This window comes from Chitinophaga sp. YIM B06452 (genome assembly GCF_039655965.1).
Classification (GTDB): Bacteria; Bacteroidota; Bacteroidia; order Chitinophagales; family Chitinophagaceae; genus Chitinophaga.
Genome location: NZ_JAWLKY010000001.1, coordinates 288,358 through 346,028 on the forward strand (window position 1 = coordinate 288,358; position 57,671 = coordinate 346,028).

47 protein-coding genes (2 of these 47 only partly in view) are annotated in these 57,671 nt (G+C 53.0%); 20 read left to right on the forward strand and 27 right to left on the reverse strand.

The features are described 5' to 3' along the window. The 3 genes from R3I13_RS01055 to R3I13_RS01065 all read right to left on the reverse strand — a co-directional run. Nucleotides 1-10, reverse strand: the beginning of a protein-coding gene (locus tag R3I13_RS01055) for a hypothetical protein (protein WP_346316052.1). It extends 1,886 nt beyond the left edge of the window; only the first 10 of its 1,896 coding nucleotides appear in the window; it begins with the start codon at nucleotides 8-10; its stop codon lies beyond the left edge, outside the window. A 132-nt stretch (nucleotides 11-142) separates the two neighbouring features. Continuing rightward, nucleotides 143-2,683 (reverse strand): family 20 glycosylhydrolase, encoded by a 2,541-nt coding sequence (locus tag R3I13_RS01060; RefSeq protein ID WP_346316053.1) that lies wholly within the window; start codon nucleotides 2,681-2,683, stop codon nucleotides 143-145. Between the two features lie 80 nt (nucleotides 2,684-2,763). Then, the gene (locus tag R3I13_RS01065) at nucleotides 2,764-3,912 is read right to left on the reverse strand and encodes a glycoside hydrolase family 18 protein (protein WP_346316054.1); all 1,149 of its coding nucleotides are present in this window, start codon (nucleotides 3,910-3,912) and stop codon (nucleotides 2,764-2,766) included. A gap of 39 nt (nucleotides 3,913-3,951) precedes the next feature. Between R3I13_RS01065 and R3I13_RS01070 the strand changes: the two genes are divergently transcribed. Further along, nucleotides 3,952-4,689, forward strand: coding sequence for a hypothetical protein (locus tag R3I13_RS01070; RefSeq protein WP_346316055.1), 738 nt, complete (start codon nucleotides 3,952-3,954; stop codon nucleotides 4,687-4,689). Continuing rightward, nucleotides 4,686-5,327 (forward strand): DUF2306 domain-containing protein, encoded by a 642-nt coding sequence (locus R3I13_RS01075; protein WP_346316056.1) that lies wholly within the window; start codon nucleotides 4,686-4,688, stop codon nucleotides 5,325-5,327. The genes R3I13_RS01070 and R3I13_RS01075 overlap by 4 nt, the downstream gene beginning before the upstream one ends. Here the strand turns inward: R3I13_RS01075 and R3I13_RS01080 are convergent. Then, nucleotides 5,305-6,426: a hypothetical protein gene (locus R3I13_RS01080; RefSeq protein ID WP_346316057.1), complete on the reverse strand. Its 1,122-nt coding sequence runs from the start codon at nucleotides 6,424-6,426 to the stop codon at nucleotides 5,305-5,307. The genes R3I13_RS01075 and R3I13_RS01080 overlap by 23 nt on opposite strands. Before the next feature lie 108 nt (nucleotides 6,427-6,534). Between R3I13_RS01080 and R3I13_RS01085 the strand changes: the two genes are divergently transcribed. After that, nucleotides 6,535-6,906 carry a type II toxin-antitoxin system HicB family antitoxin gene (locus R3I13_RS01085; protein WP_346316058.1) on the forward strand — a complete coding sequence of 124 codons (372 nt, stop codon included), beginning with the start codon at nucleotides 6,535-6,537 and terminating at the stop codon, nucleotides 6,904-6,906. Nucleotides 6,907-6,975: 69 nt separating this feature from the next. On the opposite strand, the gene R3I13_RS01090 is transcribed toward R3I13_RS01085, so the two are convergent. Continuing rightward, nucleotides 6,976-7,815 carry a TonB family protein gene (locus R3I13_RS01090; protein WP_346316059.1) on the reverse strand — a complete coding sequence of 280 codons (840 nt, stop codon included), beginning with the start codon at nucleotides 7,813-7,815 and terminating at the stop codon, nucleotides 6,976-6,978. Nucleotides 7,816-7,944: 129 nt separating this feature from the next. Here R3I13_RS01090 and R3I13_RS01095 point away from each other — a divergent pair, with 129 nt between their 5' ends. Genes R3I13_RS01095 through R3I13_RS01105 form a run of 3 tightly spaced genes read left to right on the forward strand, consistent with a single transcriptional unit; the run spans nucleotide 7,945 to nucleotide 13,588 of the window. Continuing rightward, a complete protein-coding gene (locus R3I13_RS01095; protein WP_346316060.1) occupies nucleotides 7,945-9,306 on the forward strand; it encodes a TolC family protein in 1,362 nt (453 codons plus the stop codon). Nucleotides 9,307-9,316: 10 nt separating this feature from the next. Then, nucleotides 9,317-10,408 (forward strand): efflux RND transporter periplasmic adaptor subunit, encoded by a 1,092-nt coding sequence (locus R3I13_RS01100; RefSeq protein ID WP_346316061.1) that lies wholly within the window; start codon nucleotides 9,317-9,319, stop codon nucleotides 10,406-10,408. Nucleotides 10,409-10,414: 6 nt separating this feature from the next. After that, the gene (locus R3I13_RS01105; protein WP_346316062.1) at nucleotides 10,415-13,588 is read left to right on the forward strand and encodes a multidrug efflux RND transporter permease subunit; all 3,174 of its coding nucleotides are present in this window, start codon (nucleotides 10,415-10,417) and stop codon (nucleotides 13,586-13,588) included. On the opposite strand, the gene R3I13_RS01110 is transcribed toward R3I13_RS01105, so the two are convergent. The 5 genes from R3I13_RS01110 to gndA all read right to left on the reverse strand — a co-directional run bounded on the left by R3I13_RS01110 (nucleotide 13,585) and on the right by gndA (nucleotide 19,892). Beyond that, a complete protein-coding gene (locus R3I13_RS01110; protein WP_346316063.1) occupies nucleotides 13,585-15,453 on the reverse strand; it encodes a monovalent cation:proton antiporter-2 (CPA2) family protein in 1,869 nt (622 codons plus the stop codon). The genes R3I13_RS01105 and R3I13_RS01110 overlap by 4 nt on opposite strands. Nucleotides 15,454-15,465: 12 nt before the next feature. Then, nucleotides 15,466-16,077 (reverse strand): NAD(P)H-dependent oxidoreductase, encoded by a 612-nt coding sequence (locus tag R3I13_RS01115; RefSeq protein WP_346316064.1) that lies wholly within the window; start codon nucleotides 16,075-16,077, stop codon nucleotides 15,466-15,468. Nucleotides 16,078-16,218: 141 nt separating this feature from the next. After that, the gene (gene pgl, locus R3I13_RS01120; protein ID WP_346316065.1) at nucleotides 16,219-16,944 is read right to left on the reverse strand and encodes a 6-phosphogluconolactonase; all 726 of its coding nucleotides are present in this window, start codon (nucleotides 16,942-16,944) and stop codon (nucleotides 16,219-16,221) included. Nucleotides 16,945-16,950: 6 nt separating this feature from the next. After that, a complete protein-coding gene (gene zwf, locus R3I13_RS01125) occupies nucleotides 16,951-18,459 on the reverse strand; it encodes a glucose-6-phosphate dehydrogenase (RefSeq protein ID WP_346316066.1) in 1,509 nt (502 codons plus the stop codon). A 17-nt stretch (nucleotides 18,460-18,476) separates the two neighbouring features. Further along, nucleotides 18,477-19,892, reverse strand: coding sequence for an NADP-dependent phosphogluconate dehydrogenase (gene gndA, locus R3I13_RS01130; RefSeq protein WP_346316067.1), 1,416 nt, complete (start codon nucleotides 19,890-19,892; stop codon nucleotides 18,477-18,479). 159 nt (nucleotides 19,893-20,051) lie between these two features. On the opposite strand from gndA, the gene R3I13_RS01135 reads away from it, so the two are divergent. Both R3I13_RS01135 and R3I13_RS01140 read left to right on the forward strand, forming a co-directional pair. Beyond that, on the forward strand, nucleotides 20,052-20,420 hold the full coding sequence (locus tag R3I13_RS01135; protein ID WP_346316068.1) for a hypothetical protein: 369 nt from the start codon (nucleotides 20,052-20,054) through the stop codon (nucleotides 20,418-20,420). A gap of 38 nt (nucleotides 20,421-20,458) precedes the next feature. Then, nucleotides 20,459-20,911: a VOC family protein gene (locus R3I13_RS01140; protein WP_346316069.1), complete on the forward strand. Its 453-nt coding sequence runs from the start codon at nucleotides 20,459-20,461 to the stop codon at nucleotides 20,909-20,911. Here the strand turns inward: R3I13_RS01140 and R3I13_RS01145 are convergent, their stop codons facing one another. Then, nucleotides 20,912-22,267, reverse strand: coding sequence for an SGNH/GDSL hydrolase family protein (locus R3I13_RS01145; protein WP_346316070.1), 1,356 nt, complete (start codon nucleotides 22,265-22,267; stop codon nucleotides 20,912-20,914). A gap of 282 nt (nucleotides 22,268-22,549) precedes the next feature. After that, on the reverse strand, nucleotides 22,550-23,257 hold the full coding sequence (locus R3I13_RS01150) for a DUF4198 domain-containing protein (protein WP_346316071.1): 708 nt from the start codon (nucleotides 23,255-23,257) through the stop codon (nucleotides 22,550-22,552). Nucleotides 23,258-23,440: 183 nt separating this feature from the next. Between R3I13_RS01150 and R3I13_RS01155 the strand changes: the two genes are divergently transcribed. Next, the gene (locus tag R3I13_RS01155; protein ID WP_346316072.1) at nucleotides 23,441-24,550 is read left to right on the forward strand and encodes a hypothetical protein; all 1,110 of its coding nucleotides are present in this window, start codon (nucleotides 23,441-23,443) and stop codon (nucleotides 24,548-24,550) included. Nucleotides 24,551-24,584: 34 nt separating this feature from the next. Further along, nucleotides 24,585-25,967: a chloride channel protein gene (locus R3I13_RS01160; protein ID WP_346316073.1), complete on the forward strand. Its 1,383-nt coding sequence runs from the start codon at nucleotides 24,585-24,587 to the stop codon at nucleotides 25,965-25,967. A 304-nt stretch (nucleotides 25,968-26,271) separates the two neighbouring features. Here the strand turns inward: R3I13_RS01160 and R3I13_RS01165 are convergent, their stop codons facing one another. Together R3I13_RS01165 and R3I13_RS01170 are read right to left on the reverse strand one after the other, a co-directional pair. Continuing rightward, nucleotides 26,272-27,711 (reverse strand): RagB/SusD family nutrient uptake outer membrane protein, encoded by a 1,440-nt coding sequence (locus R3I13_RS01165; protein WP_346316074.1) that lies wholly within the window; start codon nucleotides 27,709-27,711, stop codon nucleotides 26,272-26,274. A gap of 39 nt (nucleotides 27,712-27,750) precedes the next feature. Beyond that, nucleotides 27,751-30,891 (reverse strand): SusC/RagA family TonB-linked outer membrane protein, encoded by a 3,141-nt coding sequence (locus R3I13_RS01170; RefSeq protein WP_346316075.1) that lies wholly within the window; start codon nucleotides 30,889-30,891, stop codon nucleotides 27,751-27,753. Between the two features lie 692 nt (nucleotides 30,892-31,583). Between R3I13_RS01170 and R3I13_RS01175 the strand changes: the two genes are divergently transcribed. Both R3I13_RS01175 and R3I13_RS01180 read left to right on the forward strand, forming a co-directional pair. Next, nucleotides 31,584-32,144 carry a flavin reductase family protein gene (locus R3I13_RS01175; protein ID WP_346316076.1) on the forward strand — a complete coding sequence of 187 codons (561 nt, stop codon included), beginning with the start codon at nucleotides 31,584-31,586 and terminating at the stop codon, nucleotides 32,142-32,144. Nucleotides 32,145-32,158: 14 nt separating this feature from the next. Then, the gene (locus tag R3I13_RS01180) at nucleotides 32,159-33,745 is read left to right on the forward strand and encodes a Na+/H+ antiporter (protein WP_346316077.1); all 1,587 of its coding nucleotides are present in this window, start codon (nucleotides 32,159-32,161) and stop codon (nucleotides 33,743-33,745) included. A 205-nt stretch (nucleotides 33,746-33,950) separates the two neighbouring features. Here R3I13_RS01180 and R3I13_RS01185 read toward each other — a convergent pair whose 3' ends face one another. Further along, nucleotides 33,951-36,329 carry a TonB-dependent receptor gene (locus tag R3I13_RS01185; RefSeq protein ID WP_346316078.1) on the reverse strand — a complete coding sequence of 793 codons (2,379 nt, stop codon included), beginning with the start codon at nucleotides 36,327-36,329 and terminating at the stop codon, nucleotides 33,951-33,953. Nucleotides 36,330-36,435: 106 nt separating this feature from the next. Between R3I13_RS01185 and R3I13_RS01190 the strand changes: the two genes are divergently transcribed. Then, a complete protein-coding gene (locus tag R3I13_RS01190; protein ID WP_346316079.1) occupies nucleotides 36,436-37,854 on the forward strand; it encodes an arylsulfatase in 1,419 nt (472 codons plus the stop codon). 195 nt (nucleotides 37,855-38,049) lie between these two features. On the opposite strand, the gene R3I13_RS01195 is transcribed toward R3I13_RS01190, so the two are convergent. After that, the gene (locus R3I13_RS01195; RefSeq protein ID WP_346316080.1) at nucleotides 38,050-38,433 is read right to left on the reverse strand and encodes a hypothetical protein; all 384 of its coding nucleotides are present in this window, start codon (nucleotides 38,431-38,433) and stop codon (nucleotides 38,050-38,052) included. 381 nt (nucleotides 38,434-38,814) lie between these two features. Between R3I13_RS01195 and R3I13_RS01200 the strand changes: the two genes are divergently transcribed. Beyond that, complete coding sequence (locus R3I13_RS01200; RefSeq protein WP_346316081.1) at nucleotides 38,815-39,831, forward strand: helix-turn-helix domain-containing protein; 1,017 nt, start codon at nucleotides 38,815-38,817, stop codon at nucleotides 39,829-39,831. A 77-nt stretch (nucleotides 39,832-39,908) separates the two neighbouring features. Beyond that, complete coding sequence (locus tag R3I13_RS01205; protein WP_346316082.1) at nucleotides 39,909-42,278, forward strand: TonB-dependent receptor; 2,370 nt, start codon at nucleotides 39,909-39,911, stop codon at nucleotides 42,276-42,278. Nucleotides 42,279-42,280: 2 nt separating this feature from the next. Here R3I13_RS01205 and R3I13_RS01210 read toward each other — a convergent pair whose 3' ends face one another. From R3I13_RS01210 to R3I13_RS01225, 4 genes are all read right to left on the reverse strand, one after another. Next, nucleotides 42,281-44,677, reverse strand: coding sequence for a TonB-dependent receptor (locus R3I13_RS01210; protein WP_346316083.1), 2,397 nt, complete (start codon nucleotides 44,675-44,677; stop codon nucleotides 42,281-42,283). 2 nt (nucleotides 44,678-44,679) lie between these two features. Then, nucleotides 44,680-46,026, reverse strand: a complete 1,347-nt coding sequence (locus tag R3I13_RS01215) for an HTTM domain-containing protein (protein WP_346316084.1) — start codon at nucleotides 46,024-46,026, stop codon at nucleotides 44,680-44,682. Further along, nucleotides 46,013-47,143, reverse strand: coding sequence for an imelysin family protein (locus tag R3I13_RS01220; protein ID WP_346316085.1), 1,131 nt, complete (start codon nucleotides 47,141-47,143; stop codon nucleotides 46,013-46,015). Before R3I13_RS01220 ends, R3I13_RS01215 begins: the two co-directional genes overlap by 14 nt. Before the next feature lie 90 nt (nucleotides 47,144-47,233). After that, nucleotides 47,234-48,322, reverse strand: a complete 1,089-nt coding sequence (locus R3I13_RS01225) for a DUF4856 domain-containing protein (protein WP_346316086.1) — start codon at nucleotides 48,320-48,322, stop codon at nucleotides 47,234-47,236. A 271-nt stretch (nucleotides 48,323-48,593) separates the two neighbouring features. On the opposite strand from R3I13_RS01225, the gene R3I13_RS01230 reads away from it, so the two are divergent. Further along, nucleotides 48,594-49,268, forward strand: coding sequence for a response regulator transcription factor (locus tag R3I13_RS01230; protein ID WP_346316087.1), 675 nt, complete (start codon nucleotides 48,594-48,596; stop codon nucleotides 49,266-49,268). On the opposite strand, the gene R3I13_RS01235 is transcribed toward R3I13_RS01230, so the two are convergent. Further along, complete coding sequence (locus R3I13_RS01235) at nucleotides 49,269-49,715, reverse strand: VOC family protein (protein WP_346316088.1); 447 nt, start codon at nucleotides 49,713-49,715, stop codon at nucleotides 49,269-49,271. Nucleotides 49,716-50,097: 382 nt separating this feature from the next. Between R3I13_RS01235 and R3I13_RS01240 the strand changes: the two genes are divergently transcribed. From R3I13_RS01240 to R3I13_RS01255, 4 genes are all read left to right on the forward strand, one after another. Next, entirely contained in the window at nucleotides 50,098-50,994 is an 897-nt protein-coding gene (locus tag R3I13_RS01240) for an isocitrate lyase/phosphoenolpyruvate mutase family protein (RefSeq protein WP_346316089.1), read from the forward strand. A gap of 116 nt (nucleotides 50,995-51,110) precedes the next feature. Continuing rightward, nucleotides 51,111-51,377, forward strand: coding sequence for a hypothetical protein (locus R3I13_RS01245; RefSeq protein WP_346316090.1), 267 nt, complete (start codon nucleotides 51,111-51,113; stop codon nucleotides 51,375-51,377). 94 nt (nucleotides 51,378-51,471) lie between these two features. Further along, on the forward strand, nucleotides 51,472-51,726 hold the full coding sequence (locus tag R3I13_RS01250) for a zf-TFIIB domain-containing protein (protein WP_346316091.1): 255 nt from the start codon (nucleotides 51,472-51,474) through the stop codon (nucleotides 51,724-51,726). Nucleotides 51,727-51,743: 17 nt separating this feature from the next. Then, entirely contained in the window at nucleotides 51,744-52,514 is a 771-nt protein-coding gene (locus R3I13_RS01255) for a TerC family protein (protein ID WP_346316092.1), read from the forward strand. A 56-nt stretch (nucleotides 52,515-52,570) separates the two neighbouring features. Here the strand turns inward: R3I13_RS01255 and R3I13_RS01260 are convergent, their stop codons facing one another. The 6 genes from R3I13_RS01260 to R3I13_RS01285 form a co-directional block, all read right to left on the reverse strand. Next, nucleotides 52,571-53,707, reverse strand: coding sequence for a chromate transporter (locus tag R3I13_RS01260; protein ID WP_346316093.1), 1,137 nt, complete (start codon nucleotides 53,705-53,707; stop codon nucleotides 52,571-52,573). Nucleotides 53,708-53,725: 18 nt separating this feature from the next. Continuing rightward, nucleotides 53,726-54,259, reverse strand: coding sequence for a hypothetical protein (locus R3I13_RS01265; RefSeq protein WP_346316094.1), 534 nt, complete (start codon nucleotides 54,257-54,259; stop codon nucleotides 53,726-53,728). Nucleotides 54,260-54,354: 95 nt separating this feature from the next. Then, on the reverse strand, nucleotides 54,355-55,194 hold the full coding sequence (locus R3I13_RS01270; RefSeq protein WP_346316095.1) for a chromate resistance protein ChrB domain-containing protein: 840 nt from the start codon (nucleotides 55,192-55,194) through the stop codon (nucleotides 54,355-54,357). 42 nt (nucleotides 55,195-55,236) lie between these two features. Beyond that, entirely contained in the window at nucleotides 55,237-55,563 is a 327-nt protein-coding gene (locus tag R3I13_RS01275) for a hypothetical protein (protein WP_346316096.1), read from the reverse strand. A 23-nt stretch (nucleotides 55,564-55,586) separates the two neighbouring features. Further along, complete coding sequence (locus R3I13_RS01280) at nucleotides 55,587-57,071, reverse strand: alpha-L-fucosidase (protein ID WP_346316097.1); 1,485 nt, start codon at nucleotides 57,069-57,071, stop codon at nucleotides 55,587-55,589. 17 nt (nucleotides 57,072-57,088) lie between these two features. Then, nucleotides 57,089-57,671: the 3' portion of a zinc-binding alcohol dehydrogenase family protein gene (locus R3I13_RS01285; RefSeq protein WP_346316098.1), read on the reverse strand. Its footprint extends 434 nt past the window's final position; only the last 583 of its 1,017 coding nucleotides appear in the window; the start codon falls outside the window, past its right edge; it ends in the stop codon at nucleotides 57,089-57,091.

Below are 57,671 nucleotides of genomic sequence, written 5' to 3' on the forward strand. Positions count from 1 at the left end.
CCTTCAACATTTCATTTGATCTCAGCAACAATACAAATTTTTAACCAATTAACTGCTTAACTGCGGGCCCAAAAAAGAAAGGGAAGGCCAAACGCTGCTGTTTAGTACACTTCCCTTCCTGTGAATTTATCGAAATTTAATGTCAGTATTGTACTGTCACTGTTCTTCCTCCACGGCCCTGCTGATCAAAAACCCTGAAACGGATGGTCCCTTTTTGCGCTACCGGCGCCGAATACACGGGGCTTTTGGCATCAGGTTCCTTTCCGTCAACTGTATAACGGATCACCAGCCCCGGAAGTTGTACGTTGGCCGAAACTTTTCCATCCGCCGCGCTCACACCGGCTGTTGGAATGCGGTAATTGTACCCGCCGTTCAGTTTTACCAGCCGCGGAAGTTCCTTTTTCCCGGCCACATTGGCGAAAATGCTCCACGCTTCGTTGTATTTGGCCTCATCTTTCGTCCATTCCGGGTCTTTTGCCCAGGCGCGCTCCGCCATGCCCAGCAATTTGGGCAGCATCAGGTATTCCAGCGCGGCAGTGCTTTTCAGGGTTTCGCCCCAGAGTGCGGACTGAATGCCCACGATATTCCCGGCGCCGTATTCGGTCAGCCGGTCTTTCCCTACGAAAGTGGAAGCCGGCAGGGCATTGCCCGCATCGTCTTCTTTGGCATTTTTGTAAAGGTCCAAAGGAATGAAATAGAAGGGTTTATCTATATCAACATATCCTCCCCAGTAAAAACCGGGCTCGTTATAATCGCGGAGGTAAGCCATGTCGAAATAATAATTGGCTACGCCGGAGAGCACCACTTTGTAACCACCGTTGGCCAGGCGGTAGGAAAGGTCTTCCATGCCACCGCCCATCACGTTGTTCCAAACATCAACCATAAAGTTGCGGGCCCCGAAATCAGGGTTCACGATCATTACGCCGCGCCCGTCCCTTTTGGTTCTGCGCATGCCGGCCTCTTCCCAGCCATACAGCTGTAAGCCGCGCTGGTTCACGATCCGGGCCACTTTGTCGTAGAAGTAAGGCCAGAGGTCGTCCACCACTTCCAGCGATACGCTGGTGTCCAGCAGGCGCTGGCAGGCGGGAGAACGCTCCCATACGCCCCCGGGCGTTTCATCGCCACCCATATGGATAATATCAAGCGGGGCGCCGGCTTCTTTATGCATCGCCACCAGTTCGTCTGTTACTTTTTCTATGAATTTGTAGGTGGAAGGCTGGGCCACATTGATCACATTGTCTTTCCATTCCTGCACAGAACGGTACTGGCTTTTATCGTCCGGATCGCTTAGGCGGTATTCGTTGGCGGCCTGTGCATTGCCCGCTTTCATGAATTTCGCATAGCGCGCATCCATGGCTTTTATGGCGGCGCGGGCATGACCGGGCATTTCCACTTCAGGGATCACCTTAATGTGCCGGGCCTTTGCATACCGCAGTATTTCAATGTAATCCGCCTTTGTATACCAGCCGCTGCCGGTGGTATTGTTCGCATCAGGCCCTGAACCGTAGGATGGTTGCAGCATATCCAGCTCATCCACTGTATGCCCGCGGCGGCCACCTACTTCGGTCAGTTCGGGCAGGCCGGGTATTTCGACGCGCCAGCCTTCGTCGTCGCTCATGTGCAGGTGCAGCACATTCAGCTTGTAAAGCGCCAGCACGTCAAGGATGCGGAGTATTTCAGATTTCGGCTGGAAATTGCGGGACACATCTATCATGAATGAACGGTAACCGAAGCGCGGCTTGTCTTTCACTTCAATGCCGGCAATCCTGACCGTTCCGTTCTCCGCCGCGCCCAGCAACTGGCGGAAACTCTGGATCGCGTAAAAGATGCCTTCAGGGCCATTTCCGCGCAATGCCACTTTATCGGCGCTCACTTCCAGCGTGTGCTCGCCGGGGACGGATTTTTCTTTCGTCCGCAGCGATGCCAGTACGATGGAACCGTTCTCTCCTGCAACTGTTTTCACGGGTTTACCCAGTGCTTCCCTGACAATAGCGGCAAGGAATTCCGCTTCCTGCCTGAATTCCGGCTCATAAGCGATCACATCCTGCGCGTCCAGTGTAAATACGCCTTCCGTGTTGTGGATGCTGTGCGGTGTAGGAAACACGCGCGGAAGCTGGTCTTCCGGGATGTCTTTGATCAGGCTGTTGCGTTTGTAAATATCCTCAGGCGTGGTACGCACTTTCGTATCGCTCGCCTGGCGGCGGAGTTGTTTGTCCTCCGTGGAAGGCACCACGGTGTAATCCGCAATGGCGTATCCTTTGGCGGGCGCTTCATCCCAAACGATGTAGGGCCCGTCCGGCGCATCGGTGTGGTTGGTCACCCAGGCGCCGGATTCAACATTGATCTGGATAGATTCTCCCGGCGCCAGCCCCTTAAAATTAGCCGTGGGCTTGAGAGTGTAGAGGTGGCCGTTCACATGCCCGGGCACTACCGCGGGCGCCGTTTCGGTGCGGAGCGGCGTGGTGAAGCGGATGAAATTGTAATAGATCGTCCACCCCGATGCCGGGAATGTTTTTTTCGTGGTGTTGGTAAGGGTAAAGACCGATAAGGTCTTCGCCTCACCCATGAAACCATTTTCCTTTACTTCCCATTTGAGCTTGAGCCCTTTCTGGGGAAAAGGAGGCGTTTGCGCGAACGTGGCGAAGGATAACAATAAAAGAATAAGCGTGAATCGTTGATGCATATAATCAGGATTTAATTACGACAGGTCTCGGAGGAAAGCCGGGTTTGAGCGGGCCGGCTTCCCCTGCCTGACAGGCGTAATTACTTGGTAAAAGTTTTATGGATGCTGCTGAGCAGGTACCCTTTCGGATCGCTGGAATATTCCCAGAACATGACCCCGGCCAGCTTGTGTTTTTTCACGTAACGGCATTTTTCGCGCACGGAGCGCTCGTCGTCGTAAGTGATGAAAATATTTTGCTCCGGGTTCCATAACCAGGGCGCTTTCGCACGCCGGTCCCAGTAGCGGATGTACCCCTGCGTCATCAGGCTGTCTTTCAGGCGGGTATACCCTCCGCCCCTGGCGCCTTTCAGGGCTTGCTGGTTCAGCCCGCGCTTATCGCCGGAAGGCAGTTGCCAGGCTCGGCCGTAAAAGGCGCAGCCCAGCACGATCTTATGAGCAGGAACGCCCGCCCGCAGGAAATATTGCACGGAGCGGTGCGCGGATGCTTCGGTGCTGTCTTTCGTATGCCCGTAAAGGTTAGTATGGTGACCGGCGATGCCGTTCGGGTTTGTTTTATAGTCGTAGCTCATGATATTCACAAAGTCCAGGTACTGCTGGGCCTTGTCCATTTCCGTGTGCTCAATAAAATACCTGCCGCCGCCCACTGCCGTGGTAAGCAGGTATTTGCCGCCGGTCTCTTTTTCAAGGGAATCCAGCGACGCGCGGATGGCCTGGAACATGAGGGTGTAGTTCTGTTTGTCTTCCGGGCGGTAAATATTTCCTTCTTCGCCGGGTACGCCGGGGTATTCCCAATCGATGTCCACCCCGTCCAGCTTGTGTTTCCGGATAATGTCCACGGAGGTATGCGCAAAAAGGGCGCGGCTTTCAGGGGTGAGCACGGCGTCGGAGAAGTTTTCGCTCCAGGCCCAACCGCCGATGGAGATGAGTATTTTCAGTTCGGGATTGCGTGCTTTGAGAGCGTTGAGACGGCGGAAATTCACGGTGTCGGTCTTTTCATTGGTCAGCCATGCCTGGCCGTTCTTCACATCCACGAAAGCATAATTGATATGGGTAAGCTTTTCCACCGCAATAGAATCCGGGTTAGCAATAAGGCCGCGAAACCCGCCTACATACGCAATCACAACGGGCCTTGCGGGCGGATCAGCTTTTATGAAAGCCATGCTGCAAACGAGCAGCAGCGAAGCGGCCAGGGCGGCGGCGGCTTTAGCTGGCATGGATGGGTAACGCATGCCCTAAATATAGTATATTTACGCCCTAAATTCAAGCCTGTGAAATACATCTTCACCCTGCTCTGCATATGCACGGCGCTCTGGGCCTGCAACGAGCCGGCAAAAAAGACCGAAGCCCCAAAAACGGCTGCGAAAGCGGCTCCCGTCAATTCTGACAATGGCCATCACCTTACCGGGCTTTATATGGGAGACTTCGGTGGAAGCCCTATTTACATCACGATCAATTATGCGAAAGACCGGAATGTTGCCGGTTACAATACACATAAAGGCCTGCGCCGCAACCTGAGCGGGGAGCTGGAAAAAGACGGCAACGGCTGGCTGCTGAAGCTGCGCGAGCCCGGCGACCATCCTTTCGACGGCGTGTTCACCATCCGTTTCAACGAAAATTTCTCCGAAGGTAAAAGTAACTGGCAGCCGCTGCAGGCGGATTCGCTGCGTGAAAAAGATTTTGTGCTGAAAAGATACGAAGCCAACAAAAATGGCGAAGGCCTGCAGGGATATTACACCACCGAACATGCGGATATCCTGCTGGATTCGGATGGCAGCTGTGTGCTTCAGTATTATCCCGAGGTTTCCACCGGCGTATACGCGGAGCAGTTGCTGGTGGTACGCGGTACCTGGAGCAGCAAAAAAGATACCGTGCAGGTGAGCTGGCAGTTCAACGAACAATTCGGGAAAAGGGAATCCACCTTCATTTATTACCATACTGACGGGGAAGACGATTATTCAGAAGACAGGCTGGAGGGTGAAGGATTTAAGTTTACTATACCCTTATGATAGCGCGGGTACTCAGGCTGGCTGCCGCTTTGCTGATATTGTACGCCGCCAGGCTGATGATCCTGCTCAGCCTGCCTTATACCGCGTTTGAAAAGTACACGGATTTTCTCTTCACCAAACAACTCGTGTATCATATCCATCACTGGCGGATCAGTTTCTACGTGCATGTATTCGTCAGCACCATTGTGCTGCTCACCGGCCTGGTGCAGTTCAGCCCGTATGTTCTAAAAAAACACGCGGGGCTTCACCGCCGTTCAGGTATCGTGTATGCGTTTACGGTAATAGTCCTGAGCGGCCCGACAGGCTTGGTGATGGGATACTACGCGAATGGCGGGATCTATGCAAAAACCAGCTTTATGCTGCTGGCCGTACTGTGGATATGGTTCACCCTTTCAGCTGTTCTAAAGATCAAAAAGCAGGATTGGCAAGGCCATGCGGCCATGATGATGCGGAGCTACGCGCTTACATTATCAGCGCTCACCCTGCGTTTTTATGCGTATATGCTCGATGTACTGAACGCAGATGTGCATCCGCGGACGGCTTATATCTGGCTGGCATGGCTCAGCTGGACCATCAACCTGGTTATTGCGGAGATCCTGATCCGGAAGAAGATATTTATTTCACGGCCAACGGCATAGATTTCGTCACGAAGCGGCCTTCTTCATTGATCGCGTATACCTCCACTCCCACCTGGTTCTTTTCTGCCAGCGCGTTATTCTCAAAACCTGCGTCCGCTGGGTCTTTCTCATAACGTACGGCAAACTTCTTCACTTCTATTTCACCATTTTCGCGGAAGGTGGCTTCGCGGAACACATCGTCCATCAGCAGCCTGCCGCCGATCAGCAGTTTTTCGATCAGCTTGCCTTCGTTGTTGAAGCTGACGGCAAAATAATACGGCGGTGCAGCATGATCGAGCATTACGTTGCGTACGGCGTAGCAAAGGGTTTTGAAATTGGCGTCATCTTTCACTTTGCCGACGTAGTAAAATTCCATGCCGGTTTCGCGGGAGAATTTATTATCGCGCATTTCGGGAATGAAGCGTTCGAAGTCGTAGGGAATATCTTGCAGCTCAATTTTTTCAGCATATTTTTCATTCAGTTCCGTGGGGAATTCTATGGGTTGGAACTGTCGTGCGAAGATGTTCCAGCTGAGCCTTTCAGGATCGCCGGCGCCGCTGAGCGCCTGTTGTATGCGGCCGGCAAAGTTGTAGGAGGTTTCGCGGAGCGTTTTCAGGTCGTTGTCTTCAAATATCTGTTTGGTATTCGTATAGCCGAATTCGATAGCCGCTACAAGGTAGTGGTAGGCGCTGTCTTCGTTATCTTCCAGGGAATAAGCGCAGGCGGTATTATAAAAAAGCTTCGACAGCGGTTTGTAACCCAGCGCTTCAGCGATATTGTAGGCCGCGATGGCGCTCTTGTATTGTTTCACATCCAGGAGGGCGTTGCCGAATTCGTAATAGGTTTTAGCTTGCGGGGCCAGCAGGATCGATGCTTTGAAATGTTTCAGGCTGGCGGCGGCGTCTTTTTTATTGCGGAAGGTTTCGATGGCCTGCAGGAATATTTTGTCGGCCTGGTTGGTGCTCTTTGCGCCTTCACCGGCGAAAAGCAGCACGGTGTCTTTGTTCAGCATATTTTGTTCCGTCAGTTCAAAAGCGGCGGCCTGCGATTGGGCGGCCTGCTGGCCTGTGTTGCATGCGGCAAGGGAAAGCGCGGTGATAATCAGAGAAATGTAACGCATAAGGCGGTGGTTAAGCAGGGTAAAGATAGTTATATTCATTGATTTTGTGTTTTGGGTAAAAGTGATTATTTTGCAACTAATATTCAGTTGCAACGGGTTACATCAAACATGAATGACATTCTTCAATACAAAGATTATTATGCTTCTATTCACTTCAGCGCCGAAGATGAAGTATTTTATGGGAAAGTTCTTGGGATCAATGACCTGGTGAGCTTTGAAGGGTCTTCTGTAAAACAGTTGAAAAAGGCCTTTCATGATGCAGTGGAGGATTACCTGGAAACATGCAGGGCTTTGGGAAAAGAACCGAACAAGACTTATAAAGGCACATTCAACGTCCGTATTCCTACGGACTTACACAAGGAAGCGGCTACATTCGCGGCGCTAAACAATGTTTCCTTAAATGATTTTGTAAAAACTGCCATTCACTACGCACTTCGTCACAAAAGTGACGTCAACAAAGCTTTCCAGATGAACATTTAAACTTAACTGCCGCAGGCCATACACGAGAAAGTGTACAGCCTGCATTGATTTCCGCATCCATTCAATCCACTATTCCGCATTCAAAGTAAAACGGATAGGAAGATTAAAATACACTGCCACCGTTTGCCCGTTCTGCCTCCCCGGTTTCCATTTCGGCATTTTCTTCACTACCCTGATGGCTTCTTCTTCCAGCCCCGCGCCTTTCTTTGCGCCCACCACTTCCACATCCCTGATCTCGCCGGTGGAGCCTACCACGAATTTGATGAACACGGTCCCTTCCACGCCTGTTTCTGAGGCCGTTACCGGGTAGCGTATATTCTTGCTCAGGTAATTGGCAAGGGCCTTTTCGCCGCCGGGGAATTCGGGCATGAACTGTACAAATGTCTCAGGCTTTTCACGGTCCACCACTTCCGGCGCTTCAACTACGTTGTTGCCTCCGCCAAATCCGTCCGGCGCGCCATTGTCACTTCCGTTAATGTCACCATCCGCTGTTTTCAAGCCTATGCTCACGTCCGTTAATTCGCTGTTTTTGCGGGGTTCGTCTTCGGGGCTTACCTGTTCGTTGGGCACTACCGCAAATGTTACGTGCTGCACAGTGGGCCTGCTGGCAGCGGGAGGTTCAACGCGCGTGGGAGGCGGGATCACCGGCGGTTTTTCGATGAGCGGGTCGATGCGTTCGGGAGCTTCGTAAGGGATGAATGTTTCGCGGACAGGCCCGTTGCCCGCCACCAGGCGGGTGCCTACGCCATATCCCCCGATGATCAGCAATACAATGCCGCTCATGCCTACCACGGCGTTGCGTACACGTTTATCATAACGGCGGCGCAGGTCATAAGCGCCATAGTCCTTGTTCCTGTCATTAAAAAGAATGTCAAGGAAGTCTTGTTTGGTGAGTTTGGTTGTTTCCATGGCAGTTTGTTTAGAAGGAAGATGCCGGGAAAATTATTTTCCATAAGGGGCCCGTAAACCATTGAACCTTTTCAGCTTAGGATTGTTCTTTACTAGTATCACCGGCTTTTTAACGAATTTTCTTTCCGTATGAGATGCTGGCTCCCCGACATAAGCTTCCGTGAAACCTTGCTGACTGTAGCGTTCCTGCTGGCTGCCCAACTGCTTTTCGCCCAGCAGGATACCGCCGGCGCCTATGTTTTTTCGCTGGAAGACTGCGTAAAATATGCCCTCAGCAACCAGAACGACGTCGTGAACGCCCGCCTCAGCAGGCAATCCAGCCAGGAGCGTATCCGGGAAATGAGGGGCAGGCTGCTTCCCCACGTAACCGTTACAGGCAACTTCACCGACAACCTGAAGCTGCAAACCTCGCTGATACCGGACATTGCCAATGACCCCAGCCAGAAGATCCCCGTCCAGTTCGGCACTAAATTCTCTTCCGCCGTTACCGGCGAAGCCACGCAAACGCTTTTTAACAGCGATTATTTCCTAGGCCTCCGCGCCGCCAAAGTATACGACGAGCTTTCCGTGCGCGACCTGCAGCGTACCGCCATCGATACCCGCGTACAGGTAAGCGTCGCTTATTTCGACGTGCTCGTGGCGCTGGAAGGCATCCGCATCGTGGACGCCAACCTCGCGCAATTCGGTAAAACCCTCAGGGATACTAAAGCGCGCTACGACGAAGGCGTGGCGGAAAGGATAGATGTAGACCGCATACAAGCCAGCTTCAACAGCGTGGAAACACAACGCGCCAATCTTGACCGCACCCGCAACTACGCATACGATGTGCTGAAATACAGTATGGGAATGCCGCTCAACGCAAAGCTGGAACTGAAGGAAACCGTGCAGGACTTTACCAGCGCGGCCCTGCCAGACAGCCTCAACTACAGCGTGCTGGACCGCCCGGAATATGCCATGCAGCGCGTGCAGGTGGAATTGAACCGGCTAAACCTCAAAAGCAAAAAACTCGAATTCCTGCCTACGCTCAATGCCTTTGTAAACTATGGTTTCAACTGGTTCGGCGGTGAATTCTCCGAATTATATAAAACCGGGTATGGCGCTTCAGCACTGGGCTTGCGGCTTTCCTGGCCCATCTTCGCCGGCACTGAAAGAATTTACCAGGCACGGCAATACGCCATTACCCTCCGGCAATCCGAGAACGACCTGAACTACCTGAACCAGCAGATCCAGCTGCAGGTACGCGATGCATGGACGCAGTACAGCAACAATTATGCATCCCTCGTCACCCAGCAGAAAAACATTGAGCTGAACCAGGGCGTGTATGACCGCGTGGTGCTGAAGTACGAACAAGGCGTTTCCACCAGTCTCGATGTAATATCGGCCGATAACAATCTCAAACTTGCGCAGAACGAATATATCACCGCCCTGATCAATGCCCTTATCAGCAAAGTAAAGCTGGACCAGGCCATGGGCAAGATCAAAGTGGAATAAATCAATGGTTATGCAACGCACCCGCACCATCTATTTCATGCTTATCCCCTTGCTGGCAGCGGCCTGCAAAGGAAAACAGCAACAGGCTCGCGGCCCTATGCCACGCCCCGCGGTAACCGTATATGAAGTGAAGCCCACAAGCTACGTGGTGACGGAAAATTTCCCCGCTTCGCTGACCGGCAACGTGATCGTGGATATACGGTCTGACGTAACCGGCTACCTGGAAGCCATCCACGCCAAAGACGGCAGCCGCGTCAAAAAAGGGCAGGTGCTGTATGAAGTGGATAAAAGCCGCAGCCAGGCCAGTTACGACCAGGCCAATGCTTCTGTGCTGCAGGCCGAAGCAGACCTAGCCCAGAAGAAACAGGACTACGAACGCTACGCCAATCTCCTGAAGAAAGACGCCATCAGCCGGCAAACGGTAGACCAGGCGCTTACCGCCGTAAAAACCTCCGAAGCCCTGCTTGCCGCAGCCAAAGCCTCCCGTGCGAGAACCGGCACAGACATCAGTCATGCCGTGCTCCGCGCGCCCGTAAGCGGCAAAATAGGCATCGCGCTGCTGCGCATCGGCGACCTGGTGACCGCCGGTTCCACCACCATCAACACACTCGTGAACGAAGACCCGGTATATGCAGACATAGACATTCCCCAAAGCCGCTATGCAGAGTTTATGGGCAATATGAAAAAAGACGAACAGGGTATCAGCTACCACATTGCTTTCCCCGATGGCAGCGTATACCCGCAGGAAGGGAAGGTGTTGCTGGCGAATAACGTTGTGGATCCTAAAACAGGCACCCTGCGCGTGCGCCTTTCTTTCCCCAACAAGGAAGAAACGCTCAAATCGGGCATGACGGCGCTGGTGCAGATACGCTACCATACAGAGAACCAGATCGCCATTCCTTCCAAAGCCATCGTAGAATTGCTGGGCGAAGTGAAGGCGTATACGGTGGACAGGAGCAACGTAGTGCAGGCGGTGCCTATTGAAAAAGGGCCGATCGTGGACAGCCTCATGATCATCAACAAAGGTCTTGCAGCAGGGCAGCGCATCGTGGTAGACGGCATTCAGAAAGTTAAACCGGGCGATACCGTGAATGTAAAATAAAGGCACATGATCTCTAAAACGTTCATAGAAAGGAAGAATACCACGATCGTGATCGCTATCATCCTGGTGATCGTAGGGCTCATATGCATGGTAAACCTTCCCGTGGCACAGTTGCCGGACATTGCTCCGCCTACCGTTTCCGTGACGGCCAACTACATCGGCGCCAACTCCACCACCGTGGAAGAAACCGTGACCACTCCCATCGAGAACCAGGTGAACGGCACGCCCGGCGCCATGTACCTGCAGTCCGTAAGTGCGAACGATGGCTCCATGAGCATCACCGTCACATTCGAAATAGGCACCGATCCGGACATCTCCACGCTGGACGTACAGAACCGCGTGAGCCTGGCGCTGCCTTCCGTGCCCGACGATGTGCGCAGGGTGGGCGTTACCACTAAAAAACGCTCCAACGATATGCTGATGGTGCTCGCGCTGAACAGCCCGGGCGGCACGCACGACAAGTCTTTCCTGGAAAACTACCTCAACATTTATCTCAAACCCGAAATAGCGCGCATCAGCGGCATCGGCGACGTAACCGCCTTTGCCAACGACTACAGCATGCGCATCTGGCTGGACCCGGACAAGATGGCCAACCTCAACATCTCCACATCAGACGTGGCGAGGGCCATCCAGGAGCAGAACACACAGGCGCCGGCCGGCATCATCGGCGCGCCGCCCGCCAATCAGAACCAGGCATTTGAATACTCCGTGAAAGTAAAAGGCCGCCTGCTTACCGCTGAAGAATTCGGGGATATCATTGTAGCTACCAACCCGCAAACCGGTTCGCTGGTACGGTTAAAAGACGTTTCACGCCAGCAGCTCGGCTCTTTCAGCTATGCGATAGACGTGCGGGCGGACGGCATGCCCGGCACCGGGATGGCCATCTATCTTTCCCCCGGCGCCAACGCGCTGGATGTGGCAGAGCGCGTGCAAACGCGGATGAAGGAGCTGGAAAAGACCTTCCCGCAGGACGTGAACTGGCTCATTCCTTTCGAAACCGTTTCCTTCGTAAAGATCTCCATCAACGAAGTGATACATACTTTCCTGGAAGCGATGGCGCTGGTAGTGCTGGTGGTATACATCTTCCTGCAAAGCTGGCGGGCCACGCTGGTGCCCGTGCTCGTAATTCCCGTTTCGCTCATCGGCACCTTCATCTTTTTCACGCTGCTGGGCTTTTCCATCAACACCCTTACGCTGTTCGGCTTCGTGCTGGCTATCGGGATCGTGGTAGACGATGCCATTGTGGTGGTGGAAGCCGTGCAGCATCATATAGACGTAAACGGCATGACGCCGCTGAATGCGACCTACCGCGCCATGCAGGAAGTGCAGGCGCCCGTAATTGCCATTGGCCTGATATTGGCCGCGGTGTTCGTGCCTGTGGCATTCATACCCGGCGTGAGCGGCAAGTTGTACCAGCAGTTCGCGTTGACCATTGCGTTCTCCGTCATCCTGTCCGCATTCCTTGCACTCACGCTTACGCCCGCACTTTGCGCGGTGATGCTGAGGCCTTCACAGCTGAATGAAAGATCAAGAGGGTTGAACGCCCTGCATTACCGCTTCAACAGGTGGTTCGGCCGGTTCACCGAAAGGTATACCCATGGCGTGCGGAGAGCGATCAAACAAACAGCGTTCGTACTCATAATGCTGGGCATCCTTTTCGCCGCGGCGTTCTACCTGTTCAGGAAAGTGCCGACCACTTTCGTGCCGCAGGAAGACATGGGCGCGCTCTTCCTCGCCCTGGAGCTGCCGGACGCGGCATCGTCCATACGTACGAGGGAAGTAGCGGAGCGGGTGAACAAAATACTCTCAGAAGACCCTGCTGTGGCTCATTTCATGGGTGTTGCCGGTATCAACTTCGTAGCCGGCGCCAACAAGCCTAACTCCGCCACCTGGTTCGTGAACCTCAAGCCATGGGATGAAAGGTATGAGACAGGACAAAACATGAACACCATCATCGGCCGCCTGCAAGGCAAGCTGTCGCAGATCACGGAAGCTACGGCGCTGGCGCTGCCCTCGCCCACCCTGCGCGGGATGGGTACTTCCTCCGGCTTCTCTTATATCCTGGAACAACGCAGCGGCAACGATATCATGGAATTCAACAAAGTACTGCGCGACGTGCTGGTGGCAGCCAACCAGCGCCCTGAAATAGCACAGGCATATGCTTTCTTCAGCGCCACTACGCCGGAATATAACGTGGAAGTGGACCGTGACCGCTGCAAGCAACTTGGCGTAGCGGTAAACGATGTGTTTGGGGCGCTGCAAACTTTCCTCGGCGGCTTGTATGTGAACGACTTCACCCGCTTCGGCCGCAGCTTCCGCGTGGTGCTGCAGGCGGATACCACCTACCGGAAAAATATCAGCCAGTTGCAGTTCTATTACGTGCGCAACCTGAACGGGGAAATGGTGCCGCTGAGCAGTCTCATCAAATACAAGCTGGGAGCGGGTGCGCCGGTGATCAATCACTTCAATCTTTACCGTTCCATAGAGATCAGCGGCACGAGCAAGCCCGGCTACAGCAGCGGCGATGCCATCAGGGCCATGGAAGAAGTGTCTGCACAGGTATTGCCGTCCAATTTCAGTTACGACTGGAGCAATATTTCCCGGCAGGAAATTGAAGCGGGCAACAAAAGCACGCTGATATTCATGTTGTCTATCTTATTCGTATTTCTTTTGCTTACCGCCCTATATGAAAGTTGGTCTGTCCCATTTTCCGTACTGCTGGCAGTTCCGGTAGCCTTGTTCGGGTCCATCCTGGCGTTGTGGTTATCAGGGCAGGCTAACAGTGTGTATTCCCAGATCGGTCTTATTACGCTGATCGGCCTTTCCGCCAAAAACGCGATCCTGATCGTGGAGTTCTGCAAGGAACGGGTGGATAAAGGCATGCCTTTGATACAAGCCACGCTGGAAGCGGTCGCGCTGCGTTTCAGGCCTATCCTGATGACGTCTTTCGCGTTCATTCTCGGCGTGCTGCCACTGGTATTTGCGCATGGGGCCGGTGCGGCTTCGCGTGTGAATATCGGGTTCACCGTGGTGGGGGGAATGCTGGCGGCCACTGTGCTCGCCATCTTCTCCGTACCGGTGCTGTATGTGCTGATCACGCGGCTGGCCTATGGCAAGAAGAAGCTGGCGCAGCTGGAAGAAGAAGGAAAGAAATGGTCGGATGACGGTCCGATGCACTAGTTCCGTTCTTCCGCGTTCTCATGATCCCAGCCGGCGTCGCGTATCATCATGTTGGTGTACGCGTCTGCCTGTATCAGCTTTTGCAATTCTTCGATCCTTTCTTTCATGACGTTAACGTATTGTTTGTCGTCGCGGTAAGCGGAAAGGCCTTTCAACGACCTTTCGTCGAAGCGGCGGAACATGCGCGCGGCGCGCTGGCTTTGATAAGCTCTTCTGCCCAGCATTTCCAATACGTCGGAAGCCATGCGCAGCGAGGTGTCCACCGTTTCGCGGTAGATGCGCAGCACGCCTTCGTTCATCAATTCAAAAGCATCATTATTATCTGTGGCCCTCACCAGCATTTGCAGGTGGGGGTAATGTTTTTTGACGGCGTTGACCACTTCGAGGTTCTTTTCCGGCGTTGCCATCGCGATCACGATTACGCGCGCCTGTTCCGCGCCGGCAGATTTGAGGAGATCAGCGCGGGAAGCATCGCCGTAGTATACTTTCAGTCCCATTTTACGCAGCAGGTCCACCCGGTCTGAATCAAGGTCCAGCACCGTGGCCCTTACGCCGCTGGCGCGGAGGAAGCGCCCGACGATGGTGCCGAAGTGGTCAAACCCCGCGATGATAACGGGATTGCGCTCGTCTATCTGGTCGGGTTCCCTTTCTGCATTCTGTTCCGCGGCGCAGCCGAAGCGCGGTTGTATCCACTTCTCGAAAACCAGCATCAGCAAAGGCGTAAGCGCCATCGTAATAGCTACTACGGCCATCATGGCGTTCACCACTTCTTTGTCCAGCAAAGAGGCGCCGGCAGAAAAGGAGAACAGCACGAAAGCGAATTCGCCCACCTGCGGCAGCGCAAAGGAGAACAGCAGGTTCTGCTCGCGGCTGAGGCGGAATATTTTTCCAAGTCCCAGCAGCACCATGAATTTGACGATCATGATCCCCGACACGAGACCCGCTACCAGCATTGGATGCCGTATGATCAGGTCAAAATCGATCGTGGCGCCGACGCCTATAAAAAACAAGCCCAGCAACAGGCCTTTGAATGGTTCTATATCGCTTTCCAGCTCATGCCGGTATTCGCTGTTGGCCAGCACCACGCCACCCAGGAATGCGCCCAGGGCGGGACTTAGCCCCACCAGCGTCATCAGCACGGCAATGGCCACTACCAGCAGCAAGGCCGAGGCGGTGAAAAGCTCTCTCAGCCTGGTGCGCGCCACGATATGCAGGATCGGCTTCACCACGTACCGCCCTCCTATCACCAGGCTGATCACCGCGCCCAATACGATCAGCGTTTTCGCCCATGCCGGCTGGCCCGCGATCAGCGAGCTGCTTTCCTGCGCCGATATGGCCGCGCCGGCAGGCGCCAGCAACGGGAAAATGGCCAGCATCGGGATCACGGCTATATCCTGGAACAGCAGCACCGAAAAGGCGCTCTGCCCCGCCGCGGAGCCCATCTGCCCTTTCTCCCCCAGCATCTGCAGCACGATGGCGGTAGACGATAAGGAAAGGATCATCCCGATCACGAGGGACTGGTTCCAGGGTAAACCGACCAGCATGGCGATGCCCGTTACCACCAGCGCGGTAACGGTCACCTGCAGCCCGCCCAACCCCAGTATGGGCGCGCGCAGCTTCCACAACAGCGAAGGCTCCAGCTCCAGCCCGATGAGGAACAACATCATCACCACACCGAACTCCGCGAAATGCATCAGGTCTTCCCCGCCATGGCCTATCAAACCCAGCACGGCAGGCCCGATCATGATACCACCAAGCAGGTATCCCAGCACGGAACCGAGGTTCAGCTTTTTGGCCAGCGGCACAAACACGACCATGGTAGCAAGGTATACCAGCGCCTGGTAAAAAAAGGATTCGTTCGTCATAAGAGCCGGGTTTTATTTGGATGCGGATATTGTTTCAGGAACGCCTGTAAGACTGTTCAGCTCCAGCAGCTGCTGCGCCATTTGCAGGTCCAGCTGGCCGGCCTGGAGGCTTTGCAGGAGCCGCGTATAGCCGGCGGCGTACTGGTCCAGCTGCTGCTCGGCCAATTGGTTGGTGCCATGTATCACGAAAGGCGGCAGGTACTGCATATGGCAGAGTTTGGCTGATTGTTCGAAAGGCAGCATGAACTGTTTGATCACATGCCCGTGATGCCCTTCCGGACTGTATGCGCCTTCGTTGCCGCCGGTGGAAATGACCTGCAGCAGGTACTTTCCCTGCAAAGCCGTGCCGTTTTTCCCGTAAGCCCAGCCATGTTCCAGCACAAGGTCCATCCATTGCTTGAGCAGGGCGGGACCGCTGTACCAGTAAAATGGGTGCTGGAAGATGATCACATCATGTTCTTTCAGCACCTGCTGTTCCGTATCAGGATGTACATCAAAGTCAGGGTATACTTCGTAAAGGTCGCGCAGCGTAATGCCGGGCAGCTGCTTTACTGCCCTGATGAGCTTTGCATGAACGCGGGAGCGCTCAAATGCCGGGTGGGCGAAGAGGACTAGTACTTTCAATCTCCAGGAAATTTCAAATGATGACTGAAGTTAAAGAGATTAGGCGAACCAGCCTAATGTGTGGCGCGCCGTGGCCGGCCTGCAATAAAAAACCGGGAAGCATTTGAGCGCTTCCCGGTTTCGTGAATGCGTTCTGTAATGTTATATCTGCAGCGCTTCGGCGGCCGCTTCGTCTATAAACCAGTGCAGGTCGCCATTTTCAGGGCGTATCAGCTGCGAAGGATAACGGTCTGGGTCGGGAGCGCCGTCTATCACGGCTTTCAGCGTGAGGGCCTTTGCGGCGCCGGTGGCCATGAACACCACGCAGGCGGCAAGATTAGTGACCGGCGCGGTGAGCGTGATGCGGTACATGTCCTGCGCTTCGAGCCAGAAGGCTTTTACCCAGGCTTTCTTTTCGTGCACGATGGGCAGGCCGGGGAAGAGGCTCAGCGTATGGCCGTCGTCGCCCATGCCCAGCAGCACGAGGTCGAAAGTGGTTTCCCTGCCGTGGAAGTAGCGGTGAAGGGTCTTTTCGTATTCGGCGGCGGATTGTTCAGGTTCAATGTCCGTGCGCATCACGTGGATGTTCTCAGGCAGGGCGCCTACCTGGTCCAGCAGCACGTCGTAGGCCATGCGGGCGTTGTTGCGGGCGTCTTCAAAAGGCACAGCGCGTTCGTCGCCCCAGAAAAAATGCACTTTGTTCCATTCTATCATGTTCACATACGGTTCCTTTGCCAGCAAGGCATACAGCGCTTTAGGCGTGTTGCCGCCGGAGAGGGCGAAGGTGAAGCGGTCCTGTTTTTGCAGCACTTCCTGGATGTACTGGCTGATGAATGCGGCCAGGTTCTCGCTCAGTTGCTGTGTATCTTTTGCCACGTGTAATTCCATAATGCGCTATTTTTTTTCCGGTGGAAGGTTGATCCAGCTGTGACCGTCGCGCGCGATGAGCGCATCCGCATCTTCAGGACCCCATGAATCGGGAACGTAATTCGGAAAGTCTTGCGGGATACGGTTTTCCCAGGTATCGAGAATGGGCATGATCACTTTCCAGGCAGATTCCACCTGGTCTGCACGCATGAACAGTGTAGCGTCTCCTTCCATCACGTCCAGCAGCAGGGTTTCGTATGCTTCAGGCGTGTGATCGTCGGAACCTTCGTAGTTGAAGGTCATGTTCACGGGGTCCAGCGTCATGGTCTGGCCCGGGCGCTTGGCCTGGAAACGGATGCGGATATCCATCTCCGGCTGAATGCTGATCGTAAGGCGGTTGCTGCGCCAGGATTCAGCGGCTTCAGACGGGAAGGCGTATGTGGGCGCCTCCTTGAACTGGATGGTGACATGCGTGCTTTTCTGGTGCATCAGTTTGCCGGTGCGCACGTAGAAAGGTACACCCTGCCAGCGCCAGTTGTCGATAAAGAATTTTACCGCGGCGTAGGTATCCGTATTGGATTGGGGATTCACGCCTTTTTCTTCGCGGTAGCCCGTTACCTGCTTGCCTTTCATCCAGCCGGCACCGTACTGGCCGCGCACGGCGGATTCGTGTACATCTTCCCGTTTGATGGGGCGGATGGCGTTGAGCACGTCCACTTTTTTATTGCGGATCTCGTTGGCGTCGAAAGAAACGGGGGCTTCCATGGCCACCATGCAAAGCAGCTGCAGGATGTGGTTCTGCACCATGTCGCGCAGGGCGCCGGAATGTTCGTAATACCCGCCGCGGCCTTCCAGGCCGACGCTTTCGGCAGCGGTGATCTGCACATGATCGATGTAATGGCGGTTCCACACGGGTTCGAACAGGGCATTCGCGAAGCGCAGCGCCAGGATGTTCTGCACGGTTTCCTTGCCCAGGTAGTGATCTATGCGGAATATCTGCTCTTCGGCAAACAGGCCGGTGAGCAGGGCATTCAGCTCGTGCGCGCTTTCGAGGTCGTGCCCGAAAGGTTTTTCAATCACGATACGGGTGGCGCTTTTATCCTTGCAGAGGTTGAGCGTACCCAGCTCCTGTGCGATGGAAGGCACCAGCTGCGGGGCCACGGCGAGGTAAAAGATCACGTTCGGGTGCACGCCCCATTCCGCTTCTTTCTGCTGCACGTATTCCGTGATGCGCTGGTAGGAAGCAATGTCGCCCGCATCCAGCTGAAGGTAGTTGACGTGCTCGAAAAATGCCTGGTAGTGGCCATTCGCTTCCGCTTTGCGGCGGGAGAATTTCTCAATGCCTTCCTGCAGGTGGGCGCGGTAATTTTCAGAAGAGTATTCCGTGCGGCCGATGCCCACGATGGCAAAGCGTTCCGGCATCCATTCGTCCAGGAACAGGTTGTACAGTGCGGGCGTGAGCTTCCGGTAGTTCAGGTCGCCGCTGCCGCCGAAAATGAAGAGGATGGAAGCAGGCGGGCGTTTATGATGTTGCATAAAAAAGATAAAAATGATTAATGGTGTAGCCAGGTGGTATGAAAACTGCCCGGCATGTCTATCCGCTGGTATGTATGTGCGCCGAAGTAATCGCGTTGCGCCTGCACCAGGTTGGTGGGCAGCTTTTCGTTGCGGTATGCATCGAAATAGGAAAGCGCCGCCATAAAACCTGCCGCGGGCAAACCTGCCTGTGCAGCCTGTACGATCACCGCGCGCATGTTATGTTCCTTTTCTTTTACAATGCCGGCCACTGCTTTGTTCAGCAACAGGTTGGGTAATTCAGGCGATTCTTTCAGCGCTTTGTAGAAGGTACCCAGCAGGGCTGAACGGATAATGCAGCCGCCGCGCCACACTTTCACGGCGTCGGGCAGGGGTATCTGCATATCATGCGCTTCCGAGGCGGTGTGCAGCATGGCCATGCCCTGTGCGTAACACATGATGGTGGCAAACTGCAGGGCGTCTTTTACCTGTGAAATGAAAAGCTTTGTATCGGCAGACACGGGGATCTTCGGTTCCTCGTAGACTTTGGCCGCCTGCACCCTTTCATCCTTATAAGCCGAAACGGTGCGCATAGACACTGCCGTGTCTATGATGGTAGCAGGCACGGCCAGGTCCATGGCTTCCTGGGAAGTCCACTTGCCGGTGCCTTTGGAGCCTGCTTTGTCCAGGATCATATCGATGAGGCGGTTGCCTGATTTGTCGTCTGTTTGCAGGAAGATGTCTGCGGTGATCTCCAGGAGGAAGGACTGCATTTCGCCGCTGTTCCATTCCTTGTATACCTGGTGCAGCTGGTCGTTGTTGAGGCCCGCGCTTTGCAGCAGGCGGTAGCTTTCGCTGATGAGCTGCATGATAGCGTATTCTATGCCGTTGTGCACCATTTTTACATAGTGGCCGGCTGCGCCTTTGCCGAGGTAAGCCACGCAGGGCTCGCCGTCTACCTTAGCGGAAATGGCTTCCAGCATGGGTTTCACATGCGGGTATGCTTCCTGGTCGCCGCCGGGCATTATGCTCGGGCCGGTGCGCGCACCCTGTTCCCCGCCTGAAACGCCTACGCCCATGAAATGAAAACCGGCGGCTTTCATGTATTCTACCCTGCGGAGCGTGTCCGTGAAGTGGGAGTTGCCCCCGTCTATCACGATGTCTCCCGGTTCCAGCCAGGGTTTGAGCGATTCCAACACATCGTCTACCGGTTTGCCTGCGGGTACAAGCATCATCACCCTGCGGGGGCGCTGAAGCTGGCCGATCATTTCTTCCAGCGACACTACCCCTTTTACGCGGGTGCCGGCGGTAGCGGAGGATTCCAGGGCTTTGGCCTTTTCTGTATCCTTATCGAAGCCGATCACGGCAAATCCATGATCCGCCATATTGAGCAGGAGATTGCGCCCCATCACGCCCAGGCCGATCATTCCGAATTCGTATAAGCTGTTTGCCATATTGATTATTGTCAGTATTGAGTATTCGAGCCGCGAAATTAGCCATTTATTTGTGCAATTGCATGTGCCGCCGCTCACGGAACGCTCAAAAATAGGCACAAAAATGTGATAGGAAAAGTTGAAACAACTGCATAAATTACAGTATTAATCCCCCAAACCATGAAAAAAGGTATTTTTCTCCTGCATTATCTCCCCTGTTCCTACTTCATTATCTGTTCCCTTTGTATATTATGGAATGCTGATATGATCAATTATCTCGGGCTCACCCTCCTGCTGATCTTTTCGGGGCTTTTGTTCTTCAAACGCACGGCTTTCCGCATGGCTGTGGGAGGACTCACCCTCGTTGCGAGCTTTTATTTCCTGCTGGCGCTGCTGGACGAAGCAGGCGACGCGCGTGCCGCCGGGCAGAGCGCGGGTATGTTGCTGGGCTGGGGCATCAGCCTGATTGGCCTTTCCGCCCTCATGTCCATCCTTCTTATCCTTCCCCTGAATATGCCGCAGAAAGCGCCAGTGTACCAGCGGAAATAGGTCTTGCAAACCCGGGGATTTATTATCTTGTACGGGTTATGAAGAAATTACTGCTCCTTTGTCTTCTCGTTTCAGCCGCAACGGCCGTATCCGCGCAACAGAAAAAAACGCGCCCTTATCTCAACCACCTCGCGCTGTATGTGCAGGATCTTGAAAAGGCCACGGTGTTTTACCGGGACTTCCTCGGGCTGGACACGATCCCCGAGCCCTTCCACGACGGCAAGCATACCTGGTTTTCCGTAGGCCCCGCCAGCCACCTTCATCTCATTGCAGGCGCCAAAGCGCCCTACACCGGCGACCGGAACTCTCATATCTGTTTTAGCGTCCCTTCCGTGGAGGAATTCATCACCCGGCTGAAAAAAGCGGGCATGACCTACATCAACTGGGCAGGGGAAAAAGAAAAGATCACCGTGCGGGTAGACGGCGTGAAACAAATTTACCTCCAGGACCCTGACGGGTATTGGATCGAGGTGAATGATGCGACGAAATAATTATACTTTTTTCAACACGTACTTATGCGCCGCCGGCTTCAGCAACAGCGGCAGGGAGTCCAGTGAAGACTGCCACTGGCGGCGGGTTTCAGCTTCCTTCGGTTTCTGCTCGATATAACCAATAAGCAGTTTTTTCACGTAATCCGTATCGGGCTTTTTCGCGAAGCCGGTATCGTAGTGGTTTTTCACGACCTCCAGGTTTTCACGGCCCGGCAGCGTATTGATGAAACGATATTCCACCAGCCGTATCTGCCGCAGCTGGCCTTCGAGCCGCCAGCTGTTCTGCAGCAGCGCCTGCACCTTCTTCGCCTGCTGGTATTGCGGCGTTTTCGTGATCAGCGCCAGGTTCAGCCCTCTTTCCAGCTCGCCGGAAAAATAAGTCCCTATTTCCACATCGTCTATCCACAACGTATAATTGCCGGGTTTCAGGAAGTTGAACCTGACTACCTCGCGGTTGAAATTTTCGGTGAAGGGCGCCAGCTCCAGCGCAAAAGCCTGTTCATCGCGCAGCGGGAAAGGCAGCGCCTGCTCTTCCGCCGTGAAAGTAACTGTGTTGCCGTCGCGCACCAGGTTGGTGATCTTCGCCTGCTGCGCTTTTTCCTGGCTCGATTTCGTGTCCCGGTCTGCAACGATGGTAGCCACGATCGGCGAAGATTTGAATGTTTTCAGGAACTCCCAGGCCATCAGCAGGTGGCCTACCGGGCCGGGATGCACGCGGTCTTTGCCGATCACCGTGGCAGTGGAATCCGTGCGCTGCACTTCGGCGTTGATGGTGCTGAGCGAGGTCCAGTAGTCCACTACGGGCACGTTGTACCTGGCCGCGAATTCGCGGATGTAGCCGGCGCAGGTCTTCAGCGCATCGTTCACGCCGTAAAGGTTATTACCGGCCATCCTGGAAGTCTGGTCGTAGATGGAAGGCGTTTGCAGCACTACTTTTATGCCTTTCGACCGGAAGATGCGGATGATGCTGTCCAGGTTCTTTTTATAGATAGCCAGCGCCTGCTGCTGCTGGTCTTTGATGCCCGGTTCATTTACCCGTTTGGCGTCGTACAGCGGGCGGTTCACGTCGTTCATGCCGATCATGATAACGGCCCAGGTGGGCTTGTGTACAAGTATATCCTCGTCCATGCGGTGTATGATGCCCCTCGTTACGTCGCCGGAAATGCCGCAGTTAAAAAAGGTGACGCCCAGCTGCGGGTAGCGCGTGGTGTACCAGAGGGCAACGTTGTGCCAGTAGTCCCCGTTGTGGGTGATGCTGTTGCCCACAAAACAAACCCGGTCGTCCTTTTTGAAAAGCTGGGCGGAAGCGGAAAGGCTGGTAACGAAAAAGCAGGAAATGATGATAAAAGCGCGCATGGTCGTTGGATATATCCGATAAAAATAGGCATTCCCCCGAAAAATCCTAACCCGGGCGCCGGCATAAAAATGAAAGTACATCCGGGGATGTACTTTCTGAGAGGGGTTGGGGAAAAACAAACAGTAGTAATCAGACTAGCAGGTGTAAAATTAGGGCAGGACGGCAGCAAAAACACGAGTAAAACCGCTGGTTTTTGAAAACGCGTAGTTTTACGCATGAGCTGTTTGCAATAAAAAATGGGCGCACGAGCGTACGCCCATTTTATTATAGTAACACAACTTCTATTTCACTTCGATGCAGTAAGTAGCGCAGCGCCATACAGCTTCGAAAGCCTGGCCGTTGTGCTGGCCGGTCTTCTTCTCAGTGCCGGCAACTTCCACCATATACCTGCCGGGCCAGAGCGGGGTAAAGCTCGCCTTGCCGGTGCTGTCTGTATACAATTCCTTACCCCAGCCATTGGGCGCGAACACCTTCACTTCCTTCTCTGCGGCGGGTTTCAGGTCCATCAGGGCCTGCAGGCTGATGCTTTCATTCACTTTATGCGCTTTGGGAGCTACGAACACGCTCACATCGTTCTTATTGGCGGCGGGGCTGGCTTCGCCTTTACCTACCAGTACGCTGGCGCTGGAATGGTAATCCAGGCGGCTGCCGTGGTAAAGTTCTTTTACAACATGTTTCATCACCACGGTGTATACACCTTCAGATTCGGGGGTGAAGAAGGCTTTATAGTGGTCTTTACCCGGGGCGGATGTGAGCGGGATCTCTTTTTTGTCAGGGGTAATGAGGGTGAGGGTGTATGATTTGGTGTCGGAAAACCATTTATCCAGCGGGGAAATATCCTTATCGGCAAATTCTCCCCAGAAAACGCGCACTTCCTGCGGCTGGCCTTTTTTACCTGTCGGGTTGGTCTCGATCCAGAGGGCGTGGGCAAACACCTGGGCGCATGCCAGGGTAAAAAAGGTTATCATCCATAATGATCTGTAAAGCATAGCAATAGTTTTGTGGGCGTGAAATTATTGCCTCCCGCGGGCTTGCTTTACTCAGATCGGTAAATTTATTTACGCAAAAGGGAAAATTTCATTGGCAGGCTATTTGCGCGGCAAATAGGGAATATTGCATAATTTAGTGATAATGATGTTCGTTATAATACATCAGTGTTAAATTTGCCCTCCATGAAACGGATCCTTTATTTGCTTGTATTTTTCCTGCCGGCAGCGGCCAGTGCCCAGAAACTTTCAGAATCAGCCATTGAAGACGTGTCCGCCAAAATGGCCACCCAGTTCCTGAAGCTGAACGACCCGGCCCTGGTATTTGTGACCGAACAGATGAGCAGAACCGGTTCCGGGGGTTTGCAGGTAGACAAAACCATGCAGGAGCTTCAAAAGGACCCCGCCGCCCTGGACGCCGCTCTCCGGTTCCTTTACCAGTACAGCGACTGCAACCGCCAGACCCTCATTGCCAACCTTCGCGCGATGAACGTGAATTCCGGCAACGTGTTCCCCCTGGCTACCTACATCGTGAATAAAAATAAGAACGACAATAAAGCCCTCGTGGAGGAAAAAACAGAGCTGTACCGCATCGGCGCCATCCCTAAACAGATCTCCGTGATGGTGGCCCCGCCTGAAAACCAGAACCAGGCTGCGGCCGCGGGCACCGTGCTCCAGGGCGCCCCGCCCGCGAACGCCACCGGCCAGGCTCCTGCCGCCGCATCAGGCTCCACTCCCGCTAAAGAAACGATCAATACCGCCGCCAATATGCCGGTGGATACCCGCAACTGGGACGTGCGCAATGTGTTCAACATGGTGAAACCGGACCAGCTGCTGGAGTTTTATGGTAAAGAGAACGTGGAACTGCGCGATGCTGTGGACTTTGAAGGCAATGATGTCGGCAAGGCCTGGGTAGTGTACCCCGATACGGAAAATGAAATGGAAGTGATCTTTTATAAAGACTCCACCAAATCCGTGGCTTTCAGCAGGGAAGACGGCAAATGGCGCTCTCCCTTTGGCATCAAACCCGGCGACCCGATCGAAAAGGTCAATAAAGTGAACGGCAAAAGCTTCCGCATAAACGGTTTTGAATGGACCAACGGCGGCACGGTAGACAGCTGGGAAGGCGGCGCCATGGATAAAAAAGGCGTGATGATCCTCTTCCGCGCTGTGAACAGCGGCGATCCCAAGCTCTACGATAAATACACCGGCGAAAAGAAATTCAGTTCCAGCGACGCCTCGCTCAAAAAACTGGGCGTGATCGTGGAGAAAGTAGTGTTCAGGACTTATCAATAAGACCTGTTTATGGCATATTCCTTATTTTCGGCGAATGGAAGGAACCGGAAATAAGTACTACAGGCTGCTCGTGAGGTTCGGGAACTACAGGACAAAATTTACTTCCCACCGGAATTTTCTCATTATCCTCAGTTTCGTGGTAGGCGTAGTTGCCGCGCTGGCAGCGGTTTTGCTGAAGGTCAGCGTACAGTTTTTTGAGCATCGCGTAGCGGCGATGAACAACTGGATGAACAGCAACTGGCTTTCCGCCATACTCCCCCTGATCGGCACCGGCCTCTCCCTCCTGCTGCTTACCCGCCTGTTCCACAACAAGCTCAACCGAGGCGTGGGCTTCATCATCCACAATATTATTTCCAATAAAGGGCGTATTGAAAAGCGGCATACTTATGGGCACATAATTACCAGCGCCATTACCGTAGCCTTTGGAGGCAGCGTAGGACTGGAAGCGCCCATTGTAGCTACCGGCGCCGCCATCGGCTCCAACACCGGGCACGACCTGCGGCTTTCGCCCAAAGACACGGTGCTGCTGCTTGCCTGCGGCACGGCAAGCGGTATCGCGGCAGTGTTCAACAGCCCGTTTGCAGGGATCATTTTTGTGCTGGAGATATTCCTGCTCGATTTCAGCATTCCCTTCTTCATACCGCTGCTCATATCCACTGCCACGGCCACCGTGGTATCACAACTGCTGTATCCCGGCAAATTTATATTCGTTGCGAGCGAAAGCTGGAGCATGAAGGCCATTCCTTTTTATATCCTGCTGGGCATTTGCTGCGGCATGGTATCTGTTTATATCACGCGTTCGGTGGATTTTATTGAGGGGTATTTTGAAAAACGGCGCATGAACTGGAAAAGCTGGCTGGCAGCGGGCATCCCGCTGTGCCTGCTTATCTTCCTGTTGCCGGGGCTGTACGGCGAAGGATATTCCACCATCACCAACCTCCTGGAAGGCCGCTATGACTCCATTACAGCACATTCCTTCCTTCAGGGATACAGCGCCCGGGCCTGGGCTATCATCGTAATGGCGGTGCTGCTGCTGGTATTTAAGGTGATATGCGCCTGCCTGACCATCAGCGCAGGCGGCAATGGCGGGATCTTTGCGCCGTCTATGATCACGGGCGGGTTAACGGGCTTTTTATTCGCTTACCTGGTGAACCTGTCCGGCATCTACCAGCTGAACACACCTAATTTTATCATCGCCGCGATGGCAGGCGTGCTGGCAGGCGTCATGCATGCGCCGCTTACAGCGATCTTCCTGCTTGCGGAGATCTCCGGCGGGTACAAGCTGTTCGTTCCGCTGATGATCGTATCAGCTATCTCCTACTTCATCACCCGCAAATACGAAAAACACTCCGTGTACCACAAATCCCTCGTGGAGAGGAAGATCCTGACGGATAAAAATATGCATGATCATTTCTGATCATTTCCCCATCCACTTCTTGAACCTGGTGACGCGTTCGCGGCTTACCAGCGCACCTTGCTGTCTGAGGGTTTAAGACCCGGCATCAGGCGGTTGCCGAAATAATCGTCTATTTTATCGATGCTGCGGATGGATACAAAAAAGGAGGGGCTGATGCGGAAGAACTGTTTCAGGGGGCCAGCATGGCGTCCAGCTCGTCCACGTATAGTCGATCACGAAGGGGGAAATGGGCATATGAATTGAAAAGCCCCTGCAAATATGATTGCAGGGGCTTTGTGGAAAATATGAGTGGATTCCTCAAATATTAATATTCAGGATTCTGTTCCATCAGTCGGTTTGCCTGGATTTCAGTTAAGGGAATAGGCAGCAGGAAGCGGAAGTTGCCCGCAGGCAGGGTGGCAGAAGCAGTGTTGGGAGCATCCGCGGGAATACGTTCAACGGGCAGGCCTCTCCTTTTCAGGTCCCAGAAACGATGGCCTTCGTAAGCCAGTTCTTTGAACCTCTCCTCCATGATGGCTGTGATAGCTGCTGCTTTGGAAGCCAGTGTTACAGGCGTGTAGCCATTAATGCGGTTGGCACGCAGTTGATTCAGATCGCTCTCAGCGCTATTGGCTCCGGTAAAGCGGTCTTGTTCGGCACGGGCTTCGGCACGGATCAGGTACATTTCGCCGGTACGGAATACTTTAGCATTTGTCAGGTTTTCTGTGGTAGCGGCATATGCGGCAGATCCCTTGTACTTGCTGATAAGTTTTGAATTCCTGGCAGGTGTAGCCCCGGAGAGCAGCGGCTCATCTGTGAAGTACGCATTAAAACGAACATCGTTCACTTTGTCATACATATTCCACAGTTCGGTGGAAGCAAACCAAACTATTTGCGGGAATACCGTTGGCTGGGAGTTCACGGGTTTCCAAATGCTACCCAGGCGGGAATTGGCGTTGCCGATGAGATAAAACGACACTTCCTCAACTGAAGCGTCCGTCCAGATGGACGGGAAAGTCGCTGTGGTAGCCAGTGGCAGCTGATTTATATATTCCGTCGCGAAAGCTTCGGCATTTGTCCAATCTTTCATGTATAAAGCTACACGGGCCTGCAGTGCGGCAACGGTAGCCTTGTTTACGCGCGTACGGGAAGTATTAGGTGTGAGTTCCGCAGGCACCAGGTTCTTAGCTTCCGCCAGGTCTGCCTTCAGCTTGCTGAAATAGGTGGCCATGTCTAATCTTGCAAGCGGCTCGATGGTAGGTGTTTCGAGGTATGGCATTGCAAGGCCGTTGGCCGTGTAATTATTGCAATAGTAGCGGAACAGCTGGAAGTGCCCCCAGGCACGCAGGAACAATGCTTCGCCGCGGAGTTTGGAACGCAGAACGTTATCGCCCGCACGGGTAGAATCCGCGTTGGGAAGAGCGCGAAGCACACGGCTGGCACGGTCGTTCAGCTGGCCCATGGGCGTGATGGCAGTGTAAGTATCCCGGATCACAACGTCTGTGGAACCAAAGGCCCATTCGTGTACAGTACCGGAGTTGTAGAATTCGCCATCTTTTACTTCATCAGACATAGTGGCATTGAACTGGTAATCCATGTTCATGGAGAGCACAGCGTATGCACCCATCAGGCCACTTTCGCAGTTCTCCACGGTTTTCAGCGCCACATCGCCTGCGATGATGTCTGTTTCTTTGATATCCAGTAATTTGTTACAGCCGGTAGCCATAATCAGGGAAGCTGCGGCAACTAGTTTTATATATTTCATTACAATTTTCGTTTTGTGTGATAGAATCAATCTCATCCGTTAGAAATTAATATCGATACCCGCAACAAAGTTTCTCGGGTTAGGATATTCGTTCAGGCTGATATTGTTGCCATCTTCAGGATCCGGGCCGCGCCATGGGCTCCACACATAAAGGTTCTGGCCTTGTATGTAAACTTTTGCTGACTGGAACAGCTTGGTGCCGGCGATTGTTACCTCGGGCAAGTTATATGCAATGTTCACGTTTCTCAGCTTAAGGAATTTCGCATCTTGCAGATCGGAAGAAGTAAAGCCACGATCGTACTGGAACGCCTGGTAGAATTTCTGATCACCGGGTTGCCGCCATTGTTCGGTCAGCAGTCGTTTGCTGCCATTAACAGCTGCCTGGTAGCCGGAGATGCCGCGGGTGATCCAGTTTTCGATGTTGTTGCTTCTTACTACATCGAATTGGTAAGAGAACAATATGCCAAGGGAGAATCTTTTGTAACGTACGTCGATCGTGCTGCCGCCCATCTGCTTCGGGAAATATGAACCAAATTTGGCGAACTGGCCGGCGCCGCCCGTGGTGTAAACCGTTTTGCCGTCGAGCGCCTCATACATAGGGCGACCGGTTTCCGGATCGGCGCCAAGATAATGATAAGTGTAGTGGCTGCCGAAAGAAAGGCCTTCACGGATAATGAAGGTACCGGAAACATATTCGGAAATACCACCAAGGCTTTCAATCGTATTTTTGTTGTACGCGTGATTCACGCCGAAGGTAACGTCCCAGTCGTTATTCCTTACGATATCTATGCTCAGGCTGGCTTCGATACCCTTATTGGACATTTTTCCCGCGTTGATATCCGTAGTCGCAATGCCTGCGTGAGCCGGCAGGTTTGTACGGATAAAGAGGTCGTGCGTAGTGTTCTTATATACATCCACGCCAAGCCTTACCCTGCTTTCCCAGGTCGCGATGTCGAAACCGATGTTGGCTTTGGAAATGTGTTCCAGCACCATTTTCGGGTTGGCCACAGCGGTGGGTGCAAGGCCCGGGATAGAAGAACCGAGGTATGAAGCGGATCCATAGGTGTCGTACTGCGCGGCCATATAGTTGGTGATGGGCAGCAGGCCACGGGTAGTGGAATTATGACCAGGATGCATCACATAAGTGCTGGTCGCGATACTTCCCATGTTGGGGGTAGAACCGTAGGATGCGCGGAACCGCAGGTCTGTCAGGAAATTCTGCTCTTTCATGAACCCTTCCCTGATCGCTTCCCAGGTTGCGCCTAAAGACCAGGTAGTGATCTGGTTGTTGGCCGTGTTCAGGATACGGGAAGTACCGTCTCTCCTGATACCACCGGTAAGGGTGTATTTGTCATTGTAGGTATAACGCGCCGTGCCAAAATAAGAGCGGATGCCGTAACCTGTTTTGGCGCTGCTGGCAACCTGCGGATAGCTGGTCTGACCGGCAGTAACAGGGATATTGAAGCTGTTTTGACCAGTTTCGGAAAGACGGCCGTCGAGGTTGTACAGGTAGAAGCTGTTGCCTCTCATCCACTGGCGTACTACTTCAAAGTAGGCACCTACTTCCACGTCGTGCTTGCCGTATTTCTGGTTAAACACCAGGCTGGAAGTGTTGATCAGCATTGCTGTGATACGGGAAGACTCCATGTCCATTCCTTTCTTCTGCGGAAACAAATTTTCCTGCTGGCCATACCAGGAATTCGGGTTGATATAACGCTGTGCTGTTTCGAAAGAAGCGTCTATACCTACCACATTTTTCGCGGTAAGGAAAGGCAAAATGCGGTAACTGAGCGTAAGGCCGGAATTGATTTTAAACTGACGCAGATCGAAAGTAGTAGCTTCGATACCTTCGATTACATTGGCCACTTGTTTATAGCCACCGGGAACGGCCAGGCCGTTTGTGCCCCAGTTAAGTGTGCCGTCTGCCTTGTATATCTTCTCGTAAGGCTTGGTACGCCATGCCATCTGGAACGCATTGCGGGCGCTATTTGCCAGGAACTCGCTTTCAGACAGCTCGGTTTTGGAAAAACCGATGGAGTTGTTGAATTGAAGACTGAAGTTGTTCATGGTGTGATCCAGGTTGAAGCGTGTGGTGTAGCGCTCCAGGCCTGACTTCAAATCGATACCTTCCTGGTCGAAATAACCCGCGGAAAAGAAATATCTGGTTTTTTCGGTGCCGCCACTGGCGTTGATCTCATAGTTCTGGGAGAAGCCGTCACGAAATAAGTAATCGCGGTAATCAGTGTCAATACGGCGAATGCTGTCCAGCAGCCTGGCATCATTGGCCAGTTCTGCAGGTGTTTTGTCCGTAACGCCGTCGGCACGTTTGGTATTCAGCGGCGAGTAAGTCCAGCCGGGCGTGCCATTGATTTTATTCCTTTCTTCATACTGCAGAATCTCTGCAGTATTCATGAGATCAAAATTGGTCATATTAGGTTTCTGCGAAACACCCATTTGCGCGCGGAAAGTAAATTTGGGCTGCCCGGCCTTGCCTCGTTTAGTGGTGATTACGATTACGCCGGTACCGGCGCGCGCGCCATACAAAGCGGCAGCGGCGGCATCTTTCAGAACAGTCAGCGATTCAAAGTCATTTGGGTTGATGGTCTGGAAGTCTGAAGCATTCAATGGCACACCGTCAACGATATACAGCGGTTGTGCACCGGAGCCGCTGAGCGACTGCACACCGCGGATGGTTACGTTAGCGCTGGTACCAGGCTGGCCGGAACTGGAGTTTACGAGGATACCAGGCGCACGGCCTTGTAAAGCCTGGTCAAACGCGCCGACAGGCACACTTTCAACCATTTTACCGCTGATAGGTGTAGCTGCTCCTGCAAACTGGCCTTTCTTAACGCGGGAATAGCCGGTTACGATCACCTCGGTAATGTTCTGTTCATTGGGTTTCAGCATAACGTTGATCACATTCTGCGAACCGATCGCAACCTCCTGGGAAGTCATGCCGATAGTTGAAAAGACCAACGCTCTGGCGCCATCTGGCAGCGTTAAGGTATACACACCAGAAGCATTTGTAACGGTGCCCGTGGTAGTTCCTCTCACTTGAACTGTAGTACCTGGCAAAGGATCCCCTTTATCGTCGGTCACCTTGCCTGTAATTGTTCTCTGAGCCAATGCCGATCCTGCCATCAGGCAGAACGCCATTAATGCAAATAGAAATTTCCTCATGTGCGGGTAATTTAGATTTGGTTTTAAATTTGGTATAGTGTTGCTGCTAGCCCGCTTTATTGCGGGACATAATACATCATAAATCCATAAAGCAATTGATTCTGGTCTCGATTCCGGATTCTGGTCCTCTGGCTAACGTTTTAACCCAACAGTTGAGATATTATCTCCCACTGCAGATCCTGATTTCCCGGCTCTGTTTTTTGCATTTCGATATTAGATTTTACGTCGATTCAGATCTGGCTCGGGTACAGTCCAAGCATATAAATATTTCACAAGCACTAATACCTATGTGGCAAATTTAGATTCTGGTTTAGATTCTGGCTTTTACTCAAGTTCTCCGCTAAAATAGTGATAACCGCTGGTACCTTCCGCAGCATCAGCATGTGAAGTACAATGGTTACGTTTACTGAACAATATTAAGAAGTGTTAATTATTGTGTTTGCAAAGTACGATTAAAACTGAATATCAAAAAACAAACTTTTCATGATTTTTCCTTTCAGCCCAAATCGCACCGGTACAACTTTTGTGTTAAACATCACTGCTACGGACCAATAGAATCATATTTTCTCCCCTCCCGGACTACGGAATTATACCGCAAAAAATTTTGTTATGCCATGGCTTCCTGCAAAACCGTTGCAACCAATCCAATCCAAAATCACTTAAATTTAGAGTCACTGCAAAACCATATCACCATGAAAAGGAACTATAAAAAAACAATGCTGCCGGCAGACAAGGTCCGGAAGTTCCTGGAACCGGGGCCGATAGTGCTGGTAAGCTCACTTCACAAAGGGAAGACCAATATCATGACCATGGGCTGGCATACGGTGATGGAGTTTTCGCCTTCCCTCATCGGCTGCATGATAACGGCCGCCAACCACAGTTATGATATGATCCGGGAGAGCGGTGAATGCGTGATCAATATCCCCACCGCAGACATGATCGATACCATCATCGGCATTGGTAATACAACGGGCGCCAAAACGGACAAGTTCAAAAAGTTCGGGCTCACGCAGGAAGAGGGGAAAGCGGTGAAAGCCCCGCTCATCAAAGAATGTTACGCCAATTTCGAATGCCGCCTGGCAGACAGGCGGATGCTGGACAAATACAATTTCTTCATTTTCGAAGTGATGGCCGCGCAAGCCGCCAGCTGGCCGGAATACCCGAAAACAGTCCATTACCGGGGCGAAGGCGTTTTTATGGTATCAGGTAAACATTTATCTTTCCCGGAGAAATTCAAACCACAAAACCTGTAAGCTCAACCTGCACTATGCTCGAGAATTTTATACAATACATCGCGCTGATCATTATCATCCTGTTGCTGGTGATGCTGGCGCAAAAGCTGAAGATCGCCTACCCCATTGTGCTCGTGCTGGGCGGGCTGGCGCTTTGCGCTATTCCCGGCATGCCGGCGGTCAGCATCAATCCCGAGCTGATCTTCCTCATCTTCCTCCCGCCGCTGCTCTACGAAGCCGCGTGGTATACTTCCTGGAAAGATCTTTGGCGATGGCGGAGAGTGGTCACCAGCTTTGCATTCCTGATCGTTATCGTTACCTCTTTCGTAGTGGCGCTCGTATCCAGCTCGCTCATACCAGGCTTTACGCTGGCGCTGGGCTTCCTGCTGGGCGGCATCGTGAGCCCGCCGGATGCGGTTTCCGCCACATCGGTATTAAAATATGTGAAAGTGCCCAAGCGGCTGTCTGCCATCGTTGAAGGGGAAAGCCTGCTGAACGACGCGTCCAGCCTGATCGTATTCCGTTTTGCGCTGATAGCGGTAGACACAGGGCGGTTCGTATTCCAGGAAGCCGCCTTCAGCTTCGTGACCGTGATAGTGATGGGTATCGTAACCGGCGTGCTGATCGGCATGATCTACTATGCCATTCACCGCTGGCTGCCCACTACGCCGAATATGGACATCGTGCTCACTTTCACCGCACCATATGTGATGTACATCGCGGCGGAGTGGTTCCACTTTTCGGGCGTGCTGGCCGTTGTGAGCGGGGGATTGTACCTCTCCGCGCGCAGCCACCTCATTCTCAGCACCGCAAGCCGGCTTAGGGGGAGCAATGTATGGTCTGCCATCGGATTTGTGCTGAACGGCCTCGTGTTCATGCTGATCGGCCTCGAGCTGCCTGTGATCATCAACGGCCTGGGCGATGTAAGCATCGGCACCGCCATCTGGTACGGCGTGCTGATCACCGTGGTGCTCATCATCACGAGGCTGCTCAGCACTTTGGGCGCTTCCGTATTTACTGTTTTCATCAGCCGGTACATCACCACGGCAGACAGCCGGCCCGGCTGGAAAGGGCCGCTGCTACTGGGCTGGGCAGGCATGCGCGGCGTGGTATCGCTGGCTGCGGCGCTTTCCATCCCGCTCACGCTCAACAGCGGGCAGCCCTGGCCGCAGCGCAACCTGATATTGTTCATCACCTTCACCGTCATCCTGCTCACCCTCGTTGTACAGGGCCTTACGCTCCCGCTGCTGATCAGGTGGGTGAAAATGGAAGACCCTGATTACGACAAAAGCCCGGAAGAACAGGAGCAGGCCCTGCGCCTGCAATTGTCGGACCTCAGCCTCCGCTATCTCGACGAGCATCATGCAGAAGCGCTCAGCAACAGCAAACCACTGCAGACCCTGAAAAACCGCTTCGAAAACGACCAGCTGGAATCCGAAGAAGATACCAGCCACGAACTGGAGCATTACCGGCAAGTATACCTGCAGCTGCTCTCCCATCAACGCGAATCGCTGCACCACATCAACAAACAGCAAAGCGTAAACGAAGAAATGGTGCGCAAATACCTCAACCTGCTGGACCTGGAGGAAGAAAAACTGCGGCTGAGATTTGAAAAGGAATAACAGGCGATCTGTTTGCATAAAAAATCCGTCAATGCAGGAGCAGCAGAGCCAAAGCGGAGGCGCGACGAAGCAATCTCCCGCATTGGATTGATATGCCCCATGTTTGGAGATTGCTTCGTCGCGCTCAGGCACAAAAACCGCGCTGCTCCTCGCAATGACGGGATTTTTCCTGTATTGATATCAACAATCCGATAATCGCTGAAACTTAATAACTCACCGTCACGCCTATATTAAACGATCTCCCTCTCCCTTTGGAGTAAAACCCGGGGATCATGAACCACTGCGAACGCGCCGGGAAATAATCCTCGTTGAAGAGATTATCGATCCCCACCGTGAGCACAGTGCTGCGGGTGGCGCGGTAGCTGGCGTTCAGGTTGAACAGGTCGTATCCTTTCACAATGCCTTCATTGCCTTTGTAAGTGTTGCCGGCGATCATATCAAAGCGGTCTCTCGTTTGAATGCCCATGTACTGCAAACGCAGCTCCAGCGTGCTTAAGGGGCGGTATTGAATGGTGCCCGCGAGCTTGGGAGCAGCAATGCGCCTGCCGTTCAGGTACATGTTGTAATTGCCGGTGCGCCCGGTGTCTGCCTTGCCTTCCACGTAACTGTAAGACGCGCTCAGGTCCAGGTTATGCAGGGGGCTGTACTGCAATGCCGCCTCAAAGCCATAAACGCGCTCGGGTGTGCGGTTTACGTTGAACAGGTCGGTATTTACATCGTATATCATTTCCGCACCGAGTTTGGACGTGCTGATGAAGCCGGTCAGTTCGAAACGGATGCGTTTGTATTTACTTACGAAACCAAGCTCGTAGTTGTTGACCAGCACGGCTTCGGTGTTGATCTTATTGATATTGTCCACCTTGGCGTCTCTCAGCGCAAGACCAATGTCCGCCACGGAAAAGCCCTGTGAGAAGCTGGCATAGGGCGTGAACAGCGGGAAGCGGTTGTAGCGCAGCCCTGCGTTGAACAGTGTAGCGGTGTAATTAAGGTTCCCGCCGGTAACGTTAAAGCTCGGCGTTACCGTAGCGCCGCTGGCATTCGTGATGCGCAGCGTGGTATAGTCATCCACGCCGATGCGTACTTTTTCTATCCTTACGCCGCCTTTCACGATCAGGTGCTGCAACAGCGTCCACTGCGTTTCCGCAAAAGGCGCGATGTTGAACATCTTCATCTCCGGCACCCAGATGCGGCCGTCGATCAGCGGCTGGGAGGTCACGTCGTGGATGACGTCTGCGCCATAGGAAAGCGTGCCCAACTTGAGCAACGGCGAAGTGAACATAAACCGCAGGCCCTGCTTTTCCGCCAGCGTATGCGATTGCCCGTCGCCGCCTTCAAAACGGCCGAAGGAAACGTAAAAGATATCGTCGCGGGATTCGTAATAGGCGTCAGCATTCAGGGACGTGCCCCCGATCAGGCTGTCTGCCCGGTAAGACAGCTGCAGGTTATGATTGCCTTTCGAACCGGTGGGCTCGCCGGCTTGTTTGCCCAGCACGCCGGTGGCAGGCTGGCCGGTAGCATAGTTGCCGTTCACCAGCGTGTAGTTTGAATTCTGCACGCTCCTGTAAAAGTTGTACATCAACTGGATGCGCTGGCGGGAAGTGGGTTCCAGGCCCAGTTTCACGAAGGCGTTATAGCTTTCCGTTTCGCCAAGGCTGTAGTTGTTGCCCAGTATCCTGCCGTTCGCGTCCTTGAATTCGCCGGTTTGTTCGTACACCCCGCCGACCGTATAATCGAATTTTTTGTATTTGCCGGCAAGCAGCTGGCTGATCCGCCCGCCAAGACTGTTCTTCGGGCTGGTAAGCGAACCGGTGAGGTTCACGGAAGTTTTGCCGGAGATGACGCCCTCTTCTTTCGGGGTTAATGTGATGTAGTTGATCAGCCCGCCGGTAGCGCCGTTGCCGTAAATGGCGGTGGCGCCTTTCAGCACGTCTACCCGTTCCAGCACGGCGGGGTCTATAGACCGGATATCCACTTCGCCGTTGCGCAGCGGGGTAGATTGCGGGATGCCGTCTATCATCACCAGCACCGAACGGCCGCGCAGGCTCTGGCCCACGTTACTGTTGGTTTGCGCGGAAGGCGCCAGGCCCGGCACTTCATACGCAAGTATCTCCGTTACGTCAGACGTAATGGCCAGGTTGTTTTCAATGGTCCTTTTGCTAAGCACTGTAACAGAAGAAGGCACATTGTCCAGCACTTCAGGCCTGCGGCTGGCAGACACGATCACTTCTCCAAGCGCTACAGAAACGGGTTCCAGCTGCCAGTCCGCCGTCAATTCCGCGCCGGGCTGCAGGCTGAGCCTGCGCAACTGCTCCTGGTAACCCAGCATGGATACCGCAAGCGTCACTTCTCCCTGTTGGGAAGTTTCGAGGATATATTTACCGTCTTTACCGGTATACACCACGTTATTGGTGCCTTTAATGCGCACCGTGGCGAATTTGAGCAGTTCTTTATGCGCCTTCACCGTGCCTTTTATCACTGTCTGAGCGGCTGCGCCGCCGGAAATAAAGGCGGCCATCATGAAGATGATGAAGAATTTTACCCCTGGAAGCGGGAAACCTGCCTTGCGGCATAAGCGAGTGGTCATGAGCTGATTACTGTAATTTGCCGCGAAGTTAGGCCGATGGCGACGGTTGTTATGCTCGGATCGGGAAAAAGATTGGAGGGGAGCGCCTTTTTTATATTTTTAAACTATGAAAAAGCAATGGTTACTCGCAGGGATGCTGCTACTCTCATCTCTCTGCTTGGGGCAAAAGAAGCCCAATATCGTATTCATCCTGGCAGACGATCTCGGTTTGGGAGACCTTGGCTGCTACGGACAACAAAAGATCAAAACGCCGAACATCGACAAAATGGCCCAACAAGGCATGCGTTTCACTTCCTTTTACTGCGGCACTTCCGTCTGTGCGCCCTCGCGCTCCTCGCTGCTCACCGGCCAGCATACAGGGCACACGTATGTCCGCGGCAATAAAGAGATCCAGCCTGAAGGACAGGAACCGCTTGCAGATTCCGTGCAAACCCTTGCCCAGCTTTTGAAAGAAGCAGGTTATGCTACCGGCGCCTTCGGCAAATGGGGTCTTGGAATGGTGGGCACCACCGGCGCGCCCGACCGTAAGGGCTTCGATAAATTTTTCGGCTACAACTGCCAGCGCCAGAGCCACCGCTATTATCCCACGCACCTCTGGAACAACGACCAGAAGGTGATCCTGGAAGGCAACGACCTCGCGCACAAGGCCCAATATGCGCCGGAGCTCATCCAGCAGCAGGCGCTGGCATTCATAGACGAGCATAAGGATCAGCCTTTTTTCCTCTTCATCCCCACCGTGCTGCCCCATGCAGAACTGGCCAGCAGCCCCAACGATGCTTTCTATAAAATGTATGAGAACGCTTTCGAAGAAAAACCGCACAAAGGCATGGACTATGGCCCGAACGCCAATGTAGCCGGGTACCAGTCCGTAGAAAAGCCGCGCGCCACTTTTGCCGGCATGGTGAGCCGCATGGATGCGCAGGTAGGCGAAGTGATGGCCAGGCTTGAAAAATACAACCTGCTGGACAACACGATCATCATCTTCACCAGCGACAACGGTCCTCACCGCGAAGGCGGCGCCGACCCTGTGTTCTTCAACAGCGCCGCCGGCCTGCGCGGTTTTAAGCGCGACCTGTATGAAGGCGGCATCAGAACTTCCTTTATCGTGCAATGGAAAGGCAAAGTAAAAGCAGGGTCCACTTCGAATTTTGCAGGCGCTTTCTGGGATGTGCTTCCTACGCTCACCCAGGCAGCGGGCGCTCCCGCGGCGCGTTATACGGATGGTATTTCCTTCCTGCCTACCCTGCTGGGCAAAGGCCCGCAGAAGCAACACGATTACCTGTACTGGGAATTCCATGAAGACGGCGGCCGCCAGGCCGTTCGCGCAGGTAAGTGGAAAGCGGTGCGGCAGAAGCTGAAAACCAATCCCAACGGGCCTGTTGAGCTGTACGACCTTAGCAGGGATCCGGAAGAAGCGCATGATGTAGCCGCTGCCAATCCTTCCATCGTAAAAAAGATGGAAAAAAGGATGCAGGAAGCGCACGTGGAAACACCCATTTTCCCGTTGGTGAAAGCGAAAAAATAAGCACGCTCCTGCTACTCATCCCCCACTTAAACCCGTATTAACCCCCAGGATAAAGGTACTTTAAGGCGTGTCTGTATCACTTTTGATACAGGGGGGTACAGAAGTGATACCGGATTTCCCGGAAGGGACATATTTTTTCACACAACAAGGCCGGCCAAAAAATTGGCCGGCCTTGCTTTATTATTGTCAATTGGTTTAACTCTTCTTCAGGTTCTCCAGGATTTCCAGGTCCGTATTGGTCACTTTCACCACTTTGAACCCGGTAGCGTTTTCCAGCGTTACGATATATATTTTTTCACCGAAGGCATCAAATTCCCTTACCAGTTTGATCAGCTCGTCCGGGCAATGTTTGATCAGCTTGCTGATGGCATACACGGGCAGGTCTGCATCGGAAATAAAGCGGGAAGTGGCCAGCATGTTGCCCTGGGCATCGTAGTGGGTCATTACTTTCTTTCCAGAGAAAGCGGGAGCGGCTACTTTCTTTTCAGAAAGGGCCACGGCGTTATTGAATTTCTTGTTATTGGCTGCTGCGTTCACAGAAACCAGTGCGATGGCGAGGAGGAAGGTAATTGCTTTCATATGAGTAAGTTTTAAGTGTTTTTTTGTTTTTGTTTGTTTGATAAGTCAAAGGTATAAACGGTTTAAAAAGCGGTAAAACGAATAGTTATCAGCGGATGAGCGGTAAATAGAAATCGAAAAAGTGTCCGGTTTTGTACAGAACGGACAATGCACGATTTCAGGCTGAAACATAGTACTGGCAGGCATTCCAGCATTATTTCCAAGGGCAGCCCGCGGAAATCGGGACGAAAAGGAGGAAAAATGGCAGTAGGGCTGACTGGTTCCGCGGCCGGGGCGATTTTCAAAAGCGGACATGTTTTCTCAAAAGCGGACAGGCGGTAAGCCGGATTTGCCCGAATTCTCTTATATTTCGGGGGCAAAACCTGCCATAGCAGCCAGTTTATGAATTTAGGCCAGCAAATATTATTTCTCCTGTATGCTCTTGGAGCCGTAAACGGCACCATCCTGGGGTTGTACCTCATCCTCCGTAAAAAACGTTCCCTCGCCTCAGTGTTGCTGGGCGTGCTTTTACTCGCCATGAGCATAAGAGTAGGCAAATCGGTATTCGTTTCCTTTAACCCGGGGTTGCCCAGAATATACCTCCAGCTGGGCCTGAGCGGCTGTTTTCTCATCGGGCCCTCGCTCTATTATTTTACCAGGACCGTATTGGAGAAAGTGACAAAAGTGCCCGCCCGCTGGAAATGGATATGGGGCATCCAGCTGGCTGCCCTGGTGATCACCGGCATCGTGGTGCCTTATGAGACCAACCGTTTTGCCTGGAACCATGTGATCGTGCACATCATATATGCACAATGGATGGCTTACCTGGTTGCCACCGGCGTTCTACTGATCCGCACGGGCGGCAGCAGGTTCCTGAATATACTCCTGGCTGGCAACTGCTTCATTTTCCTCGCTTACCTCGGTGCATTCATGAGCCTCTGGTCCGGTTTCTACCTGGGAGGAGCGCTTTCATTCACCTTCGTATTGTACCTCACCATTTTCTTTAACCTGAACGGCGCAGGGTTTGAAAACGCTGCTCCCCGCGCTGAACGGAAAAAGATCCCGGAGAGCAATGCGAAAACGTTACTGGAGAGGCTGGATAAAGCGCTGCTGGATAATGAACTTTACAAAGACCCCAACCTCAAACTCAGCGACCTGGCGCAGAAGATCAACATACCGCCGCACCAGCTGTCGCAGTTGCTGAACGACAACCTGGGCAAAAGTTTTTCCACCTATATCAACGAATACAGGATCACCGAAGCCTGCAAGCTGATCACCAGCAACGGGCTGCTCACCTTCGAGGCCATCGGCTACGAAGTGGGCTACAACTCCAAATCCACCTTCTACGCGGCGTTCAGGAAGATCAAAGACACCACGCCCGCACTCTACAAAGAAAGCGTTGAAAATCAAGCAGGTTGAGTCCGGTTTTATAAATCCGTACGCCTGAATTCCTGAACTTAAACCGCTCCCGGCAGCAGCCATCTTAGGTTTGCGGCATGATGAAAAAGCTCCTGCTCTGCTGCCTGCTGGCCTTCCATTTCTCCGCCCAGGCGCAAACGGCCCTTAAAGGAAAAATAACGGACGAACAGACCGGCGCCGGCGTCGGGTTCGTTTCCGTCAGCCTGTTATCCCTGCCGGATTCCGGCCTTGTAAAAGGACAGATCAGCGACTCCGCCGGCCTGTTCACTTTCAGCGAAATAAGACCGGGCCGGTATACCCTCCTGCTGGCGGCAATGGGGTACCGGAAATTGTACCGGGAAATAAATGGCAGCGCGGACCTGGGGAATATCCTGCTGAGCCCGGACGCGAGCCTGCTGGGCGGGGTGACCGTTAGCGGTGAAAGAGCGGCCATGCAGATGCAGGGCGATAAACTGGTGGTCAATATTTCCGGCAACAAACTTTTTAATGCGAGCGCCAATGCCTTCGATATTCTCAAAAAGCTGCCTAACCTGGAAGTGGGCGCGGACGGCGCCATCCTCATGGCGGGCCGGGTTGCGCCGGGTGTGTTCATAGACGGGAAGCCCTCGCCCATGAGCCCCGAAGAATTGCAGAATTATCTTGCCAGCCTCACTCCCGCCATGATCTCATCCATCGAAGTGATCAGCAACCCTTCCGGGCGGTACGACGGCGAGCATAAAGGCATCATCGATATCAGGCTGAAACGCGACCAGACGCTGGGCTGGCAGGGCACGGCCACTCTCAGCCTCCAGCAAAACGCATACACCCTGAATGAAAACAACCTTTCCGCGACCTACAAAACGAAAAAAGTCGCTTACACCGCGCGGCTTGGATACACCACCGGCAATACCATCCGGCGTTACAACGCATTGCAGCACCAGGCCAATACGAATATCATGACCACCAATACCCACTGGCAGACAGGCAATAATAACTTCAATATCCAGCTGGGAGCTGATTACAATATCCGGAAAGATCACCGGCTGGAAGTTTTGCTCAGAACCTACCAGGTGCGCCGCGACCTTGCCCTGCTGAATACTCTCGACATCACGGATGCATCCGGGGAAAAACCCGTTTCTTTTACCAACAGCGACAACTATTCCGCGCCCAGACAGGATAATTATGCAGCCAACCTCAATTACTCCGGCCGTTTCGGTAAAACGCAGCTGGATGTGCTGGGTTCCCTTGTGAAGATCATCAACCGGCAGAATGAGGATATCCGGAACAGGAACGCATTTACGGGTGATTTGCAGGATCACTGGAAAACCATCCTGAAGAATGATATCCTTATCCGCGCCATCCAGGCAGACCTTACAAGAAATATAGGGAAGGGGAAAATAAGTGCCGGCGCCAAGTTCGCCCTTTCCTCCACGGAAAACGACCTGCGGTACGACACCCTGAATACCGCCGGTGAATTTATCCTGGACAATGGCCGCACCAACAGCTTCCGGTATGATGAATATATTACGGCAGGTTATGTTGCTTACGAAGGCAACATTTCCAAATTCAGCTACGCCGCCAGCCTGCGCCTGGAAAACACGCACAGCGTGGCAAACTCCTATACGGAAAAGCAGGTCACCAAACGCGACTACCCGGCCTGGCTGCCCGCCCTGAGCCTTACGTATGCCCTTAATACAAACGAACAGGTCAACCTTTCCTTCAGCCGCCGGATCACCCGGCCCAACTTTGGCCAGCTCAATCCCTTCCGGCTGTATATCAGCCCGCTGAATTATTTTATCGGCAATCCCTTCCTGCAACCCTCCACCACCACTATGCTCAGGCTTTCCTACAGCATCCGGTCGCTCAACATCGCCCTGCAGGCAGGCCGCGAATCAGACCCCATGACGCGTTACCCGGAATACGACAGCGCTACCAATATCCTGCAATACCTTGGAAAAAACCTGCCCTACAATGATTTCGCAGGCGTTGAAGTAAGTTTTCCGTTCACCGTCACTAAATGGTGGAGGATGAACCATAATATCAGGGGAGGATACAAGAAGGAGCAAACGCCCTACCATGGCGTCACCTATGCCATCCCGATCACGGATTATTCGGTTTCGGGCAGCCAGGTGTTCACCCTGCCTCAGGCCGTTTCGCTCGACGTCTCTTATTATTACAAGTCCAGGAGCGGTTCGGGTTTGTATATCCACAGGCCGCTGGGCAACGTGGACATTGGTTTGCAGAGGAACTGGCTGAAGGGAAAATTGAGCTCGAAGCTGGTGGTGTATGATATTTTTGATACCAACAGGAACAGGCTCATTTTCCGCGAGAAACAGATCATCAACAACGAGCTGCAGCACTGGTTTGGCACCAGGCGGCTGGTAGCCACGCTGAGCTTCAACTTCGGCAGCTCCACCCATAAAACGAGACAAAGCAGCCGCAGCGACGAAGAGAACCGCGCCATGTAGCGCTACAGCTTGAACTGCAGCGTTACATACCAGTTGCGCGCATCAGAAGGCAAAATGCCCGGGCCGGGGTAACCATCCGCGCGGCGGGTGAAATATTTTTTATCGGTAAGGTTGTTCACACCAGTGTACAAGGTGAGCTGCCGCCAGTTATAGCTCAGGCTCAGGTCCATTACGCTGAATGCGGGAATAGCGCCGTCTACCGCCGTTGGCGTGGTTTCAGCATTGGTGGCGTCTGAATACTGTTTGGATTGGTAAGCGAACTGGTAGGTTAAATTGAATTTTGGGGTACCGAATGAAAGGCCGGTCCTGAACAATACAGGCGGAACGTTCTCCACCAGCTTATCCGCAATGGCGGTGTTGTCCGTATTTACATAACGGGCGTCTATGAGAGAAAGATTGGTATAAAGATTAAGCCGGTAGCGGGAATTGTGGTTCGCCAGTGCCTTGATCACATCGCCTTCCAGCAGCAGCTCCATTCCCAGGTTCCGGCTGTCGGACACGTTGGTGCGGTAACGGAAGGTCATAAAACTGGTATCTTTCGTAAAAACGGAGCCGATGCGGTCGTTGTATTTCAGGTAAAAAACGCTCACATCTGCGTATAACCATCCCCGGTAGTTGCCCCTGAAACCCGCATCGATATTATAGCCGGTTTCATCCTTCAGGTTCGGGTCTACACGGGCGTTCACGTTCAGCACCCTGATGTCGTTGAAGTTGATAGAGCGGTAGTTCTGTGAAATATTTGCATACACTTCAATGCCGTTCGGGAATTTCCAGGCGGTGCCGATGCCCAGCAGCGTGAAGGAGCGCGGGCTTTCTTTTTCCTCCATGATCTTTTCGTTCGGGATGAAAATGTTCTGCTTGTAATAATAGCCTTCGGCTTTGGTATTGATGTGCTCGAAGCGGATGCCCGGCGTTACGGTCCAGGATTGATTCAACTGGAAAATGTTCTCTGCGAAAGCGGCAAAGTTGTAGCCGGGGAATTTGAAGGACGACTTGTCCGGCTCAGGACCGAGGAATGTAAAATCCGCATCGCTTTTATCGTTGGCATTTCCCTGTTTCCTGTCCGTTAAACCTTTATAAGCCCTGGCGCCCACCAGGAAAGTGCTTTTCTGCTCTTTCACCAGCCGGTAGCGGTGAATGAAACGCAGCTCGGAAGCGTAATTGGAATAATCATCCGCCATATAGTCCCGCGGACCGCCGGGGTCAGGCCGGTTGATATAGGAAAGGATGCCCAGCGCATCGCGGCCGCCCTGTAGTGTATAGGTTCTCCAGTTCAGTTTGGTTTGTTCGCTGAATGAATAATCCAGGATGAGGCTGGCCAGGTTCCAGTTCACTTTGAACCAGTTCCGTTCGCGCACGGAAACGGAAGGGTCCGCGTCGAACTGTGCGTCGGTGAGGCCGCCGGGCTGTTGTGCGAGGTAGCTCATAAACGTGTATTCGCCGGTGACCTTCAGTTTGGGCGTGATGTTGCCGGCGAGGTGAACGTAGGCGTTGTGCTGGTCGTAATGACTGTTGGGGCGCCAGTTGTCGCCGCGTTTGAACTGGTAAAAGGCGTAATAATTGAGCTTGTTCTTAGCCGTGGTGCCGCCAATGCTGTTGAAGGAATTGAACAATCCAAAACTTCCCAGCGTTTGGCGGGTGGTGAATTCAAAAGGTTTGTCCTTCGGCCCTTCTTTCATCACAAAATTGACGAGCCCTCCAAACTGCGGTCCATACTGGAGACTGGCTGCCCCGCGTATGATCTCGATCCTGTCCAGCGCTTCCGCGGAAGGCGTGTAATAACTTTCAGGGTACCCCAAAGCATCCGCGCTGATATCGTAACCGTCCTGCCGGATATTGAAGTTGGACGAACGGTTGGGGCTCAGGCCGCGCCCGCCGATGCCCAGCTGCAAGCCGCCGCGGTCGTATTCCCAGATATTCAGCCCGGGCACGCGGGCGTAGATCTGGCGGGTATTGTTGGTGGCCAGGTTCGCGTTCACATTCCGCATCAGGATCACTTCCGTTTTTTTCCCGGCGTAAATGGAAGTGCCTTCAATATCTTTCAGTTTTCCCGCTACCGCGTAATTCACGGCGCCGGTTACACGAAGTGTGTCCAGCTGTATATCCTGCTTTAGCAGGCTGATATCAAGCACCACATTTTTATTCGAAAGGGGCACCTCCTGGCGATATGCTTTAAAACCTTCGGCAGTAACTGTTACCGCGTAAGTTCCCGCAGGAAGGTTGCCGAAGCGGAAAAAGCCGTTGTCGTTGCTGAGCTTCCGTTGCGCGGAAGGCTCCAGCGTAACGGATGCATTGGGCACTGCTTCGTTGCCGTTCCGCACCGTTCCGCTAATACTGTATTGGGCATAGGCTGTAACATCCAGGAGCATTAAGATCATCCAACCGTAAAGTAATTTCATGGCTATTGTGCTAATTTTTTGTAGGAAAGAACCCAGGTATAATGTTTCCAGCTTACGGGCTGCGCCGCCAGGTTCACCAGCGAATCCACGAACAGGCGGGAGCGCTGGCCGTTCAGCGCCACGTATATTTCCCCGTATACTTCGGGCTGGTTCACCCCGCGTTTTTTATATTCCGTTGCAAGGTGATGCGCATATTTCAGGATCATGTCCGGCTGCGTGCTCATCATTTTTTCCTGCAAAGGGGTGAGGAATTCCGCATTGTTCACCACGTATTGTTCCCGGTGATGCGCATCTTTCACCGTGAAATAGGCTGTACCGGCCTTTTCCATCAGCATCACGCGCCAGGAGAAACGGTATCCTTCCTCGTGCCAGAATAAATGGCCCGGGTACAGGAGAAAACGAAGCGGGATAAGGATCTGCAATATCATGTAGATGGCCATGGCGGCAAGGAAGATCTTTTGCCGGGAATATTTGTACGCAGTTCCTTCCCCCGGCTTCAGTGAATAACCCGGCAAATACCCCAGCAGCCGTTCATGAAATTCACCGGAGAAAAATACCAGGCTGGCCGTCATCATCACGTAAGGGAACATGCCGATGCCGGGAAAGAAAATGGCAGTAGCGACATGGAAAAGCAGCACCACCGCGTAAGCATAGGGCCGCATACGCCTGTTGAGCAGGAAAAAAACAATGAACAGGTCATATATGGCGCCGAACCAGGAAAAAAGATAAGCCACCCAGGGCGCGTACATCCATGGGCCTACCACCGGCAAATGCGTTTTGGCGGGCAGCCAGGTGCGCATCGGCTGCGCATCCAGCAGCCAGTCGCTGTTCACTTTAGCCAGGCCCGCGAAAATATAAACTATAGAGATCTGGAAGATCAGTATCCCGATACACCAGGCAGGTACTTCCGTTCGCCTGCCCGCCGGCTTCAACAGCACGTCCACCGCATAACGGCGGTTGGCGGGCAGCCAGATCATGATAAACGCGACGAGACTGATGAAATAATAATGATTGAGATAAGTAGTAACGTCTATCAGCTCAATGTAAGTAAAGCCGAGAAAAAACGCGACCGCCGCCAGCCTGTACAAGAAACCAGCGGCGATCATCAGCGAAGCTGCCAGCACGATCAAAAAAAGTATATGCATGCCCGTATTGCCCAAAGGTTTCACCCATTCAAAACCCTGGTAGGTAAAATGGAACTCCGGCAATACGTACACATCCGTCACCCAGCCGCGCCACCAGAACCGCAGCAGGCTCACGAACATCAGCAACCCGAAGGTGATCCTGAACGTGACCAGCGGCGCAATGGAAACGGGCGTGGTGAGCCGCACTGTTTTAGTCCCCGTCATTATCCATGAAAGTTATCTGTACGCCGGTAGCGGAAGGCACATCTGTTTTGAGCAGCGTGAGCAGTTTCTGAATTTCTTTATACGCTGCTTCCACCGCCGCCGCATTATTGACCAACGACGCAGAAAGCGGGTCAGGAATGGCTTTCAGCTTTTCCAGCACCAGGTCGAACTGCGCGGTCACGTCATTGTTCAGCGATTGTTTGCCGAGCGCCGCCAGGTAGTTGGACATGCCCTTACCGCTGCCGCCGCCGGTGTAGATCTTTTTCAGGCTGGTGATATTTTCTACAGCCAGCGCCATGGATATGCCCGCGAAATAAGCTTCGCATTTGCTGGCGAACACCGTGCCGTTGGATTGTTTGCCGAACGGCCAGCCGATGCGCGGGCCTTTCAGAAGGTCCATCTGGTAAGCGAACTGGTTGATCATGTTGCCGATCGGGCTGCCAACGTCTGTTTTGGTATTGCTTACAAAACTTGCGCGGTACCCCGTCCAGTCTGAAGCCACTTTGTCTGCCAGCGATTTGAACCTCGCCAGCACATCGTTGATGTATTGTTTGCGTTTTACCGGATTGGCATTGAGCCTGGCGATAGCATTCGGGCCGAAATAAAGGTAGTTCAGCGCCGGGAAGCCCTGTGAATAGAATGATGCGCGCGTCATGGCAGCTAAATTATAACCGCCTGCGGTGATGTTCTGTTCTATGGTCACGCTGTCCGTGGAAAAGCCCGTCAGCTCTCCTGAAGTATTGAAGTTATAATCGAGCCCGCCGGAGAAGTTCACAAAAAGATCCAGCAATGCGCTTTCTGCGGGGCCGAACTGGAACGCCGCCACACGCTCGTATTGCAGGTGCGTGGCGGTGTATGCCTGTTTCAAAGTCGCCTGCGTGGCAGGGGAAGGCGCGGCAAGAAAAGCGTCTGATGCGGTTTTCAGCCCGGCGAGCTGCTGTTGCAGGGCGGCGTAACCGGGGATAATGAGATTATCCGCATAACTGGCCAGCATGGCCGATTTATCAAAGCCCTGCCCGGGTTCCGGGCCACCGTCGCCGCCGCCGGATTTGCTGCATGCAAAAAACACAGTCGCCAATACGACAGCAAAAAAGGCGGCCAGGGATATCTTCTTCATATACACCGTTTAAATAGATTTGACCTGAATGCGTAAAACCCGGCGCTTGAACAGCCAGGTTTTACGCCGTAAATAATATGGACAATTATATTAAAGCCCGTAAGTTGTTTTGAGTATGGTCTGCGCTGTTACCAGGTCCGTAAAGCCGGGCTGGCTCAGCAATACATAAAAATCTTTATTGATAATGGCTGCCAGCGCCGCGTAGTTGGCCGCGGTCAGTTTGCTGTTCGTGGGCCTGTATTTCAACGAGGCAATAAAGCCCTGCCCTTCTGAAAGCGCATGCAGCTGTGTGCCATAGTTGCCGATCGCGGAAGATGCGGTAGGCGCCGTCACATAATTAAGCGCTGCGGCTGCGGCCAGTTGTTCCCATTTATCCAGGATGATATCGGCCTGTTCGTCGCGCACCTTCGTGTCGTAACCGCCAATAGCCGCGCGGCCTTTCAGGAATGCGCCGAAAATGATGCCGCCCGCTTTGATGGCTTTACCGCGCTCCGCGAGGTAACCGCCCCACAGCAAAGGCCTGTTCGGGTCTGTATTCGGGTATGTTTTGGATGTATCGTAGTCAGCAGGAACGGCAAGGTAACCGAATGCTTCATCCCAGAGCTTCTGCGCACCGGTGGTATCTTTTGCCGCCATACCTTTCACGCTGGTGAGGATGCGAACGGCTTCCTTGAAATAAAGCCCGCCCATCATGCCTTTCACAAAAGACTGACCGTACTCCAGCCCGCGAGGACCTACGATGATCTTATTGGCGCCGCGCGGCACAAACCCGCCAACGCCCGGAGCCGCTGCAGTGCCGGTGTTGTACAGCAATACGCTGTCTGCATAGGATTTAAAATGATCCGCATCGGAAGTCACTTCACGCAGGTTTTTGCCGGAAGTGTTCAGGCTGGCGTCCGCAAAGGGATTGCCGGTGTTGTTGAACATATTGGTCACCTTGGCCTGGTCCAGCGGCACGAGGGTAGCGCCGGCGTTGGCCAGTTTCAGGTAGCCGTCCAGCTCAATGGCCATTTTTACGCGCTGGGTGGAAACTGTATAGGAAGCGTTATTGAAATTGTAAGTTGCGGGAACAGTGTAAGGTTTAACGGAATAATCCGGGCCGTCGTTGTCGTTGCTGCAGGCCGCAAAGGTGGAAACGCCTGCCGCGATCATCACGTAAATAATCAGATTGTGTTTCATATTTTGGTTTTACGCTGCAAACTTAGCACTGGATGGGCCTGGCACGTTTACGATAACGGGAATAAAAAGAAGAGAACTGCAATAGTTTGAATATCAATATTTTAGTTAAATTAGTTCCAAAGAGAGCCGTATTAAAACTGTTACAATAAATTAATTATCAACCAATTACGAGCAAAACCCCAGCCCGGGCCGGTGAATTTTGATTTTTTTTTGAAGAAGAGGCAGCGAAGGAAACGGTCTGTACGTATTGGCTGTGAAAAACTGATGGACGATGAAGATCCTGATCGTGGAAGACGAGCTGGCGCTCGTGGAAAGCATATCAACCTATCTCGTGGAAGAGCATTACAGCTGCGAGCATGCCATGAATTACCAGCAGGCTGCCGGCAAGGTGCTGGCGCATGAATACGATTGTGTGTTGCTGAACCCCGCTATCCCGGGCGGCGAAGGAATGGATATGCTGAAATTGCTGCAGGAGCGGAACCGGCAGGACGGGCTGATCATTATTTCGGCGGATTGTGTATATGAGAACAAGATCGACGCGCTGCGCTCCGGGGCAGATGATTATATCTGCAAACCTTTCCAGCTGCCGGAACTGGAAGCCCGGATATTTTCCGTGATCCGTCGCCGGCAGTTCCGCAATCACAATATCATCCGGCAAAATGAAATAGAGATAGACCTGGTAACAAAGACCGTTTCAGTACGGGAAACACCTGTCAGCCTTACCAAAAAGGAATTCGAGCTGCTGTATTACCTCATAGGCAACAGCAACCGCGTGGTATCCAAAACGACGCTGGCAGAGTACCTCTCCGGCGACATTGCCGGGCTGCTGGACAGTCATGGTTTTGTATACACGCATATCAAGAACCTGAAGAAAAAGCTCCACGACGCCGGCTCCGGCAACTACCTGAAAACCGTGCATGGCATGGGATATAAATGGGAGGCGTAACTATTGTTCCAAATGTTTGATGTCTTCGTGGACGGTCACATTGTGATCCTCATCCAGCTGTATCAACGGGTTGTAGCCTACATCCCAGAGGTTGCCCTCCACATCCTGCACATACCCGGTGTAAGCGCCGAAGAAGTTTTTCACCGGTTTCTTTACGATCGTTACGCCTTTGCTTTCCAGGTCTGCATACAGCTCGTCCACTTCCTTTTCTGTTTTGAGGAGATAACCCAGCGCAAACTTTCCCGCTGAAGACTGCCTCACTTCCAATCCCGCATCCGCGGCGAGGTCTTTTTCCGGGAAAAAAGAAAGCAGTGCGCCGCTGATCTTGTAGAATACAATGTCTTTATTGACAGCAGCCGGTTGCCAGCCGAATTTCTTTTCATAAAAATCTCTTATGGCCGCCAGGTTTTTCACACCGATGGTGACCAGGCTTACTCTTTGTTCCATAATGCTGATATTTTATTGTTGCTGATAATCGATTGGCAGGTTAAAGCTACAATGATTTTCGCTACCGCATTGTTGATCGCCGGGCAAATGACATTCAGCTGTCGCAGATGCGGAACAAGCATGCGCGGAACAAGCGTAAGAAAAAGTTTGTCGTTGCTCCGGAAACGCCGTCATTGCGAGGAGCAGCCAGGCCAAAGCGGGAGGGGCGACGAAGCAATCTCTTGCATTGGATTGATATACTCCATCTATGGAGATTGCTTCGTCGCGCTTCCTGCCGCACAGAATTTCCCTGCTGCTCCTCGCAATGACGATTTTTGTGGCTTCGCTTCCTGAACAAAGCCCCTTTTGCTCCCCGCAACAAATAATCAAAAACTGGTTATATTTGAACAATAACCATCACCCGAAACCCTCACCCATCTTCAATATGAGCAATCAGAAAGATATATCGCCCGCAGCCAGGGCCGAAGTTTTCAGGTCGCTTCACCGGCAGCCGGGCATTTTCGCAGTTCCCAATCCCTGGGACGCAGGCTCTGCAAAAATGCTGGAAACCCTCGGCTTCAAAGCGCTGGCTACCACCAGCGCAGGTCTTGCCTATTCGCTGGCGAAGCCTGACGGGCATGCGTCTATCACCCGGGAAGAAACGCTGCTGAATGTACGAAGCATTATTGCGGCTACACACCTGCCCGTGTCTGCCGACCTTGAAAATGGCTACGGCGACGATCCGTCAGACTGCGCTGAAACTATTCTCCTGGCTGCAAAGGCGGGGCTGGCCGGCGGTTCCATAGAAGACGCCACCGGCAGGCCCAGCGATCCTATCTATGCGTTCGAACATGCCGTAGAGCGCGTAAAAGCCGCTGTGGAAGCCGCCCGCAGCCTGCCTCATCCTTTTACGCTTACAGCCCGGGCGGAAAACCTCATCTATGGCCGCCCCGATCTGAAAGACACGATCAAAAGACTGGAAGCCTTTGCCGATGCGGGCGCGGATGTGCTCTTTGCCCCCGGCCTTACAACGCGCGAAGAAATAGAAGCCGTGGTAAAAGCCGTAGCGCCGAGGCCCGTGAACGTGGTCATGGGACTTTCCGGCGGCGTGAGCTTTTCGCTGGATATGCTGGCGGAAATGGGTGTGAAACGCGTCAGCATAGGTTCTTCGCTGGCAAGGGCGGCTTACGGCGCGTTCTTCAAAGCGGCGGAAGAGATCGCGCAGCAAGGCACCTTCCGCTATGCGGCAGATGCGAAGCCTTATGCGGATATGAATAAACTGTTCCTGGATGAAGCTTAGTCAGGATTATTCTTTACATTAGCCCGGAAATTTTTTACCAGGAATTGCTCAGCTATATTTCAGATATATTTTGCAAAAGCAGGCTCCGTATTTTCTCACTGTTAATACTGAGCCTGGTGGCCAGCGTGCCGGACATTCTGCCGGCAGACGCGCGGCTGGGCGGTTTCCAGGAATTGCTGCTGGAAACTGAAAGCGCAGAGGCCTGCCAGGTAAGTCTCCGGGTGGAAACATCCGCCAGGAATAAACGGACTTTTTCCCAACAACTATTCGCATCCGCCCATGGCGCTGTGCCTTGTAACCCTTTCCAGGCGGCATTCTCTACAGCTGCGGGCTGGATAAGGCCCGCCTATTATACTTTCCTCCACCGGTTCAGCCTGTTTTGATACTGCTTTACGGCCCGATCTGATAACCGCATGTTTTCCCGGACAGGAACATGCTGTGAATTTTTATTTCCGTAAATTATTAAAGTATACAGGTATGAAATGCCCGAACTGCAATGAAACGCTGCTGATGACGCAGCGCAACAATGTTGAGATCGACTATTGCCCCAATTGCCGGGGCGTTTGGCTGGATAAAGGCGAGCTGGACAAGCTGCTGGAATATGACGACAGGCGCAGCCATGAAGAACCGCGCCGCGACAGGGACTACGACGATCACGGCCGCTATGGCGACCGTCACAAATACCCAAAGAAAAGAAAAGGTTTCCTGGGCGATTTCTTTGATTTCGATTAAAACTAAAATAAACCTGCATGGAATTTATCATTCCCGATTTCGCTGATGCCGCTGTGTGGATAAGCCTCCTCACCCTCTGTTTCCTTGAAATAGTGCTGGGTATAGACAACATCATTTTTATTTCCATCGTTGCCGGCAAGCTGCCGGAGCACCAGCAGCGCAAAGCCAGGAACATCGGCCTGGGACTGGCTATGGTGTTCAGGGTGGCGCTTTTGCTCTGCATCAACTGGATCATCGGGCTCAAAGACCCCGTGGTCAATTTTAAATGGATCAACGGAACGGTGATCCCGCTCAGCTGGAAAGACATTATCCTGCTTGCAGGCGGCCTTTTCCTGATCATCAAAAGCACGCTGGAGATACATCACAAGCTCCAGTACGACGACGAAGAGAGCCATAAAAAGACCCGCACGCCGCATGGCCTGGCGTCTGTGCTGTTCCAGATCGTGCTGGTAGACGCCGTGTTCTCCTTCGATTCCATCCTGACGGCCGTGGGGTTGGTGGAAAATGTGCTGGTGATGATCATCGCGGTGATCGTGTCTATCCTGATCATGATGCTGTTCGCGGGGCCGGTCACGAAGATCATCAACAAACAGCCAACGCTGCAGATGCTGGCTTTAACGTTCCTGATCGTAATAGGCGTAGTGCTGATCGCCAGCGGTTTCCACCAGGAGATCAGCAAGAGCATCATCTACTCCTGCCTCGGTTTCTCCCTGGTGGTGGAAATGCTGAACATCAGGCTGAGAGGGAAAAAAGCGAAGAATATCGAATTGAATACGAAAGAAGTGTAAATATTAAAACAGGAAAAGAGAACAGGGCGGCCGTAAAAAGCTGCCCTGTTTAATGTTTAATAATATGCATTGATCAGCAGCCCAAGTGCAGCAGCGGCGAGGATGATCAGCGGCTCCGGGATCTTCCGGAACAGTACCAGCACCACGATTACAGCCACGCAGATCAGCGCAGCGGGAATATCCTGCACGCTCCTCCTGCCCAATACCACCACTGCCCCTGCAATAGCGCCGATGGCCGCCGCGGTGATACCGTCTACAAAGGCTTTGATGCCAGGCCGCTTGCCATATTTGCGGAAATACGGCGCCGGTATGACCGTCAATAAATAACAGGGGAAAAAAGTAGCAAAAGAAGAGACCAATGCTCCCGGCAAACCGGCCGCCAGGTAACCGATGAAACCCACCGTGATCACCACCGGGCCGGGCGTGATCATTGCCACCGCCACTGCGTCCATGAACTGCTGTTCGTTTAGCCAGCCATATTCTTTCACCACCCCGCCATATAAAAATGGTACAATGGCCAGGCCGCTGCCGAAAACAAAAGCCCCGGCCTTGACAAAGAACAAGAAAATATCGCCCAGCTTTCCTTCAGCCGCCACAGCGGGTTGCAGCAACACCGGGACAAACAGCTGCGCAGCCGGATTGCCCGGCCTGAGCCATGCGGAAGATTTCACCAGCCAGTAGAATATCCCGCCGCCAATGAATAACCCGATATGCTCGGTTTCAGTGATAATAGTGGTAATGGCCGCAGCGAGATAAATGATCCATAGATAATAATCCTTCCCGATAGATTTCCGCGTGAGCCGGTAGGCGCTGACAGCAATAATGCCAATTACCGCCGCCCCCACGCCGTAGAACACCGCCTGCATCCAGCTGATGCCCTGGTAGTGGACGTACAGAAAACCCAGGCCCAGCACCATCAGGAAGGAAGGCAGCACAAATGCAAGTCCTGCCAGGGTAGCGCCCCAAAGCCGGTAATGCACAAACCCGATGTAAATAGCCAGCTGCGCCGCCAGCGGGCCGGGAGCCAGTTGTGAAAGCGCCAGCCCTTCCCGGTAATCTTCCTCTGTGATCCATTTCCGCTCTTCCACCAGGTGCCGGTGCATATACCCTACCAGCGCCACCGGACCGCCGAAGCCGATGGCGCCGAGCTTCAGGAAGTACAGCACCAGCGCTTTTAAACTATATTCAGCCATTTGGATAATTATTGCATTTTAAAACACGATACCAGCCTGGAAGCCGATGCCCAGGGAAGCTGGGTGACCGTTGCCAAACCGCACTGGCGCCGGGATGGCGGCAAACCAGCTGCTATGTTTCCCTTTTACAATGATCTTGTTCAGCACTGGCGTAAAACCATACCGCCCGGAGGTTTCAAAAGCCGCGCGGGCAGCCAGGGTAAAGCCTTTGCCAAGGCCCAGCAGCACGCCGGGGTGAAACAGCAGGTTGTTCATTTTACTGTCGGCGCCGGAAGCCTTCACCAGCGGTACAAATTCCACGGAGAAGCCGATACGCGGGCTCTTCCAGATATTGATGCCTGCAGGCAGGCCAACGGTATAAGCCCCGTCGAAATTGTAATGCGGCTTGTCGCTGCTGTAGGTAACCAGCGGGTGAAGTACGCCTACATATCCCATTACCTTTGGGTACGCAGGCGGAGCCTGGGAAAACACGGGATGGGAAAACCCGCACATCAACATGCCCGTCAGCATCCCGTTCCGCATCCGTTCCCGGTTAAATCCATTCTTTTTCATGTATGTTCAGCATTTAGCAGGCTTTTCGCCCGAATGCAATGCTACCGATAAATGAAAGGCGGAAATAGAACAGGAATTACGCGTTTGTACAGAACTTACTTTTTGTGCAGTTTTTTCCTGTACTCAGAGGGGCTGACGCCGGTGATCTTCTTAAATATCCGGGTAAAGTGGCTCTGGTCGGAGAAACCGGTGAGGTAGCCAATGTCCGTGAGGGAATAGGAAGGTTCTTCCATCAGCTGCACAGCCTTTTCTATACGCTGTTTGCGGATATATTCGCCGAAAGACAGGTTATCGAAGTGTTTGGAGAACTCGCGGGAAAGATAAGAGGGATTGATGTCCAGGTCTTTGGACAATTCTTTCAGGCTGAGGCTTGTGTCTATATGGTCCTGGATCAGTTCCTTCAGTTCCTGCGCCCAGGCCGGCATACGCTTTCCCGCGCCCTGCCTGGACCTGATGAATTTATTGAATACTTCCAGCAGCAGATGTTCGAACGGCTGGCCGGTGTGTTTTTCCTTTTGCAGGTGTGCCGCCCAGCTGTACAGCGCATTGTAGATCAGCATGCCTTTTTCCAGCAGCTCATGATCGTCTGTATGATTATATGCCAGCCCCGCCGAAATGGCCCACAGCCCTGAGGCCTGCGGCGCAATATCATGCCGGTCCGTATCGGCACCGCGCACGATCGGCGCCATCGACTTTACAGCCGGGTCTTTTATTTTATATTTTTTGATGAGATAGTCAAAAGTACATTCATCGCCGTAATGCGTCAGTTCCACATTCGGCACGTCAAAAGGAATGGCGTTGAGGGCCGCTGCGCGGGAAACCACTTCATTGAAAGGCGCGAAAATGATCTCGGCGCCCGGATCAATGAATTTGCGGATGAGCCAGGGGCAGGCAAGGCGGTCTATTTTAGGATGTTCTCTCGTGATCCATTTCATACCTTCAATTTACACCATTTCAATTGCGGCAGCAAAGAACTTCTATATCCCCTTTCCTCCAACTTCTGTTTTCAACGCATCCGCCGCCTCTCCCACCCTGCCGGTCATTTTTGAAATATTTCCTTTTTTATTGGCGACGATATGCGTGGGATATGATGCTATCTGAAGTCCATCCATATAACTTTCCGGCCAGAATTTCAGGTAGTCTTTCCTGAAATAATACAGGTTATTGTAGCTGCTTAAGATCTTTTCAGGCGCTACAAGCGGCGCATCTGCCTGCTGTTCATCTTTTTGCTGTGAGCACGCTGAAAGAACAGCAAGAAAAACCGGCAGGATACAGGAATATATCGGGTGAATCTTCATGATCATAAGATAATGAATTTTCAATTCAGCTACGGCATATCGATCACAGACAATTCATAAATGGAAGGCAGGTTGCTGGCCTTCGTCACCCGGAAGCGCAGCCTGTCGGTTTTATAACGTTTCGGCAGCCTTATCACCTTACAATCGCCCATCGGTTCATAGCCCAGGTAAATGGTCTCCCAGCGCCCGTTCTGCATAATATCCACCGCATATTCCTGTATGCGCGGCAGGCGCACCTGCGAAAAGCCGTCCGCAAGATCTTTGGTATCCTTATATTCAAATATGCTGATCTTGTTGAAAGCCTCCGCAGGATCCAGCGTCATTTCAAGGCTGGCCAGGGTATCCGCGGACGCCCAGCGGCTGTCCAGACTCCCGTCTGTCACCCTGTTCCCGTTGTATTCTTCTTTTTTCTCCCATACGCTGGAAGCCTGCACGGGTTTACGCGCCGAGATGAATTTCCCATTCTTCGGCAATGGTTTCCCCGGCGCAAGCCCCAGCCTTTTACCTAAAGTGATGGCCGTGAGCGCTTCATACTCGCGGATGCGCCCTGTCTGATCCGGCGGGATGTTCATCACCAGCGCGTTATCGTTATCAGTGCACCAGTAAAAAAGTTCCTCCAGCTCGTCCAGCTCCCGCGTGGGCAACTGTGCCGACTTCTGGAACCAATTCCAGCGGTGGCTGATGCACAGCGTATGTTCAAACGGCATGTAATAGGATTTACCGTCGTGGAGGTATTGCTTTTTGTCGTAACGGGTAATGATCTTCGGGTCCCAGAGGCGAAAATCCGAAGGGAAATACTGGAAGTAATATTTGTTGTCCGCCGTCATTTCCGAAGGAAGGGTGAAATTCCTTTTCCCTTCTTCATTTACGATCGTGTGGTTTACACTCACAGCGCAGGCCGGGTTGATTTTTTTCACCAGTTTATAAATTTGATCGATCCCCCAATCCTGCGGTTTCCGGTCCCAGCCACCATCCAGCCACAGCTCGCAGATGGCGCCGTTGTTGGTGAACAGCTCGGTGAGCTGCTTCAGCATGTAATCGATATATTTTTGCGGGTCCTTGTCTTTGTAGGCAGGCTCATGCCGGTCCCAAAGGGAGTAATAAATGGCAAATTGCAACCCGTATTTTTTACAGGCCTCGGAAACGGCTTTCACCACATCAGTTTTCACCGGCGACGAAGCTACGTCGTAGGTCGTGTATTTACTGTCCCAGAGGCAGAAGCCGTCGTGGTGTTTGGTGATCAGCAGCACATACCTAAAACCAGCGTCCCTGGCTGTTCTTACCCATTGTTCGGGATCAAGGCGGGTAGGATTGTATTTTTCAACGGGAATGGTACCGTCAGACCATTCCACGTCTGCAAAAGTATTTACGCCAAAGTGGATGAACATCCCGTAGCCGCGTTTGATCATAGCCTGCTGTGCGAGGCTGGGCTTTGTGCCGGGTTGTTGCAGCTGTGCAAATGTTTGGGTGAACAGGAAAACCAGTGCCAGCAATCCCCCTATTTTTTTCCGCATGCTTATCATTTTTATCTTCAAAAGTCGATGATTGCCTTGATCACATTTGCTTCCGGCGCGTAGAGACCGGTGAATTCGTCCGCCAGGTCTTGAAAAGGGATGCGGTGTGAAATATATCCTTCCGTGGGGATGAGCCCTGCTTTGAAGAGCCCGATCACCTTTTTAAAATCCGCCGCGGTGGCGGACCGGCTGGCTTTCAGCGTGATCTCCTTCCGGTGAAAAACAGGATCAGGGAACACCACATCGCCTACAAACAACCCGACAAAAACGATGGTGCTGCCCGCTGCTGCAAATTCAAAACTCCGTTCCATGGAAGCTTTATTGCCCGTAGCGTCGAACACGATGGTTGGGAGCTCCCCGCTGAATGCCTGCTGAAGATCCTGTACCACGGTATCTTTCAGCAACACAGTTTCCACTTCGGGGAACATTTTTTTAGCGAACTGCAGCCTGTTTTCATTGATGTCCAGCGCGGCGATCTTTACGCCTTTGAGCCTGGCCAAAGCGATGATCGCCAGCCCGATAGGGCCTGCGCCGATCACCAGCACGGTGTCTCCGTCCACGATGGCCGCGCGTTCCACTGCATGGCAGCCGATGGCGAAG

Bases quoted from the DNA above. Each gene is read 5' to 3' on its own strand.
- R3I13_RS01060 (WP_346316053.1), bottom strand. From the start codon at position 2,683: ATGCATCAACGATTCACGCTTATTCTTTTATTGTTATCCTTCGCCACG.
- R3I13_RS01065 (WP_346316054.1), bottom strand. From the start codon at position 3,912: ATGCGTTACCCATCCATGCCAGCTAAAGCCGCCGCCGCCCTGGCCGCT.
- R3I13_RS01075 (WP_346316056.1), top strand. From the start codon at position 4,686: ATGATAGCGCGGGTACTCAGGCTGGCTGCCGCTTTGCTGATATTGTAC.
- R3I13_RS01080 (WP_346316057.1), bottom strand. From the start codon at position 6,426: ATGCGTTACATTTCTCTGATTATCACCGCGCTTTCCCTTGCCGCATGC.
- R3I13_RS01085 (WP_346316058.1), top strand. From the start codon at position 6,535: ATGAATGACATTCTTCAATACAAAGATTATTATGCTTCTATTCACTTC.
- R3I13_RS01090 (WP_346316059.1), bottom strand. From the start codon at position 7,815: ATGGAAACAACCAAACTCACCAAACAAGACTTCCTTGACATTCTTTTT.
- R3I13_RS01095 (WP_346316060.1), top strand. From the start codon at position 7,945: ATGAGATGCTGGCTCCCCGACATAAGCTTCCGTGAAACCTTGCTGACT.
- R3I13_RS01100 (WP_346316061.1), top strand. From the start codon at position 9,317: ATGCAACGCACCCGCACCATCTATTTCATGCTTATCCCCTTGCTGGCA.
- R3I13_RS01105 (WP_346316062.1), top strand. From the start codon at position 10,415: ATGATCTCTAAAACGTTCATAGAAAGGAAGAATACCACGATCGTGATC.
- R3I13_RS01110 (WP_346316063.1), bottom strand. From the start codon at position 15,453: ATGACGAACGAATCCTTTTTTTACCAGGCGCTGGTATACCTTGCTACC.
- pgl (WP_346316065.1), bottom strand. From the start codon at position 16,944: ATGGAATTACACGTGGCAAAAGATACACAGCAACTGAGCGAGAACCTG.
- zwf (WP_346316066.1), bottom strand. From the start codon at position 18,459: ATGCAACATCATAAACGCCCGCCTGCTTCCATCCTCTTCATTTTCGGC.
- gndA (WP_346316067.1), bottom strand. From the start codon at position 19,892: ATGGCAAACAGCTTATACGAATTCGGAATGATCGGCCTGGGCGTGATG.
- R3I13_RS01135 (WP_346316068.1), top strand. From the start codon at position 20,052: ATGAAAAAAGGTATTTTTCTCCTGCATTATCTCCCCTGTTCCTACTTC.
- R3I13_RS01140 (WP_346316069.1), top strand. From the start codon at position 20,459: ATGAAGAAATTACTGCTCCTTTGTCTTCTCGTTTCAGCCGCAACGGCC.
- R3I13_RS01145 (WP_346316070.1), bottom strand. From the start codon at position 22,267: ATGCGCGCTTTTATCATCATTTCCTGCTTTTTCGTTACCAGCCTTTCC.
- R3I13_RS01150 (WP_346316071.1), bottom strand. From the start codon at position 23,257: ATGCTTTACAGATCATTATGGATGATAACCTTTTTTACCCTGGCATGC.
- R3I13_RS01155 (WP_346316072.1), top strand. From the start codon at position 23,441: ATGAAACGGATCCTTTATTTGCTTGTATTTTTCCTGCCGGCAGCGGCC.
- R3I13_RS01160 (WP_346316073.1), top strand. From the start codon at position 24,585: ATGGAAGGAACCGGAAATAAGTACTACAGGCTGCTCGTGAGGTTCGGG.
- R3I13_RS01165 (WP_346316074.1), bottom strand. From the start codon at position 27,711: ATGAAATATATAAAACTAGTTGCCGCAGCTTCCCTGATTATGGCTACC.
- R3I13_RS01170 (WP_346316075.1), bottom strand. From the start codon at position 30,891: ATGAGGAAATTTCTATTTGCATTAATGGCGTTCTGCCTGATGGCAGGA.
- R3I13_RS01175 (WP_346316076.1), top strand. From the start codon at position 31,584: ATGAAAAGGAACTATAAAAAAACAATGCTGCCGGCAGACAAGGTCCGG.
- R3I13_RS01180 (WP_346316077.1), top strand. From the start codon at position 32,159: ATGCTCGAGAATTTTATACAATACATCGCGCTGATCATTATCATCCTG.
- R3I13_RS01185 (WP_346316078.1), bottom strand. From the start codon at position 36,329: ATGACCACTCGCTTATGCCGCAAGGCAGGTTTCCCGCTTCCAGGGGTA.
- R3I13_RS01190 (WP_346316079.1), top strand. From the start codon at position 36,436: ATGAAAAAGCAATGGTTACTCGCAGGGATGCTGCTACTCTCATCTCTC.
- R3I13_RS01195 (WP_346316080.1), bottom strand. From the start codon at position 38,433: ATGAAAGCAATTACCTTCCTCCTCGCCATCGCACTGGTTTCTGTGAAC.
- R3I13_RS01200 (WP_346316081.1), top strand. From the start codon at position 38,815: ATGAATTTAGGCCAGCAAATATTATTTCTCCTGTATGCTCTTGGAGCC.
- R3I13_RS01205 (WP_346316082.1), top strand. From the start codon at position 39,909: ATGATGAAAAAGCTCCTGCTCTGCTGCCTGCTGGCCTTCCATTTCTCC.
- R3I13_RS01210 (WP_346316083.1), bottom strand. From the start codon at position 44,677: ATGAAATTACTTTACGGTTGGATGATCTTAATGCTCCTGGATGTTACA.
- R3I13_RS01215 (WP_346316084.1), bottom strand. From the start codon at position 46,026: ATGACGGGGACTAAAACAGTGCGGCTCACCACGCCCGTTTCCATTGCG.
- R3I13_RS01220 (WP_346316085.1), bottom strand. From the start codon at position 47,143: ATGAAGAAGATATCCCTGGCCGCCTTTTTTGCTGTCGTATTGGCGACT.
- R3I13_RS01225 (WP_346316086.1), bottom strand. From the start codon at position 48,322: ATGAAACACAATCTGATTATTTACGTGATGATCGCGGCAGGCGTTTCC.
- R3I13_RS01230 (WP_346316087.1), top strand. From the start codon at position 48,594: ATGAAGATCCTGATCGTGGAAGACGAGCTGGCGCTCGTGGAAAGCATA.
- R3I13_RS01235 (WP_346316088.1), bottom strand. From the start codon at position 49,715: ATGGAACAAAGAGTAAGCCTGGTCACCATCGGTGTGAAAAACCTGGCG.
- R3I13_RS01250 (WP_346316091.1), top strand. From the start codon at position 51,472: ATGAAATGCCCGAACTGCAATGAAACGCTGCTGATGACGCAGCGCAAC.
- R3I13_RS01255 (WP_346316092.1), top strand. From the start codon at position 51,744: ATGGAATTTATCATTCCCGATTTCGCTGATGCCGCTGTGTGGATAAGC.
- R3I13_RS01260 (WP_346316093.1), bottom strand. From the start codon at position 53,707: ATGGCTGAATATAGTTTAAAAGCGCTGGTGCTGTACTTCCTGAAGCTC.
- R3I13_RS01265 (WP_346316094.1), bottom strand. From the start codon at position 54,259: ATGAAAAAGAATGGATTTAACCGGGAACGGATGCGGAACGGGATGCTG.
- R3I13_RS01270 (WP_346316095.1), bottom strand. From the start codon at position 55,194: ATGAAATGGATCACGAGAGAACATCCTAAAATAGACCGCCTTGCCTGC.
- R3I13_RS01275 (WP_346316096.1), bottom strand. From the start codon at position 55,563: ATGATCATGAAGATTCACCCGATATATTCCTGTATCCTGCCGGTTTTT.
- R3I13_RS01280 (WP_346316097.1), bottom strand. From the start codon at position 57,071: ATGCGGAAAAAAATAGGGGGATTGCTGGCACTGGTTTTCCTGTTCACC.